This window comes from Streptomyces sp. NPDC001393 (assembly GCF_053597455.1).
In genome coordinates this window covers 112,186-169,525 of record NZ_JBSFIH010000006.1, presented here as the reverse complement: position 1 = coordinate 169,525, position 57,340 = coordinate 112,186, and the positions used below count along the sequence as shown (strand labels likewise).

Below are 57,340 nucleotides of genomic sequence, written 5' to 3'. Positions count from 1 at the left end.
GGCACCGACGGCACGGTCAGCAAGGTCAGCAAGATCTGGGTCAACCCGGACTACACGGACGCCACCAACGGCCACGACGTGGCCGTGCTGACCCTGGCGACGTCGATGCCGTACAAGCCGGTGTCGTACGTCTCCGCCTCCCAGACGGACGTGTACGCGGCCGGTGCCACGGCCCGCATCCTCGGCTGGGGGACCACCTCGGAGAACGGCAGCTCCTCCAACCAGCTGCGGACCGCGACCGTCCCGCTCGTGTCCGACTCCAGCTGCAAGAGCTCCTACGGTACGGACTTCGTCCAGTCCGACATGGTTTGCGCCGGATACTCGTCCGGCGGCGTAGACACCTGCCAGGGCGACAGCGGCGGTCCCCTGCTCATCGGGGGCGTCCTGGCAGGGATCACTTCCTGGGGCGAGGGGTGCGCGGAGGCCGGTTACCCGGGTGTGTACACCCGGCTGACCACCTTCTCGGACCTCGTGACCGCGCAGGTCGGTTCATGACCGCGCAGGTCGCCTCGTAACCCGGAAGAGGGACACCTGAGCACCCCTCAGGTAGATGCCAGGGGGGCGCTGCGAGCCACCACGAGCGGCCCGCAGCGCCCCCCTCTCCACGTTCACCCCCGCGGAACGCGGCGGCGTGGAACGTGCGGCGTGCGGACTACTTGTCGGCCGTGAGCTTCCCGGCCGCGCCCCAGCTGTCCGCCGGGACCTCGTGGATCCACACCTGCACGGTCTCCGCCGGGATCCGGTACGCGTCGACGAACGCGTCGGTGACCCGCTTGACCAGCTCCCGCTTGAGCTCGGCATCGCGCGGGCCCTGCTGGATGGTGACGATCGGCATGGCTGAACTCCCTCGATCGGTGTTCCGGTTCGGTGGGTCCAGTCCATCGCGCCGCGCGCTCCCGACCAAGGAGCAGTCCGCGACGGCAGCGATCAGCTTTCGTGATCGCCGCAGGCCAGGAGCAGTTTCTCCAGGTGCGGGGAGGGGTCGGCGGTGGGCACCGCGAGTCCGGTGGCCAGGGCCAGTCCGGGTGCGCGGAAGGGGACGTACGCCACCCGGGGCGTGGCCAGCACGCGCGCGTGCGAGGCGTAGACGACCGTCCACAGGGGACGGGCGCCGATGGTGGCGAGGGTGTCGTGCAGGGTGCCGCCGGCCCGTCCGGGCACCGGCTCGAACCCGGCCGCGTGGCAGGCGCCGACCACCAGGTCGACCAGGGCGGGGTTGGCGCTGCGCGGGGCGAGGGCGAGGGGCAGCCCGGCGAGGTCGGCGAGGTCGATCTCGCCCTGCCGTGCGAGCGGATGCGTGGCCGGCAGGGCGGCGACCAGCGGATCCGGCCACAGCGGCACCACCCGTACGCCGGGCGGGGGTTCGGCCGAGCGCACGAACGCCGCGTCCAGCAGGCCCGCCGCGACCCGGTTCAGCCGCTCCCCGGCCGGCAGCGAGACCAGCTCCACCGGCACCTCGGGCGCCCGCTCGGCGAAGGCGGCCAGCACCCGGTCCAGATGCGCGCCCAGCCCGGTGCTGGTGCCGAGGCGCAGCCCGGCGGGCGCCGCCACCGCGGCCCGCGCCCTCTGAGCCGCCGCGAGCACCGCCCGCGCCTCGGGCAGCAGCCGCTCCCCCGCACCGGTCAGCCGCACCCGGCGCGGCGACCGGTCGAACAGCTCCGCGCCCAGCTCCCGCTCCAGCCGCTGTATCTGCTGACTGACCGCGGACTGCACGATGTGCAGCCGCTCGGCTGCCCGCCCGAAGTGCAACTCCTCGGCGACGGCGACGAAATAGCTGAGCTGGCGGAGTTCCATGCGCCGACTGTAGAGGGTGGGGCGAAGGGCCGTACGACCGTCCCGAAGCGGATGTCGTACGACGCCTCGGTCATGACCGCACGCCGACCGGGATCGCGGACACCCGCTGTCCGCGACTCTCCCCGAGCAGAACGACCAAGAAGCGGGACCGGCCGCAGGCGGGAATGCCGGCGCCGCTACGGACGCTCTGCACTGGTGATCACCGACTGGTCAACGACTGTTCGAGGAGTGTGGGGATGACCGAGGCACTGGTGCTGGGCGGCGGTGGTGTGGGCGGGATCGCCTGGATGACCGGGCTGCTCACGGGGCTCGCGGATGCCGGGCAGGACGTCAGCGGGGCCGGTCTGCTGGTGGGGACCTCCGCCGGGTCCGCCGTGGCCGCCCAGCTGGGCAGCGGGCTGAGCCTCACGGAGTTGTACGCGCGGCAGACGGACCCCGCGCTGCAGGCCGCCGAGATCATGGCCGAACTGGATCTGGAGAAGTTCGCGGCGGAGCTCGGCGGCGCGACGGGCTCCGCCGCCTCCCCGCCCGAACTGCGGCGCGCGATGGGGCGGATCGCGCTCGGGGCACGGACGGTGTCCGAGGCGGAGCGGCGCACGGTGATCGAGTCGCGGCTGCCGTCGCACGACTGGCCGGAGCGTGCCCTGAAGATCGTCGCGGTGGACGCGGAGAGCGGTGAGCCGGTGGTCTTCGACCGTGCCTCGGGCGTACCGCTGGTGGACGCCGTCGCGGCGAGCTGTGCCGTGCCGGGCGTGTGGCCGCCGGTGACGATCGGCGAACGCCGGTACATCGACGGCGGGGTGCGTTCCGTCGCCAACGCCGACCTGGCCGCCGGCGCGGACCGGGTGCTGGTGATCGTGCCGCTCGGCGCCACCGAGCCGATCCCCAGCGAGCACCCGCTGGAGCGGTCGGTCGGGCAACTGCGCGCCCAGGGCGCCGAGGTGGTGGTCCTCGCGCCCGACGAGGCATCGGCGGCGGCGATCGGCGGCAACCCCCTGGACCCCGCCACCCGCGGCCCGGCGGCTTCGGCGGGCCGCGCGCAGGGCAGGGCGCTGACATTGCCGTGGGAGCGGCCGGCGAACTGACGGGCTCGCGCTGCCGAGTTGGGGGTGCCCGCGCGTCCTGCGGTGCGCGGGCACCCTCCGGCAGGGCGCCGGCCCTCGGACCGGGCAGCCCCGGCGCCGGGGTCCGGCCGCCCGCGCCTGTCACGGCGCGCGGTCGCACACCGAGGGGAGCCAGGTCAGGCCCTGGCTGTGGCTGAGGGTGTCCAGGGAGGTCAGCAGGGCGTTCAGGTGGTCGGGATGGGCGAGGAACTCGATCGTCGCCTCGGCGAACGCGTCGCGCACCGAGGGCGGCATCGCGTCGGAGGCGTCGAAGCAGTGCACCGCCCGGTCGTCGAGGAGGGTCGCGGCGAGGGACCGGTGCCAGGCCGCGCCGGCGTCGGAGGGCGCCGGCTGTGCCGCGGGACTGACCGAGAAACCGGACTCCTTGGCGTTCCAGGCACGTTGGGCCCCCGCCGAGGCGAGGTCACGGATCAGCGTCCTGGCCTGCGGGGTGTCGTGCAGCAGGGCGACCAGGTCACCGGAGACCTCCCAGGCGTCGCTCGCCCTGGCCCCGGGGATCCGCCGGGCCGAGGGCTCGTAACGGCCGTCCACGCGTTTCCAGGGCTCCTGGTTGCGGATGAAGGACGCCTGGTGCTCCAGGGTGCAGCCGCGCGGGTTGCCGGTAACCGGTTTCGACGCGTCCTGGTACGGCGTCTTCAGCGCCCGCCGGACCAGATCACGGTCTCCGCCCGCGCCCACCAGACGCCCCCAGGTCGTCCAGGCCGATCGCACCTCCCCGGACCGCCAGGGCAGTTCACCGCGCGCCCAGCGCTGATAGGTGGCGGGGCCGTACTGCTGGAGCAGGATGTCCTCGATCCAGTCCGTGCCGGGCCAGCCGCTCGTCGCCCCGGAGCCCATGCCGACGCACCACTGGCCGGGCCGGCCCGCTGCCTCGGCGCGCTGCCGCTCGCTCGTGCCGGCCGGGTACCAGACGATGGACTTCAGGTCGGCCTTGAGCGGGAACCAGTACACGTGCCCGTCCAGCGGTGTGGTCCAGGACGCGCCGAAACCGGCCCGGGGCACGAGGTCGTCGAGCGGTTTCAGCTGTCCCTGCCGGGCGTAGTCCGCGAGTTCACCGGGACCGGTCAGCACCACCACGTCCGGTGGCGTCCCGGCCTCCACGTCGGCGCCGAGCACCTGGCTCTCGGCGGAGCTGCCCTGGTAGTCGACGTGGATGTGGTACTTGCGCTCGAAGGGCTCGATGACCGACTCCCGGAAGTTCCGCTCGTCGGTGCCGGTCCAGTTGGCGAGCAGCGTGACGGTCGGCTCCTGGCCGAGGGCCCGTACGGCGAACACGACGGCCGCCGCCAGCAGGACCAGGCAGCTCACCGCCACGGTCAGGGTGCGGAGGCGGCGGGAGCGGCGCGGGTGAGGGGCGGTGGCCGTCGCGGGCCCGCCGCCGTGCCGGGCGCTCACCGGGGGCTGAACCGGTAGTCGTCGATGTGCCGCCGCAGTCCCGTCTCGGCGAGGGCCATGAGCAGGATGCCTCCTATCAGGATCCACACCGCGGCCGAAGCACGGAAGCCGGTGTGTGCGAGGTACGCCGCGGTGTGCCGTCCGGCGTCGGTGATGAGCCGCCCGGTCAGCGGGCGGTCGAGCAGATCGCGGGTGTCCGCCATCCCCTGGTGCGTCCAGACCGTGAACAGCAGCGTGGCGGCGAGACCGGCCGCCAGCAGGGCGCCCGCCGCGAGCAGGCCGCGGTTGTACCGGCGGCGGAAACGCCGGCGCAGGAACAACTGGGTCTCCAGCAGGGCCGCGCCGAGCGCGAGGGCCAGCAGCAGGGTCGCGGTCCAGCCGAGCCACAGCAGCGGGCCGAACGAGGTCTGCCGGTGCACCGCGGCGCGCTGCTGCCCCTGCAGTGCCTTCAGCCGGGCCTGGATGCCGGAGCCCTGGTCCGTCAGGACGCTGGTGGCATAGCTGAGGTAGGCCTCGCGCAACACGCTGTCGGCGGGCTGGAGTTGGGCCTGCTGGACCTTGACGGCGTACACCGTGATCAGCCCGGCGACCGTCTGCAGGGCCTGCCGGCCCGCCGGGCCGCCGACATCGTCCCCGGCGGCGGCCGCGAGGCTCTGCGCGGCGACCGAGATCTGTTTCTGGAAGTCGCTGGTCGGCGCCGCCGCGCCGGCGTCCCGCTGGGCCTGGCCGAGGGCGTACAGCGCGGTGTCGAGGGACAGCACGGCCGGGGCGCTGGAGGTGCGCAACGGGTTCGCGTCCCCGTGCACGCCCTCGTAGGACAGGAACAGCGACAGCGTCAGCAGCGCGGACAGCGCCAGCAGCAGGCGGTGGCGTACGGCGAGGTCGTGGGCGGTGGCACTGCCGCCACCCACCGGACGCCGACCGGGCGGGAGCAGCCGGTGCAGGAGAGCGGTCGGCTCTCCGGCGGGGGTGCGGCGGTCGGTGGGAGAGGTGGAGGTGGAGGTGGAGGTGGTGGGTGCGGGGTGAGGGGCGATGAGGTGGGGTGCCGTGCCGTGGGCGCCGGGGCGCTGGGCCGGGGACGGGGACGGGGTTTCCGGGTGCGCGCCCTGAGCTGCGGCGGCGACGGCGTGCGGTGTGCCGGGCGCCGGGCCATCACCCGTCACGCCCCGACCGGACACGCCGACACGCCCGGACCGACCCGACTCGCCCGCGTGCGGACCACTGCCGTCGGCCCCGAGGTGCGGACCACCACGGCCAGGGCCGGTCTGCGAGCCCCCGCCGCCAGGGCCGGCGGGGGTCATGAGGCCCGCTCGGTCAGGGGGCGTCCGCAGCTGCCCCCGCAGTAGACGGAGTCGGCCGGGCCGAGCCACTTGCAGTGGGGGCACTCGATCAGGGCGTCGGTGCCGGAGGGGGCGGCGGGGGCGGCGGGGCCGGTCTCGGCCGGTGGGCCGGGGCTGGGCGGCTGTGGTGGGGTCGTCATGGCGCTGGAGAGGATCAGGTGCTGCCAGTCGACGTCCTTGAGGTCCGCGCGTACCCGGCCGGCGCCCGGTCCGGCCTGCCCGTCCTCGATCCGCCGCAGTGCGCGCAGGAGCTGGGCGTCGTCCAGCTCCGCGGCGAGGGCCAGGGCGCGCGTCAGGTGGCGGTCCGCGTCGGCCCGGCCGCCGGTACCGCGCAGCCAGGCCTGATAGGCCGCCGCGACGGCGGCGGTCACCTGCTGGTACAGCTCGAACCGGCGGACTCCGGGATGCCGCATGGAGGCGTCGAGCGGGTTGTCGGTCCAGCGGACCAGCACGGGCCGCGGCGCGGGCAGCCCTACCGGGCGCCCGAAGTCGGGTACGGCGACCTCCACGGCGGCGAGCTGAAGGTCCTCGCCCCTCTCGCGGCCGGCCGGGTCGGCGGTGAGGACGACCTGGTAGTGCCGTGTCTCGTCGCCCCAGGCGCGGGTGACGTACTCGGTGCCGCGGCCGCCGGAGCCGGCCGGAACGGCGGGCAGTTCCTGCTCGCCCGGCACCACCTGCTTGACCCGGCGGATCACGGTGCCGGGGGTGGGGGTGATCCTGATGCGCAGCTCGGGGATCGCGGTGCCGAGCAGTCCGGTCACCAACTCCTCGTACGCTGCGGTCAGTTCGGACTCCTCACGGACCGCTCCGGCGCGGCCGTGCAGCCGCCGGGTGATGCGCAGCAGCAGTTCGGCGTCCCAGTCGTCGCCGATGCCCCAGGCGTCGCAGACGAACCGGCCCTCGCAGGCGTCCAGGGCGGTGTCCAGCGACATGGCGGCGCGGTGGTCGTGCTCGTTGCGCCCGTCGGTGAGGAGCAGGACGTGCTTGACGGGGGCGGGCTGCTCCTTCAGCAGCCGCCGGGCGAGGTCGAGCCAGGTGCCGAGGGCGGTGCCGCCGTCCGCGTCCAGGATCCGTACGGCCCGCTCGGCGGCAGCCCGCTCGGCGGGCCCGGCGACGGCCATCGGGGCCCCGCCGGGTCCGGGATGGACCACGGTGGCGTCGAACCGTCCGGACAGCACGGCGAACGCGGTGCCGTCGGGCAGCAGCCGGACCGCGGCGGCGGTGGCGTCCTTCGCCGCGTGCAGTTTGGCGGCGGGGTGGAGCATGGAGCGTGAGGTGTCGACGATCAGCACCTCGGCGAGCGCGGGGCCCGCCCCGTGCGCGGGGGCGGCGCCGGATCCCGGGCCACCGGGGCTGCGGACGCCGATCTCCAGGATGGCGTGCATCTCCCGGTCGGCGGACTGCCCGGGCGCGGCCACGGCGGGCAGTTCCTTCTGCTGGCCGACCGCGAGGGTCACCTCGATCTCCTCGGCGATCTCCTCGGCCACGGTCATCGTGCGTCCCCCAGGTGTCGCGGGCGGGTTCGGGTGTCAGAAGGTGGTGATCGGCCGGACCGCGTGGGCGAGGTCCAGCAGCCGGCCGTGCTCCTCCGCGGTGCGGGCCTGCGCGGCCAGCAGGCGGAAGGAGTGCTCCAGCAGGCGGCGCAGGCCGTCCTCGTCACCGGGTCCGAGGAGGTCCCCGGCGGGGAACTCCGGCCCCCAGCCCGCCTCCGGCCGGCAGCGCAGGGCGTTCTCGCGGACCTCGGCGACCAGCCGGGCCCGGGACTCGCCGTCGGCGGCGCCGCCGTCCAGGCGCAGCTCGGGCAGCCGCCGGGTGGCGTCGCGCAGGTCGGCCGGTGCGGGCGGCTCGCCGTGCAGGATGCCGGCGCGGACGCGGACGGCCGCGATCCGGGCGGCGTCGTGGTGGCGGGAGGTGGCGGGCACGTCGTCGAGGACGCGCACGGCGGCGTCCCGGTCGCCGCCGGCCAGATGGCCGCGGGCCAGCCCGAAGGCGGCGGCGGTGTGCGCGAAGTCCCGCTTCCAGACGGCCTCGTAGAACCGCATGGCCCGCGGAATGCGCTGCGGTCCGGGCACCTCGGACTCGTGTTCCGTGCAGTAGGCGAGGGCGAGCTTGGGCACGTACTCGCCGGGCAGGGCCCGGTAGACGGCGTCGAAGCGGGTGCCGGCCTGGCGTACCTCCCCTCTGCTGAGGTGGAGCACGCCGCGGTGCCAGGCGATGCGCCAGTCGTGCGCGGCGGCGCCCTCGCCGAGCAGGGTCTCGGCCTCGGCGAGCCAGCTCTCGGCCCTCTCCCGCTCGCCCTGTCCGAGGTAGGCGCGGCACAGCCACAGCGCGGTCTCCGGGGTGCCGAGGCGGGATTCCCGGTGCCACTGCTCGTCGACCCGGTCGGGGGCGTCGGGCGGGAAGGTGTCCAGCAGCAGGGCGGCTGCGTCGTCGGGGTCGGGGACCGGTTCCGGGAGGGCGCCGGCGACCTCGGCGGCGGCGGGCGGGGAGACGTCGAGGCCGGGCGGCCGGCCGCCGGGGCGGGCGGTGAAGTGGTCCAGGGCCGGGATCGCGCCGAGCCCGGCGTCGAGGCTGGCGCCGGTGGCGCGGAACCGGGTGGAGCTCTCCGGCAGCTGCTCGCCGAAGTGGAGGGACCGGAACTCCCGCAGCACTTCCCACAGTTGCCGGGACATCTCGGCCGCCGAGCGGAACCTGGCGCGCGGCTCCGGGTGGGTGGCGCGGTCGATCAGCCGCCGGAAGGAGTCCGGGGCGAGACCCCGGGCGGGTTCGGTGACCCGGGCCAGTGCCTGGAGGGTCGTGCCGACGGTGTAGAGGTCGCTGTCGACGTGCCAGCCGCGCCGGTCGATCTCCTCCTGGGGCGGGGCGAACGCGGCCGTGCAGACGTGGGCGGAGGTGCGGTCGCCGATGGCACGGACGGCGCCGAGGTCGATGACCTTGACCGCCCGGCCGAAGTGGATGACGTTGGCGGGCTTCATGTCGCAGTACAGCAGCCCGCGTTCGTGCATGTACTGCAGGGCGCCGAGGATCTTGCAGCCGTAGGTGAGGACGTGGTCCAGGCGGGGGCGGCCGCGGAAGATCCGTTCGACGTCGTCGGCGTCGAACAGCTGCTGCAGGGAACGGCCGCCGATGTAGTCCATGACCAGGTAGCCGGTGGGCGGACGGCCGGGGACGTGGTGGTCGGCGTAGGTGATGAGCCGGACGATGTCGGGGTGGTGCAGGTCGGTCAGGGAGCGGCGCTCCTCGACGGCGTTGCGGCGGGCGAGCGCGTCGTGGACGTCGATCTGGCCCTTGAGGACGACCCGGTGGCCGTCGGCCCGGGTGTCCTCGGCGAGGTGGATCCAGCCGAGCCCGCCCCCGCCGAGCAGGCCGAGAACGCGGTAGTGGCCGGCGACCACGTCGCCCTTGTTCAGCTGGGGCAGCAGGGAGTAGGGCGTGCCGCAGCGGGGGCAGTGGCCGGTGGCGGGGGCGGGCCGGCCCCCGTAGCCGATGCCGATGGTCATGGTGCAGCCGCCCGCGCCGCAGCGGCGGCCGCCGGTGGGCGGGTGGGGGTCGGTCACGAGCACGTCGTCGGGGGCGGGCACCTCGGGCAGCACGACCAGTCCGTGCTGGTCGAGGTCGCCGACCCCGGCGACCGCGTGCACGGCCGGCGGGCCCGGGCTCTCCTCGGCCGGGACGCTCGCGAGCGGAGTGCGCGGTGCGGTGCGCGGTGGGACCGGTGACGGTGGCTCCGGACTCGGTGCGGTGTGCGGCGGTGCGGTGTGCGGCTCGGTGTGTCGGCGGCCGCAGGTGTCGCAGTAACCGGTGCGCATGATGTGGCCCGCGCAGCCGGGCCGGATGCACGAGGTCACGGTGTGCTCTCCTTCCGGGATGCGGCAGGTGCTGCCGGGGCGGCGGGTGCGGTCGGGCCGGCCTGGGCGGACGGTGCCGGGGCCGAGCAGAAGTCGACGAAGCGCTCGACGGCTGCCTCGGCCCGCTCGAGGTCGCAGGGGGTGTGCCGCAGCAGGGACAGGGCCTGCTCGTAGAGCCGGTAGGCCTCCATGACCCGGTCGCCGTGCGCGGCGGCCCGGGTGCGGCACAGCGGCCACTCGGCGCTGACCCGGCCGAGGAGTTCCTCGCGGCGGCGCAGCCGGGCGTCGAGGACGCCGATCGCCTGTTCCAGGCGCTGTCTGCGCCGGTCGGCGGCGTCCTCGAAGGTGAACAGCAGGTCGGCGCGGCCGGGTTCGTGCTCCCGCTCGGGGGTGTGGGCGACCCAGGAGCGCAGCATCCGGGTGCGCCGTACGCCCGCCTCGGCCTGCTCCACCAGCTGCCGGGTGCCGGGGCCGGGCAGGACAGCGTCCCGGAGCCGGTCGAGGACGGGTCCCAACTCGTCCACGATACGGTCGAGTTCGGCGTGCAGTCGGCTCCAGCGGTCGTGCAGCGGACGTCGTACGAGGGACTCGGCGGCCTGCTGACGGCGTTCGCTCGGGCGGCGGTACACCAGCAGCAGCCGGGCTCCCTGCCGGGCGAGCCGGTCCAACAGGCCGAGCAGGGCGTCGGGTTCGGCGGCCTGGTCGACGCCGACCAGGACGGCGGCGAGCGGGACGCGCAGGGCGCCGAGCCGTTCGGGCCGGGGGTCGTCGCGCAGACCGAGGCGCTCGGCGATCCGGTCCGCGACCTGAGCGGCCGTCAGCCCCTTGACGTCCAGGGCGAGGTCGTGGGCGCCGGCCGGGGGTACGGTCTCGGGCGGGTCGTGGTGGTAGGCGCTGGTGTTGCGGTGGGTGCGCAGTTCCCGGTCGGCGAGGGTGACGGCCCGCTCAAGGGTGAAGGCGCGGTCGCCGCGGGCGGGGACGACGGTGACGAGCACCGGCCAACCCTCGCCCCGGAACCAGGCGGCGAGTTCGGTGGCGAAGTCGACGTCGAGCCGGCCGGCCCTGCCGGGTGTGCCGGTGCGCAGCCGGGGGTCGACGGCTTCGGCGCCGTCGCTCCAGGCGGCGACCTGCGGCAGATGGCTGATGATGGTCTCGGTGGGGCTCATGTGGGTGAACACGGAACCCGGCCCCCGGTCCACGCTGAGCACGATGCCGATGACCCGGTCGGTGGCGTGGTCGACCACTCCCCCGCCGCTGAAGCCGGGGACGGCCAGTTCGCCCGTCGTGACCGGACGCAGCTGCACCCGGCTGTCCCGGCCGCCGGCGGCGAGCAGGGTGGCGTCGTGCCAGCGGCCGTCGTCGTGGCCGTCCGGAAAGCCGTACATGCTCACCGGGCCGTGCGGGGTGGCGAGCCGGTAGAGCCGGGTGGCGTGCTCGGCGGGCAGCGGCTCGGCCAGCCGCAGCAGGGCGAGGTCGCCGCTGCGGCCGCCGAGGCCGTCATCGTGGTCCGGCACGTGCTCGTCGGCGCGCACCGTGGCGGCGACGGCGCCGGGCACGCCGACCAGCCGGACGACATAGCGCAGGCCTGGGCGGACGACATGGGCCGCGGTGAGCACCCGGTCGCGGGCGAGCAGCACCCCCGCCCCGAGCACCTGCCCGTCTTCCGACGCCTCGATACGTGCGATCCACGTCGGTGTCCGTAACGACTTGACGGCTCGCTCCCCCGTGCGCGTCATGGCCCAGAGGTTACTCCGAGTGCCGACCCGGTACTACTGGTGTGCACGGGGCCGTTACGAAAGAGCGGTGACCGGGACGACCGAGGGACATCAGCTGTGCGGGTTACGCCGGCGCAACCGACCAAGGGGCGCGGGGCTGTATCGATGTGCGGCTTCGCCGCGTGAGCGCGACAAGCCACGACGACGCCGCACCCCGCAACGGCCGGAAACCCCAACGGCGTTACCCGTCACCGCCCCAGTGCGGCCAGCACCTCCGCATCGGAGAGCTGCTGGAAGTCCTCGTACCACTGCCCCACCGCGCTGAACCCGGCGGGCTGATGCGGGCACACGACCAGGTCGGCCTCGCCGGCGAGCCGGTCGACGGAGTCGGGCGCGCCGACGGGAACGGCCAGGATGAGCTGGGCCGGCCGGTGCCGCCGCACGTGGCGCAGGGCCGCCCGGGCGGTGGCGCCCGTGGCCAGCCCGTCGTCGACGACGATCACCGTACGGCCCGCGGGGTCCGGCGCCGGCCGGCCGCCGCGGTAGCGCTCCTCACGGCGCCGCAGCTCCCGCCGCTCGCGTTCGACCACCGGGGCCATGGACTCCTCGGTCAGGCCGAGCCGGTCCAGGGAGCCGGTGTTGAAGAGCGGCGGGTCGTCGCCGACCAGCGCGCCGACGGCGAACTCCTGGTGGTGCGGGGCGCCGATCTTGCGGACGATGAGGACGTCGAGCTGGGCGTCGAGGGCGCGGGCGACGGGCTCGGCGACGGCGATGCCGCCGCGTGGCAGGGCGAGGACGAGCGGATCGACGAGGGCGCCCTGGTCGCGCAGGTCGCTCAGCAGTCCGGCGAGTTCCCGTCCGGCTTCGGCACGGTCCCGGAAGCGCATGGCCGTCCTCCTCCGCGGTGCCTCTCCTCCCATGGTGCTCCCGGTCGGGCGTTCCCGGGACATCCGCATGCTCGAACACCAGATCTATACACTGAGTGTATAGTCACCGTATGCCTCTTTCGACCGACACGATCCCGACGCCGAAGCCCGCGAGCAGGAACGCGACCAGGAAGATGCGCCGAGCCGCCCGGAGGTTGCGTCCGGCCGCGCTCGCCCCGGCCGCGGTGGGCCTCGCGCTCACGCTGTCCGGCTGCGCCGAGGTCGACACGACCGCACCGAGCACCGTGCGGGCCGCGGCGGCGCACGGGGCGCCGGCCGCGTTCGGGAGCGTCGACTGCCGGGAGGCCAGGTGCATCGCGCTCACCTTCGACGCGGGGCCCAGTGAGAACTCGGCGCGGCTGCTCGACATCCTCAAGGCGAAAGAGGTCCCGGCGACCTTCTTCCTCCTGGGCAAGAACCACATCGAGAAGTACCCGCAGCTGGTCAAGCGGATGGCGGCCGAGGGGCACGAGGTCGCGAGCCACACCTGGGACCACAAGATCCTCACGCGGATACCGGACGCGCAGATACGCGAGGAGCTGAAGCGGCCGGACGACGCGATCGAGCGGCTCACCGGGCGCAGGCCCACGCTGATGCGCCCGCCCCAGGGCCGTACGGACAGCAATGTGCACAGGATCGCCAAGGAGATGGGCCTGGCGGAGGTGTTGTGGAGCGTGACCGCCAAGGACTACACGACGAACGACTCCGAGCTCATCACCAAGCGGGTCCTCGACCAGGCGTCCCGGGACGGGATCATCCTGCTGCACGACATCTACCCGGGCACCGTGCCCGCCGTACCCGGCATCATCGACGCGCTGAAGGCGCGCGGATACGTTTTCGTGACGGTTCCTCAGCTGCTGGCGCCCGGCAAGGCGGAGCCGGGCAGGGTCTACCGGCCCTGATCCCGCGCCGGGTCGGTCCTCCGTGCGGTGGAGCGGGGCCCGAACGCCCCGCTGACCGGCGCCCATTGCCTACGATCGTGCCGTGCCGATCTTCTCCTTCGCCCGTACGGCCCCGCTCCCCCTCGACGAGGCGTGGCGCCGGCTCACCGAGTGGCCCCGCCACGCCGACGTGGTCCCGCTGACCCGGATCAGGGTGCTCACCGACGGGCCCACCGACGTGGGCACGCGCTTCGTGGCCCGTTCCGGCGTCGGTCCGCTGGCCTTCGACGACGTCATGGAGGTCACCCTCTGGCGCCCGCCCGCCGACGGCGAGGGCGGGCTGTGCCGCCTGGAGAAGCGCGGCCGGGCGGTGCGGGGCTGGGCGGAGATCGAGGTCCTGCCGGGGCCCGGGGGCCGCAGCCGGGTGGTGTGGCGTGAGGAACTGCGGGTGCGGTTGCTGCCGCGCGCCTTCGACGGCGTACTGGAACGCACGGCTCGGGTGATGTTCGGCCGGGCGGTCAACCGCCTGCTCCGGCGGGCGTGAGCCGGGACCGGCCTCAGGCCACGGACCCGATCGGGCCGGCCGGGAGCGAGGCCAGGTCGCGGTGGATGGGGGTGTGGGCGCCGGTGAGCGAGACGCCGCTGCCCCCGCGCCGGTTCGCGACGATCTCCGCGCCGATGGACAGGGCCGTCTCCTCCGGCGTACGGGCGCCGAGGTCGAGGCCGATCGGCGAGCGCAGCCGGGCCAGTTCGAGTTCGGTGACGCCGACCTCGCGCAGCCGCTCGTTGCGGTCGAGGTGGGTGCGGCGGGAGCCCATCGCACCGATGTAGGCGACCGGCAGCCGCAGGGCCAGCTGAAGCAGGGGTACGTCGAACTTGGCGTCGTGGGTGAGGACGCACAGGACGGTCCGGCCGTCGACCTCGGTGCGCTCCAGGTACGTGTGCGGCCACTCGACGACGATCTCGTCGGCCTCCGGGAAGCGGGTCCTGGTGGCGAACACCGGGCGGGCGTCGCACACCGTGACGTGGTAGCCGAGGAACTTGCCGACGCGGACCAGCGCGGCGGCGAAGTCGATCGCGCCGAAGACGATCATCCGGGGCGCGGGGACGGAGGACTCGACCAGGACGGTGAGCGGGGCACCGCAGCGCGAGCCCTGTTCACCGATCTCCAGGGTGCCGGTGCGGCCCGCGTCCAGGAAGGCGCCGGCCTCTGCGGCGACGGTGCGGTCCAGCCCCGGATGGCCGCCGAAACCGCCGTCGAAGGAGCCGTCGGGGCGGACGAGGAGGGCCCGGCCCCGCAGCTCGGCCGGGCCCTGAACGATCCGCGCGAGGGCCGCCGCCTCCCCACGGGCGGCGGCGGCCAGCGCGGCGGCGACCACCGGCCGGGCGGGACCGTCCGCCCGGACCGGTGTGACGAGGATGTCGATGATGCCGCCACAGGTCAGGCCGACGGCGAAGGCATCCTCGTCGCTGTAGCCGAAGCGTTCGAGAACGGTTTCCCCGTCCTGAAGCGCCTGCCGGCACAGCTCGTACACGGCGCCCTCCACGCACCCGCCGGAGACCGAGCCGATGGCCGTGCCCTCGGCGTCCACCGCGAGGGCGGCGCCGGGCTGACGCGGTGCGCTGCCGCCGACGGCCACCACGGTGGCGACGGCGAAGTCACGGCCCTGCTCGACCCACCGGTGCAGCTCTTCGGCGATGTCCAGCATCTGTCGGTCTCCTAACGGGTGTGCGGGGAAGGGGCGTTCGCCCGGCGCTAGTGCACGCCGAGCCAGCCCTCGATGGGATGCAGGGCGAAGTAGACCAGGAAGATGACCGTCAGGCCCCACATGAAGGCACCGATCTCGCGGGCCTTGCCCTGGGCGACCTTGATGGCCGTGTAGGAGATGACCCCCGCGGCGACACCGGAGGTGATGGTGTACGTGAAGGGCATCAGGACGACGGTCAGGAAGACCGGGATCGCGGTGGCGCGATCGGCCCAGTCCACGTGCCGGGCGTTCATCAGCATCATCGCGCCGATGACCACCAGGGCGGCGGAGGCGACCTCCTGCGGGACGATCGCGGTGACCGGGGTGAAGAACAGGCAGGCCGCGAAGAACAGGCCGGTGACGACGGAGGCGAGACCGGTACGGGCGCCCTCGCCGACGCCGGTGGCGGACTCGATGAACACCGTCTGGCCGGAGCCGCCCGCCACACCGCCGATCGCACCGCCGGCGCCGTCGATGAACAGCGCCTTGGACAGGCCCGGCATCCGGCCCTTGTCGTCGGCGAGTTCGGCCTCGGTGCCGACGCCGATGATGGTGGCCATCGCGTCGAAGAAGCCGGCGAGCACCAGGGTGAAGACGATCATGCCGATCGTCATCGCGCCGACCTTGCCCCAGCCGCCGAACGCCACGTGCCCGAAGAGCGAGAAGTCGGGCATCGAGACCGCGCTGCCGTGCAGCTCGGGAGCGCCGTTGGCCCACTGCTTGGCGTCGATGACACCGAGGCCGTTGAGGACGGCAGCGACGATCGTGCCGGAGACGATGCCGATCAGGATGGCGCCGGGGATGTTGCGCGCCTGGAGCATGAAGATCAGCAGCAGGGTGCCGGCGAAGAGCAGCACCGGCCAGCCGGCGAGCTGGCCCGCCGGGCCGAGGCTGAGCGGGGTGGCCTCGCCCTTGTGCACGAAACCGGACTTGTAGAGACCGATGAGCGCGATGAACAGGCCGATGCCCATGGTGATGCCGTGCTTGAGCGCGAGCGGGATCGCGTTCATGATCATCTCGCGCAGGCCGGTGACGACGAGCAGCATGATGACCACGCCGTACATCACACACATGCCCATGGCCTGCGGCCAGGTCATGTTGGGGACGACCTGCGAGGACAGGACGCCGGAGACCGACAGGCCCGCGGCGAGGGCGAGCGGCACCTTGCCGACGAAGCCCATCACCAGCGTGGTGAAGGCCGCCGCGAACGCGGTGGCGGTGATCAGCGCCTTCTGGCCGAGCGTGTCGCCGTGGATGTCCTTGCCGGACAGGATGAGCGGATTGAGCAGGAGGATGTAGGCCATCGCCATGAACGTGGTGATGCCACCGCGCACCTCCCTCGCGACCGTGGATCCTCTGTGGGATATGTGGAAGTACCGGTCGAGCCAGGACCGTCCGGCCGGGACGCGGCTGCCGTCACCGGCGTCGTCGGCTGCGGTCCTGGGCTCCACTGACTGCTGGGTCATGGGCCAACTCCCAAGGTTCAAAGGGGCACCCGCGCAACCCGCCTTGCGGGCACGGGATTTGGGAATGGACGACCCGGGGGACGGCCCGAGACGAACGAATTTCCTGGTACTTCAAGGACCGCGAGCGGTGCGGAACTCAAAGGGGGGTTCCTCCGGGCGGCGCGGCGGAGTGTGTGACGTTCCCAGCGCCGCCCGGAGAGCTTCTGGGTTGTTACGCGGTTCCCGTCAGGTGCTCGGGCCGCACCGGCGTGCGGTTGAGCTCCAGCCCGGTCGCGTTCCGGATCGCCGCGAGGACGGCCGGCGTGGACGACAGGGTCGGGGCCTCGCCGATGCCGCGCAGCCCGTACGGAGCGTGCTCGTCGGCGAGTTCGAGCACGTCGACCGGGATGGTCGGCGTGTCGAGAATCGTGGGGATCAGGTAGTCCGTGAAGGAGGGGTTCCTGACCTTCGCGGTCTTCGGGTCGACGATGATCTCCTCCATCACCGCCACGCCCAGACCCTGGGTCGTACCGCCCTGGATCTGGCCGATGACGGAGAGCGGGTTGAGCGCCTTGCCGACGTCCTGGGCGCAGGCCAGTTCGATGACCTTGACCAGGCCGAGCTCGGTGTCGACCTCGACGACGGCGCGGTGCGCGGCGAAGGAGTACTGGACGTGCCCGTTGCCCTGGCCGGTGCGCAGGTCGAAGGCCTCGGTCGGCCGGTGCCGCCACTCCTCCTCGATCTCCACGACCTCATCCTCCAGGACGTCGACCAGGTCGCCGAGGACCTCGCCGCCGTCGGTGACGACCTTGCCGCCCTCCAGCAGGAGTTCGGCGGTCGCCCAGGCCGGGTGGTAGGAGCCGAACTTGCGCCGGCCGATCTCCAGGACCTTCTCGCGGACGAGTTCACAGGCGTTCTTCACGGCGCCACCGGTGACGTACGTCTGCCGGGAGGCCGAGGTGGAGCCCGCCGAACCCACCTGGGTGTCGGCCGGGTGGATGGTCACCTGGGTGACGCCGAACTCGGTGCGGGCGATCTGCGCGTGGACGGTGACACCGCCCTGCCCGACCTCCGCCATCGCGGTGTGCACGGTCGCGACCGGCTCACCATTGATGACTTCCATGCGCACCTTGGCGGTGGAGTAGTCGTCGAAGCCCTCGGAGAAGCCGACATTCTTGATGCCGACCGCGTAGCCGATACCGCGTACGACGCCCTCGCCGTGCGTGGTGTTGGACAGACCGCCGGGCAGCTGCCGCACGTCGGCGCCCTCGCTGGACTCCCACTGACGCTCCGGCGGGAGCGGCATCGCCTTGACGCGGCGCAGGAGTTCGGCGACCGGGGCCGGGGAGTCGACCGGCTGCCCGGTCGGCATGATGGTCCCCTGCTCCATCGCGTTCAGCTGCCGGAACTCCACCGGGTCCATGCCCAGCTTCTTCGCCAGCTTGTCCATCTGCGCCTCGTAGGCGAAGCACGCCTGGACCGCGCCGAAGCCGCGCATGGCGCCGCAGGGCGGGTTGTTGGTGTAGAGGGCGATGGCCTCGATGTCGACGTCGTCCACCACGTACGGGCCGACCGACAGGGAGGAGGCGTTTCCTACGACCGCCGGGGAGGCGGAGGCGTAGGCGCCGCCGTCCAGGACGATCTTGCACTTCATGTGCGTGAGCTTGCCGTCCTTGGTGGCGCCGTGCTCGTAGTACAGCTTGGCCGGGTGCCGGTGGACGTGTCCGAAGAAGGACTCGAACCGGTTGTAGACGATCTTGACGGGCTTGCCGGTGCGCAGGGCGAGCAGGCAGGCATGGATCTGCATCGACAGGTCCTCGCGGCCGCCGAACGCGCCGCCGACGCCGGCCAGCGTCATGCGCACCTTCTCCTCGGGCAGGCCGAGGACGGGCGCGATCTGGCGCAGGTCGGAGTGGAGCCACTGGGTGGCGATGTAGAGGTGGACGCCGCCGTCCTCCTCGGGCACGGCGAGGCCGGACTCGGGGCCGAGGAAGGCCTGGTCCTGCATGCCGAAGGTGTACTCGCCCTCGACGATCACGTCGGCCCGCTTGCGGGCCTCCGCCACGTTTCCGCGGATGATCGGCTGGCGGTGCACGATGTTCGGGTGCGGGACGTGGCCGATGTGGTGGTCGTCGCGGTTCTCGTGGACGAGGACCGCGTCCGGGGCCAGCGCCGACTTCTCGTCGGTGATGACCGGCAGTTCGCGGTACTCCACCTTGATCTTGGCGGCGGCGCGACGGGCCGTCTCCGGGTGGTCGGCGGCGACCAGCGCGACCGGCTCGCCGTGGTGGCGTACCTTGCCGTGCGCGAGGACCGGGGTGTCCTGGATCTCCAGGCCGTAGTTCTTCACCTCGGTGGGCAGGTCGTCGTACGTCATGACGGCGTAGACGCCCGGGGTCTTCAGCGCCTCGCTGGTGTCGATCGAGACGATCTCGGCGTGCGCGACGGTGGAGCGCAGGATCTGGCCCCACAGCATGTCCTCGTGCCACATGTCGGACGAGTACGCGAACTCGCCGGTGACCTTGAGGGTGCCGTCCGGGCGGAGCGTGGACTCGCCGATGCCGCCCTTGGTCTGCGAGCCCTGCGTGATCTTCGTAGGAGCGCCGTTGGCCGGCATGGTCAGACCCCCTCGGACTGGCGGGCGGCCGCCAGGCGGACCGCGTCCATGATCTTCTCGTAGCCCGTGCAGCGGCACAGGTTGCCCGACAGCGCCTCGCGGATGTCCGCGTCGGTCGGGTTCGGGTTGCGCTCCAGGAGCTCGTCGGAGGCGACGAGCAGACCCGGGGTGCAGAAGCCGCACTGGACGGCGCCGGCGTCGATGAACGCCTGCTGGATCGGGGACAGTTCGGTGCCCTCGCCGGTCTGGGAGTCGGTGCCCTTGGCCTGCCTCCCCCAGGCTTCGCCCGGGGGGACCCCCAGCTGGGCGTCCTGGAGGGACGTGCCACAGGTGCCGGTGGCGCAGCCGCCGTGCTCGGCGCGCTGCTTGGCGTAGTCCGCGAGGCCCTCGACGGTCACCACGTCGCGGCCCTCGACCTGACCGGCCGCGACCAGGCAGGAACACACCGGCACGCCGTCCAGGCGCACGGTGCAGGAGCCGCACTCGCCCTGCTCACAGGCGTTCTTCGAACCCGGCAGGCCCAGGCGCTCGCGCAGGACGTACAGCAGGCTCTCGCCCTCCCAGACGTCGTCGGCTTCCTGCGGACGTCCGTTGACGGTGAAGTTGACGCGCATTACGCAGCTCCCTCGGTGGTGCGGTGGTTGCCGCGGTACGACTCCCAGGTCCAGGTGAGCGTCCGGCGGGCCATCACGCCGACCGCGTGGCGGCGGTAGCTCGCGGTGCCCCGGACGTCGTCGATCGGGTTGCAGGCGGCCGAGCACAGGTCGGCGAACTGCTTGGCGACCGACGGGGTGATGATCTTTCCGTTGTCCCAGAAGCCGCCCTCCTCCAGGGCCGCGTTCAGGAACTCCTCGGCGGCCTTGGCCCGCACGGGCGTGGGCGCGGCGGAGCCGATGCCGGTCCGGACCGTGCGGGTCCCGGGGTGCAGGGCGAGGCCGAAGGCGCACACCGCGATGACCATGGCGTTGCGGGTGCCGACCTTCGAGTACTGCTGCGGGCCGTCCGCCTTCTTGATGTGCACGGCGCGGATCAGCTCGTCGGGCTGGAGTGCGTTGCGCTTGACGCCGGTGTAGAACTCGTCGATCGGGATGAGCCGGGTGCCGCGGGCCGCCGACTCCGCCTCGACCTCGGCGCCCGCCGCGAGCAGGGCGGGGTGCGCGTCACCGGCGGGCGAGGCCGTGCCGAGGTTGCCGCCGACGCCGCCGCGGTTGCGGATCTGCGGGGAGGCGACGGTGTGCGAGGCGAGCGCGAGGCCCGGCAGCTCGGCACGGAGGTTCTCCATGATCCTGGTGTACGGCACGGAGGCGCCCAGCCGTACGGTCTCCTCGCCGACCTCCCACTCGTAGAGGTCACCGATGCGGTTGAGGTCGAGCAGATACTCGGGCCGGCGGTGGTCGAAGTTGATCTCGACCATCACATCGGTGCCACCCGCGATCGGCACAGCGGTGGGGTGCTCGGCCTTCGCGGCGAGCGCCTCCTCCCAGCTGGCGGGGCGAAGGAAGTCCATGACCGGCTCTCTTCTTCGTCTCAATGGGTCGTACAGATTGAGCCAATCCGTGTGCGGCGGGCGCGGCTCGTTCATGTGCTGTTAACGCGCTGTGGACTCAGTACACCGCCCCTTACTCCGGGGGTGTCAGTCACGGAAACCATGAAGGAGTTCGCTGGCCAGGGTGAGCATCTTGTAGATTCGTATGAACAGAGGTCATCGGTAACCTCTCCGTTTTCCCGGAGAAACGCAGGACACAGCGCCGAGACCCCGGCGAACGCCCCTGGGCGTCCGATTCCGGGTGACTGCCCCGTCACCCGCCAAGATCCATCGTAGGTTTCGAGACAAAGAACGGCGGCGACGAGATGCGGCTGCGCGCACTTCTGGACACCGATGCGCTGGGCCTGCGGCTGCTCGGCGGCGAGGACGAACTGGACCGTTCGGTGCGCGGGGTCATGACCACCGACCTGCGCGACCCGAGCCGCTATCTCTCCGGGGGCGAGCTGGTGCTGACCGGCCTGGCCTGGCGCCGGGACGCCGCCGACTCCGAGCCGTTCGTACGCATCCTGGTACAGGCCGGGGTGGCGGCCCTGGCGGCCGGTGAGGCCGAGCTGGGCGACATCCCGGACGACCTGGTGCTGGCCTGCGCCAGGCACCGGCTGCCGCTGTTCGCGGTGCACGAGTCGGTGGCCTTCGCGACCATCACCGAGTACGTCGTCCGGCAGGTCTCCGGCGAGCGCGCCGGGGACCTCGCGGCCGTCGTGGACCGGCACCGGCGGATGATGACCTCGGGCCCGGCGGGCGGCGGCCCGGACGTGGTCCTGGACCTGCTCGGCACCGACCTGGACCTGCGCGCCTGGGTGCTCGCCCCGACCGGCCGGCTGATCGCCGGGTCCAAGGTCGCGGGCCCGGCGCTGCCCGCCGAGACCTGCGCCAAGCTCGCCGCCGAGCACCTGGCGGCCACGCGCGGCGGCCGCCGCGGCCCGCACCGAGTGCTGCTCGGCGGCAGCACCTACTCGCTCTTCCCGATCCGCTCCTCCGGCCGCTCCCCGCAGGCCGCCCGCGATGTGCGCGAGTCGGTGCTGTCGGACTGGCTGCTGGCCGTCGAGGCGGACGCCGGCGACTGGCCCGAGGAGCGGCTGGACCTGCTGCAGGGCGTCACCCAGCTGATCGCGGTCGAGCGGGACCGCCGGGACGCGGCCCGCACGGTGCGGCGCCGGCTCGCCCAGGAGGTGCTGGAGCTGGTCCAGACGGGCGCCGCGCCGGCCGAGATCGCGGCCCGCCTGAGGGTGGCCGCCCCGGTGCTGCTGCCCGGGCTCGGCGCGGCCCCGCACTGGCAGGTGGTGGTGGCCCGGGTGGAGTGGGACGGCGGCGAGGTCGAGGGCGGCCCGGTCGCCCAGTCGCTCCTGGAGGAGGTGCTGGTCGACCCGCAGGCGACCGGCCCCGAGCCGTCCGACCGGATCGCCGTCGCGCACACCGGCGACGAGGCGATCGCCCTGGTGCCGCTCCCGGCGGTCGCCGCCGAGCACGACGGCTCGGAGACCGGGCTGCTGGCCGACTCCCTGCTGCAGTCGGTGCGGGAGACGCTCTCGGCGGGGCTGAACGACGACGGGCGGCTCACCCTGGGCGTCAGCGCGGCCGTGCACTCCGCGGAGGGACTGCGCGGCGCCCTGGAGGAGGCCCGGCACGCCCGCCGGGTCGCCGCGGCCCGCCCGGGCCGGGTCTGCGCGGCGGGACACCAGGAACTGGCGTCGCACGTCCTGCTCCTCCCCTTCGTCCCGGACGACGTCCGCCGCGCCTTCACCGCGCGCCTGCTGGACCCCCTGACCGACTACGACCGCCGCCACCGGGCCGAGCTGATCCCGACCCTGGAGGCGTTCCTGGACTGCGACGGCTCCTGGACCCGCTGTGCCACCCGGCTCCACCTGCACGTCAACACGCTGCGCTACCGGGTCGGCCGGATCGAGCAGTTGACGGGACGGGACCTGTCGCGCCTGGAGGACAAGCTCGACTTCTTCCTCGCCCTGCGCATGAGCTGAGGTCGGCGGGGCGCACGGCGGCCGGACCCGGTCACGCCCACGCCCCACGACTTTGTGAAAACTTTCACCCACCCTCTTGGCCCGGCCCGGCAATCGGTGCTGGAATGCCGCCACCACTCAACAGCTCGATGGCGTGCTCGGGGAGGGCAACGTGGCGCATACCGCCATGTCTGGTAACGGAACGACCGACGGTGACGATCCGCTCCAGACCGCGGTATGGCGGTTGCGCTCGCGGGCCTGCTGGGCGGACGCGGCGGCGCTGCTGCCGCGGGACACCGCCACCGCGGCCCTGCAGCGGGCCGCGCTGCTGGTCGAACGGTGTCTGTACACCGAGCGGGGCTGGGCGGACGCGGAGGACGCCCTGCGGACGGCGGAGGCGCTCGCGCACACCGACGAGGAGCGGGGGGCTGCCGCCTGCGAGCGGGGCCAACTCGCCTACACGGCAACGCTGCACGGTGTCCGCGACCGCGCGGACGAGGCGCGGGCCGCGCTGGGGCGCGCGGCGGCGCTGGTCCCTCCGGGAGCGCCGGGCCGGGCCCTGCTCGACTTCCGCCGGGGCTTGGTCGCCGAGAACCTGACCCGTTCCCCGCAGGCGGCGCGCGCCGCGTACCGCCGGGCGCACGCGGGCGCCACCGCGCACGCGGACCCGTTGCTGCTGTCCTTCACCTGGCGCCATCTCGCCGGACTCGCCCTGCGCGACGGCGAGTTGACCGAGGCGCGGCACGGGTTCGCGGAATCCCTGCGGATCCGCGAGGAGTTGGGCTACCTGGTGGGTACGGCACCCGCGCTGGCCTCACTGGCCGACGCGGAGTCCGAGCCGGAGGCGTCGCGGCTGCGCGAGGAGGCACGGAGACTGTTCCGGCTGCTCGGGGGTGTGCCGACGTGGCTCGCGCGGCAGCTGACTCCGCCGGCACCGGGGGTGGCTACGGCGTAGGGGCGGGCGAGGCAGGGGGATACGCCGTAGGGGCGGGCGAGGCGGGGGTGGATACGGCGCAGGGGCGGATGGATGCCGTCTCGTCGCCGGGTGCGGGCCGGTGGGGGCTGATCGCGCAGTTCCCCGCGCCCCTGGGGAGTTGCAGCCGACGTCGGCACGTCGGCTTGGCGGCACCTCTCAGCCGGCGCCCGCGAAGTGTTCCTCCACCAGACCCCGGACCACATCCAGGTCACGGGCGATCAACGCGTCCAGCAACGCCATGTGCTCCGCCGCATCCGCCACCAGATACGCCCGCCCGCGCCGGACCGGCGGCCACTGGGACCGTCGATGGAGGTCCGCCGCGATGCCGACCAGCTGCTCGTTGCCCGACAGGGCGAGCAGGGCGCGGTGGAAGGCGCGGTCGGACTCCGCGTACGTCGCCGGGCAGCCGGAGGCCGCCACGCGTACCGTCTCCTCCGCGAGCGGACGCAGTTCCGCCCACCGCTCACCCGGCACGGTCCGGGCGAGCCGCAGCATGACCGGCACCTCGATGAGCGCCCGCACCTCCGCCAGCTCCGCCAGTTCCCGCGCCCCCCGCTCGACCACCCGGAACCCGCGGTTGGGCACGACCTCGACGGCGCCTTCGAGCGCGAGCTGCTGCATGGCCTCCCGCACGGGCGTGGCCGAGACACCGAACCGCTCGCCGAGCACCGGCGCCGAGTACACCTCGCCCGGTTTCAGCTCCCCGGTGACCAGCGCCGTACGCAGCGCGTCCAGGATCTGCCCGCGCACCGAGGAGCGCTGCACGGCCGGGCGCGGCTCCGGAATGGGCCGCTCACTGTGCGTGTGCTCCCCGCGCGCGGCGGGCCCGGCCGCATCGCGCGCCCGGAAGGCGTCGAGGGCGTCCGCCGCGCGCGGCTGCACGGGCACCCGGGCGCCGACGGAGCCCTGCGCGCTCTGCTTCACGGGTCCCTCCTGGCGGCTTGTCGGCACTTGGGTCATTAACGGTGGGTTGTCACCTGTCCGTCAAGCACCTTAGGCGCCGGAGGCGACAGTTCAAATTCGCCCCCCAGATTGATAAGGTTAGCCTTACCTATCCAAGCAGGTCCGCGAGGAGGCGGCGTCGACCCCGGACCGCTGAGATCATCGGACAGGCAGTTCACAACTCCCTCACGCGTCACGGGAACTTTCCGAGGAACCGCCCGTCCGGGTAGTCTTATTCGAACTCAACTCTCGCCCCTCAAGCGGCAGTTCGAGCGGAACGCCGTCCTGGGCATCCCCTTGCACTTTCTTGGCGGCCTCTTGCCCCGAAACCCCCTGAGGGCCCTCGGGAGTGGGCCACTATGGCGGGCGTTACGCCCTATCCCAATGCAAGGGACCCCTGATGAGACTGACCGACATATCGCTGAACTGGCTGCTTCCGGGCGCCGTACTGCTCCTGGGAATGCTGGCGGCGGTGGCGGTGCTGGCGCGCGGCAAGCGCTCCTCCGGGGAGAACGCGAGCGCGGACGACTCCTGGGAGCGCAGCGAGGAGCGCCGCAGACGCAAGGAGGCCATCTACGGCACCGCCTCCTACGTGCTCCTGTTCTGCTGTGCGGCGGTCGCCGCCGCCCTGTCCTTCCACGGCCTCGTCGGCTTCGGCGAACAGAACCTCGGGCTGACCGGCGGCTGGCAGTACCTCGTGCCGTTCGGCCTGGACGGCGCGGCGATGTTCTGCTCCGTCCTCGCGGTGCGCGAGGCCAGCCACGGTGACGCGGCCCTCGGCTCCCGGATCCTCGTGTGGCTGTTCGCCGCGGCGGCGGCCTGGTTCAACTGGGTGCACGCGCCCCGGGGTGCCGGCCACGCGGGCGCGCCGCAGTTCTTCTCCGGTATGTCGCTGTCGGCTGCCGTCCTGTTCGACCGGGCACTGAAGCAGACCCGCCGGGCCGCGCTGCGCGAGCAGGGCCTGGTGCCGCGCCCGCTGCCGCAGATCCGCATCGTGCGCTGGCTGCGCGCCCCCCGCGAGACCTACCGGGCCTGGTCGCTGATGCTCCTGGAGGGCGTGCGCAGCCTGGACGAGGCGGTCGAGGAGGTCCGGGACGACCGGCGCCAGAAGGACGAGCAGCGGCGGCGCCGGCGCGAGCAGCAGCGCATCGAGCGCGCCCAGCTGAAGGCCATCAGCCGGGGCCACCGCGGCTTCGTCGGCCGGGGCGGACGGCAGGTCGAGGTCGAGGTGCAGGCCGTGGAGCGCGGCCCCGCCACGGCGACCGCGGAGCCTGCCATATCCACCGCGGAACAGCTGCCCGTACGCACCCGTCCCTCCCTGCAGCCGGTCCGCAGCGGGTCCGCTGAGCAGGTGACCGTCGACCTCACCGCCGAGGACGACACCATGGCCCTGCCGCGCCTGGACTCCCTGGAGCGCAAGCTGAAGGACCTGGAGCAGCAGTTCGGCTAGGAACCGCCGCACAGGGCGGTTCGGCCGGAACCACCGCTCATGACGGGCCGGGGGTGTGACCGCACGGGTCACGCCCCCGGCCCGCCTCGCACGCGGTCCGCAGCGAGCCGGCGTTCCCGCGGAGCGTCACGCCGCCTCGGCGCCCAGTTCGAACCACACCGACTTGCCCACCCCGTGCGGCCGTACGCCCCAGGCGTCCGCGAGGGACTGCACCAGCAGCAGGCCCCGCCCATGGGTGTCGTCGTCCGAGTCCGGGCCTCTCAGCTCGGGTCTGCGGGCCACGAAGTCCCGTACCTCCACGCGCAGTCCGCCAGGCTCCACGACCGCCGTGAGGACCGCGTCGTCGTCGGTGTGGACGAGCGCGTTGGTGACCAGTTCGCTGGTGAGCAGTTCGGCGATCTCCGAGCGGCCCGGTTTGCCCCAGTGCCGCAGCAGTTCGCGCAACGCCCGGCGGGCCTCGGGCACCGCCCTGAGATCCGCCCGCCCCAGCCTGTGCCGGAGCCGGTGCGCGTGTTCCGTGATGGTGCCGGTCTCTTCCCCCGTCGTCGCCGAGGAGCCCCCGACGACCGCAGGACCGCCCCCTCGTGCCTGACTCTTCATGACCCCCGCCCGCACGCCGCTGGACCCTGCCCCTCCTGGTCGAACACGTTCACGGAGGATGCTTGCCCAGCACGCACACAGGCAGTCATCACGCACGACCGATGACCGGCGGTTCGGCCACGGCCGTACGGCGTCCGGGCCGCCCGCCGGGCCGCGCCGCACCCGCCTCGCCGGCTTCCCGCACGGCGCTGGGCGCCACGGACGCCCCGCAACGGCAAGGCAGATGCGCCCGGCACCGGCCGTCGGCACACCGTCACGCGCCGTGAAAGTGGCCGAAATCCGCTCCCCCGCCCGGGGTTCCGCTCCCCCGCCCGGGGTTTCCTCACACCCTCCAACGCGTCGGCGTGCTTCTTCAGCGCACCCTTGGAGGCACAGGGGAAACGGTTACGCCTCCCACACCACCGCCGCCGTACGGTCGTCGGCGTAGCCCTTCACCCGCACCTGGGCGTCGGCGAGGAACGCGGCGAGCCCGGGCGGGGTGGGGCCGGACCAGCGGCGGGCCAGGTAGGCACAGAGGGCGGCCTCGCCGTGCAGCGGATCGGCCAGCCCCGCGGTGCACATCACCAGCGCATCACCCGGGCGGGCCACCGAGGCACGGAACCGGAACGGCTCGCGCGGCGGCTCGGGCGCCGGTTCGTACGGGCTCGGCGGGGTCGGGATGCCGAAGTCCATGGTGAGCCGGTCGCCCTCGGGGGTCTCGGCGAACGTCCTCGCGGGCGGGGAGCCGAAGCCGACGACGGAGCCTCCGGCGGTGTCGGCGGGTGACACCTGCGGCTCGATGTCCTGCCACGCGCCGTCCCGCAGCCGGAACAGGCCGCCGTCGCCGACGCCGAAGAACACGCGCGTACGGCAGTCGGGGTCGGCGGGCAGCAGCAGACAGCGCAGGCTCGCCGTGTACTCCTCCGGGTCGACGCCCTGTTCGGCGGCGCTCGCGCGGAGCCTGCCGAGACTGCGGTCGGTCAGCCGGTGCAGCCCCGACTTCAGGTCGCCGCGCCGGGCCGCCCGGATGTCCTCCACGAGCCGGTGATGACTGCGGCCCACGGCCCGCCCGATCCACCGGCACGCCTCGGCCGCCGCCAGATGTGCACCGGGCGTGCCCCGCACGCCGGTCGCCATCGCGACCAGCACCAGCGCCTGCTCCCCCGCCCCGAACCGTGCGGTGAGCAGCGCGTCCCGGCGCGGCTCGCCCCGGTACCGCGCCGAGTCCCCGCGCAGCGACACCGCCCGCAGCGTGCACGTCCCGTACCTGGCACCGTCCAGCACCGTGTCCGCGACCAGCTCCCCCAGCCCGTCCGGCTCGGCGGCCGGCAACGCGGTGGGCTCAGGATCGTAGGTGGGCGGACCGGAGCCCACGTAGTCGATACCGGAGGGGGGTGGGGACGAGAGCGCGAGCGAGGGGGCGGGTGCCGGGGCTGAGCCGGTTGCGGCGGGCGCGGGCGGCTCACGTGGATCAGGGGGCGCGACACGCGGCGACGGCTCCTGCGGCCCGGAAGGGGAGACCTGGGCCTGCGGCTGGCGGGGCGAGGCGGGTGCGGACGAGTCCTGCGGCTGGCGGGGCGAACCGGGTGCGGGTGGATCCAACTCCTCCCGGGGCGTACCGGGCGCGCACGGGTCCTGCGCGCCGGGCGCGCACGCGTCCAGCGGCTGCTGAGGCCATGCGGGCACGGACTGGTCCTGCGGCTGCCGGGGCGACGCCGGTGCGGACGGGTCCCGCGGCTGCTGGGGCGAGGTGGGTGCGGGTGGGGGCGGTGTGGATCGGTCGGTGGGTGGTTCGGGTGGGGGCGGGTACGGGGTGGGGCCTTCCGGTGGGGGCGGAGTGCACCGGCCCTGCGCCGAGCGATGAGCCGTCGGCGAGGAGGGGGCGGCCGGTTCCGGCGGGGGCGGGGGGCTGCCGGGTGCGGGGAGCTGCTCGGTCGGTCGGGGTTCCCAGGGGGACCGCTGCCGGGGCGGTACACCGGTCGCGGTGGTGGGTGCCGGAGGCGGGGGGACCGGCGGCGCGGCAGGCGGGTCCTGGGCCGCGCGTTGCGTCGGCACCGCGGCCCCTCGCCGCTCCGTTCCGCCGCCGCCTCCGGCATCGCGGACGGTCCCGTCATCTCCTGCCGCGCCGCCATCGCCGTCCCCTGTTCCCGGCGCCCGGTCACTCGACGGTGCCGGGACCGGCCGGCCCGTCACCGTGTGCTTCGCGGAGGCGAAGCGGTCGTCCAGGGAATCGGGCGCGGCCGTGGGTCCCGTGTCCTCGGTGGAGTCGTCGTACAGCTGCCCCCACCAGTCGTCCTCAGGACGCGCGGGCCTTCCCCCCTGCTGGCTCATGCCTCTGATTGTCCACCGCACGGGCCGTATGAAAACGGGGCATCAGGAAAATCCGGCGCACCCGGCCCCGTCGAACGGCGTGTCGGGTGACGCAGTGAACAGCCGTACGGGAGACGGCAGATGGCCGCCGGGCGGCCCCACCCCCCACGGGAGGACCGCCCGACGACGTCCCAAGTGGCCCGGCCCCGGATCCCCTTCGCATGGCTCGCACACGTCCGGGCCCGGGCCACGTTCCGGGCGACCGGGCCGTGTCGGGGCACCTGTCGGATGGCCGGATTGTGGCTTGGTTTCCTGGGACACGGCTGTGAATCGAGAGCACGGCGCGCATCCCGCGGTGCTGCCACCTTGGCAGACCCGCCTCCGCCACGGCGATGATGTTCCGCGGCGGGTTTGCGCCGTGGCCGGTTTCCGCCAGGCCGGGCTCGTCGTGACGGCTCGGCGGTGGCTCGTTCATGGCGTTCTCGTGGCGTGCTAGTGGCGTGTTCGTGGCGTGTTCTCGGGTCCGGGTTCCGGGCCCGTTCCAGAGGAGGGACGTGGGCCGATGCTGGCGGCGATAGGGCTGGACGACACGCACGAGGCGGCGTACCGGGCGCTGGTGTCCGTGGGCGCGGCCGACGTGCCCGATCTGGCGCGGCGCCTGACGCTGTCCGAACCAGACGCCGAGCGGGTCCTGCGCCGTCTGGAGCGCCAGGGGCTCGCCGCGCAGTCCCCGGCCCGGCCGGGCCGCTGGGTGGCGGCCCCGCCCGGGGTGGCGCTGGGCGCGCTGCTCACCCAGCAGCGGCACGAGCTGGAGAAGGCGGAGCTGGCGGCGGCGCTGCTCGCGGAGGAGTACCGGGCGGCGGCGGCCGAGCCGGCGGTGCACGACCTGGTGGAGGTGGTGACCGGCGCCTCGGCGGTCGCCCAGCGTTTTCTGCAGCTGCAGCTGGGGGCGGCCGAGGAGGTGTGCGCGCTGGTGACCGGCCATCCGGAGGTCGTGTCCGGCATGGAGAACGAGGCGGAGGCACAGGCGGCCGGGCGCGGGGTGCGCTACCGGGTGGTGGTGGAGCGCGCGGTGCTGGAGCTGCCGCACGGGCTGACCGAGTTGTCGGCCGCGCTCGCCCGTGACGAGCAGGTGCGGGCGGTGGACCGGGTGCCGACGAAGCTGGTGATCGCCGACCGTGCGCTCGCGATGGTGCCGCTGAGCTCCCGCACGGCGGAGCCGGCCGCGCTGGTGGTGCACGCCAGCGGGCTGCTGGAACTGCTGGCCGGGCTGTTCGAGTCGGTCTGGCGGGAGGCGCTGCCGCTGCGTCTGGGCGCCTCGGAGGTGGTCGAGGAGCAGCCGTACGGCCCCGACGCCACCGATCTGGAGGTGCTGTCGCTGCTGCTGGCCGGGCTGACGGACGCAAGCGTGGCCAAGCAGCTCGACCTGGGCCTGAGGACCGTGCAGCGCCGGGTGCGGCGCCTGATGCAGCTGGCCGGGGTGACGACCCGGCTGCAACTGGGCTGGCACGCGTACGAGCGGGGCTGGGTCATCCGCTCGTAGGCTCCGGCCGGCCCGGCACCCACCTGCCCTCGCCCGCGCCCAGCCCGCCCCTACCTGCCCCCACCTGCCCTCGCCCGCCTTCTCCGGCACTCTGGGCAGATGGGAGTGTGGGAACTCCTGCTGGTCGGGGTGGTCGTCGCGCTCGGCCTGTGCGGAGTGCTGGTGCCCGGGGTGCCGGGCTCGTGGCTGGTGTGGGCGGCGGTGCTGTGGTGGGCGCTGACCGATCCGCGCCCGCTGACCTGGGCCGTCCTGGTGGGCGCCACCGCGGTCCTGCTGCTGTCACTGGCGGTCCGCGCGGCCCTGCCCCCGCGCCGGCTCCGCCAGAGCGGCGCCACACCGCGGACGGCGGTGTACGCGGGCGCCGGTGCGTTGCTCGGCTTCGTCCTGCTGCCGGTGCTGGGCGCCCTGCCCGGCTTCGTGGCCGGCGTCTATCTGCACGAGCGGCTGCGGCTGGGCCGGCACGGCGAGGCGATGGCTTCCGTCCGCACGGCGATGCGCTCGGGCGGCTCGAGCGTGCTGGCGGAGCTGTTCGCCTGCCTGCTGATCGCGGGGGCGTGGCTGGGGGCGGTGCTGTGGGGCTGAACGACCCGACCGGCCGTCAGCGCACCACGCCGAGGGCCGCGCGCACCGTCTCGGCCACCGCTGCCATGCCGTTGTCGTTGAAGTGCAGGTGGTCGCCGGGGTCGTAGGCGGGAAGGAGGCGGGTCGGGTCGGTGGGGTCGCGGAGCGCGGCGTCGGCGTCGGCGACCGCGTCGAACGTGCCGCCGGTGCGGATGAAGGCGTTCACCCGCTGCCGTACGGCCTCGCGGGCGTCCGTGTAGGCGGAGAAGCCCCGGTACGGGGTGAGGGTGACGCCGACGACCCGGATGCGCCGGGCGTGGGCGCGGGCGACGAGGGTGCGGTAGGCGTCGGCGTAGGCGGTGACGTCGTCGGCCGTCGGTGTGCCCTTGATGTCGTTGATGCCCTCCAGGACGACCAGGACCCGCACCCCGGCCCGGTCCAGTGCGTCGGCGTCCAGGCGGGCGAGGGCGCTCGGTCCGACGCCGTCGCGCAGCAGACGGTTGCCGGAGATGCCGGCGTTGAGGACGCCGAGCCGGTCCGCGCGGACCTGTTCGGCGAGCCGGTCGGGCCAGCGGTGGTTGGTGTCGGGGGTGGAACCGTTGCCGTCGGTGAGGGAGTCGCCGAACGCGACGATGCTGCCGGCGGTGGTGCCGAGGACGTCGACGCCGGTGACGTAGTACCAGCGGCTGACGGTGGTGGTGTAGGCGGCGCCGTCCTCGTCCGCGGCCCGGCCCGCGCCGTCCGGGGCGACGTAGCTGGTCTGCAGGGCGGTCTGGTGGAAGGTGGCGGGGCCGCTGTCGCCGGGGGTGTACACGGTGACGAGGAGGTCGGCGGCGGCCGGGACGGGCAGCGGCACCGGGTCGGTGAGCGTGTCCTGGCCGGGCGGGACGGTGACCGTCGCGGCGCCGTGGAAGGTGGCGGTGCGCAAGCTGCCGGGCACCGCGTCCGGGCCGGCCCCCTGGCGCAGCGCGACGGTGACCGCGCCGAGGCGCAGGGGCGCGGTGCCGAGACGGTTGCCGAGCCGGATGCGCACGGCCGTACCGCCGACGCTGAGGTGGACGACGTTACGGATCGCGGCGCCGGGCAGTGCGGCGGCGGTTCCCGACGGCGCGGTCTCCCAGCTGCCCGTCCAGGGCGGCTGCGCCGGCTCCGCCACGGCCGGCGCCATCGTGCCCGGCAGCATCGCCAGCAGCAGCACCGCGAGGATCCGTCCGGCCCCGGCCATCTGCGCACCCGCCCTTCCCCGTCGCCCGTCGGAGCAGACCGTGCCACACGGCCGGGCCCCGCCACCGCACCCTCGACGGCGGTCCACCCACTCGGCGCAACCGGAACGCGACGACGGGAAGGTGACGGCCGGAATGTGACGACGGGCATGTGACGACAGGACCTAGGCCGCGGGCCCGATGTGCCGGGCGGCCCCGCGTGCTTGGCTGCTGTCATGACCGAACTCAGCGAGGCGGAACGCGCCTATCTGGCGTCGCAGCGGCTGGGCCGCATGGCCACCGTCGACCCGCAGGGCCAGCCGCAGGCGAACCCCGTGAGCTTCCACGTCCAGGACGACGGCACGATCCTGATCGGCGGCTACGCGATGGGGACGACGAAGAAGTGGCGCAATCTCCGGCGGAACCCGAAGATCGCCCTGGTCGTGGACGACATCGCGAGCGTACGGCCCTGGCGGGTGCGCGGGGTCGACATCCGCGGTGAGGCCGAACTCCTCGTCGGCCCGCACGACTTGGGCCCCCACTTCAGCGAGGAGGTGATCCGCATCCATCCCCGCAGGGTGCACAGCTGGGGCCTGGAGGAGGACCGCCCGGCCGGTCCGTGAGCTAGGCCCTGTCGTCAAATTCCCGCCTGCCCCGCGACGCCATGCACGCACTCTCGCCGCACCGGGCCCGGGCCCAAGTACATCCAGTACGAGGGCCAGGACCCGGCACGCCGAGAGCACGCACCTGACGCCGCAGGGCCCGCCCTCCGGGCGGACGGCGGGAATTTGACGACAGGACCTAGGCGAGCGCGCCCTCCAGGGTCAGCAGCCACACCTTCCGCTCGACTCCGCCCGCGTACCCGGTCATCGATCCGTCCGCGCCGATGACCCGGTGGCAGGGGCGGACGATCAGCAGGGGGTTGGCACCGATGGCGCCCCCGACGGCCCGAACCGCCGCGCGGGAGGCGCCGATCCGCCGGGCGATCTCCCCGTAGCTGACGGTGGCGCCGTACGGCACCTCGTCCAGCGCGGCCCACACACGCTGCCGGAACTCGGTGCCCTGTGGCCTCAACGGCAGCCGGAACTGCGCGAGTTCACCGGCGAAGTAGGCGCCGAGCTGGTCCGCGGCGGCCCGGAACGGCCCGGCATCGCGCCGCCGGCTGTCCTGCACGCTCTGCACGTTCTGTCCGCCCTTCTGCCCCGGCACGGACAGCGAGGTGAGCGCCCCGTCCGCGTCGGCGGTGAGCAGCAACCGGCCTACGGGAGCGTCGAGTTCGGTCCAGTAACCGGTTGTCGTCACTCGCTCCACTCCCCTGCCGCACACAGGTGCCGGACGGCGTACGAACGCCAGGGCCGCCAGTCGTCCGGCACCTGGGCGCCGGGCGGGGCCACGTCCGGATCGCCGAGGGCGCGCACGCGTACGGCGGCGACGGTGGCCGGGTCCATCCCGGGCAGCGCCAGCAGGGCCTCCTGTGCGTCGTCCCGGTCGGCTCCCGGGTCCAGCCGTACGGTCCCGTCGGCGAGGGCCGCGGCCAGCGCGCCCAGCGGCCCGTCCGGCTCGGCCTCGGCGATGACGCCCGGCTCGGGGAAGAGATGGGTGAGGCTGCCGCAGGGCGCATCGAGCACCTTGCCGTACCGCCGCACCAGCTCCTGAGCGCCTTCCGTCCCGGCCAGGGCGCGGATGGCGGCCTCCGGCGCATCCACGGCGCCGGGCGAGCGCAGTCCCGGCCGGGCGGCGACCAGCGGGCCGAGCCGGGGGTCGACGCCGAGCCGCTCGTCGACGGCGTACGGGTCGGCGTCGAGGTCGAACAGGCGCCGCAGCCGCTGCACCGCGGTGGTGAGGTCCCGGGGGTCGGTGAGGTGCAGCCGCGCGTCGAGCCAGCCGCCCGGACGGGTGCCGGTGCCGGTTCTCGGCACCCGGGTGCGCTCCTCGACGGCGACGATCCCGGTGCCGTACGGCAGCCGCAGCGTGCGCCGGTAGGTACGGCAGCCCGGAGCGCCGGAAACCTCCTCGACACCGGTTACCACCTCCTCGGCGAGCTGGTCGAAGACGGCGGAGGCCTGGTACGGGCCGCGGTAGGCGAGCCGCAGCGGGATCCCGGCGCCCGGAGCTGCCCGGTCGGCGGCCCGGCCCCGGGAGCCGCCACGGCCCCCGGGGGCGGCGGCCCGCAGCTCGGTCGGTGTCGAGGCGTACACCTCCCGGACGGTGTCGTTGAACTGGCGCACGCTGGCGAAACCGGACGCGAACGCGATCTCGGTGACCGGCAGCCCGGTGGTCTGCAGCAGCACCCGCGCGGTGTGCGCCCGCTGGGCCCGCGCGAGCGCCACGGGTCCGGCGCCGAGTTCCGCGGTGAGCTGCCGCTGGACCTGCCGTGCGCTGTAACCGAGCCGCGCGGCGAGCCCGGCGACGCCCTCCCGGTCCACGACGCCGTCGGCGATCAGCCGCATGGCCCGCCCGACGACGTCCGCCCGCACGTTCCACTCCGCGGACCCCGGCACGGCGTCCGGCCGGCACCGTCGGCAGGCCCGGAAACCGGCCCGCTGCGCGGCGGCGGCCGTCGCGAAGAACCGCACGTTCTCCCGCTTGGGCGTCACCGCCGGACAGCTGGGCCGGCAGTAGATCCCGGTGGTCGCGACGGCGAAGAAGAACACTCCGTCGAACCGCCCGTCCCTGCTCCGCACCGCCTCGTACCTGGTGTCTTCGTCCATCACGGTTCCAGTGTGGGACGGGGCGAGGGGCGGGGGCCAGCGGAAATCGGACGTGGCGGTGGTGGGCAGTGCGGATCGCGCGCAGGGCAACCGATCGTCGCGGGGCGCGGGTACGACGTGACTGGTCGCGCAGTTCCCCGCGCCCCTGCGGGGCGTGGCCCACCTACATGCGGCGCCCCCGCTTGATCTCCATCGCGGCCCGACCGGCGGCGCCCTTCCGTTTCCAGTCCCGCCGAAGCTCCGCACGGACCCGCGCGTCGGTCTTGGCCACGATCCACTGGTTCTCCCGCACCAGCTTCCGGTAACTCTCCAGCCGGCGCTGAGGAAGCTCGCCGCTCTCCATGGCGGAGCGCACCGCGCAGTCCGGCTCGGTGTCGTGGGAGCAGTCGTGGAAACGGCACCGCTCGGCCAGTTCCTCGATCTCGGAGAACACCTGACCGACCCCGCTCCCGGCGTCGTACAGGCCGACACCCCGCAGCCCCGGTGTGTCAATGAAGACCCCGCCCGAGGGCAGGGCGAGCAGGTTGCGGGTGGTCGTGGTGTGCCGGCCCTTGCCGTCGACGTCCCGGGCGGCCCGTACGTCCATGACGTCCGCGCCGACGAGGGCATTGGCCAGCGTGGACTTGCCCGCGCCGGACTGGCCGAGCAGCACGGACGTACCGGAGCCGACGAGCGCGACGAGGACGTCGAGCCCCTCGCCCTGCAGCGCGCTCACGGTGAGCACCGGCACACCGGGCGCACTCGTCTCCACGTCCTGCACGAGGTGGGCCAGGGTGACGGGGTCCGGCACCAGGTCGGCCTTGGTGAGGACGACGACGGGCTGGGCGCCGGACTCCCAGGCCAGGGCGAGGAAGCGCTCGATCCGGCCGAGGTCGAGGTCGAGGGCGAGCGACACGGCGACGACGGCGTGGTCGACGTTGGCCGCCAGGATCTGCCCGTCGGACCGCTTGGAGGAGGTGGAGCGCACGAATGCGGTGCGGCGCGGCAGATACGCGCGGACATAGCGCGGATCACCGTCGGGGTCGACGGCGACCCAGTCCCCCGTGCACACGACCTTCATCGGGTCACGGGGAACGACGAACTCGGTGTCGGCGCGGACGATCCCGCCCGCGGTGACGACGTCGCACTGGCCGCGGTCGACCCGGACGACGCGGCCGGGCAGGAGACCCTGCCCGGCATACGCAGCGAACTCCGCTTCCCACCCCTCGTCCCAGCCGTACGGGGCCAGAGGGTGCGACGAAGCGGAAGAAGCCGAAAGAGAAGAGAGATTCAAGGGGAACCCTTCACAAGGGCGGCCCCGGCCGCGCGCACTCATGGCCGCGAAGAAGGAAGAAGCAGGAAGGATCAGCCGGAGACCACGGAGGTGGAGTGGATGAACTTCTGGTTGCGGGCAACGCCCGTCACAGAGACAGCCATCGGTCACACCTCCCGTTCCACACTCGGCCGACAGCAGCGGCCGACAGCCACTGCGTGAAGCGAACCTCACCCTAAAGGCGCCCGCATTCCCGGCGCCACCGAATTTCTTTCACTCAGCGGTCGCGGAAGGCGCCCTCGCCGAACAGCAGGCCAAGGGCGCAGGTCATGTGGCGGACCGGGGCTGCTCGCCGACGTCCGGGGCGTTCTCCGACAGGGCGCCCAGTTCGGCCGCGGTGACCGTCAGGTCGTCGAGCACCTCTCCGAGTACTGACCCGATCACGCGGCACGAGCAGCTGCTCGGCTCAACCGGTCGTGCAGGCGGCGCCGTTGAGCGTGAAACCGTACGGTGACCGGTTTCTGCCCTGCCAGGTGCCGATGAACCCCAGGGACAGCGTGCCGTGCGCGGTGACGGTCCTGTTGTAGTCGGCGGCGGTGGCGGTGACCCGGGAGCCGCTCTGGTGGACGGTGGCGTCCCACATCTGGCCGACCTGCTGGCCGTCGCGGAAGGCCCAGGACAGGCTCCAGCCGTCGAGGGGCCGGTCGGTGGTGACGGTGACGGTGGCCTGGAAGCCGTCGGGCCACTGGTTGACGAGGTCGTAGGCGACCCGGCAGCCGGCCGCGGGGGTGTTGGAGCCGGCGGGGGCGGGCCGGTGCGCGGCCGAGGAGCTGCTGCCCTGGGGTTCGGGGTCGGGCTGCGCACGGCCGGTGCCGGCTGTGGTCCGCGCGGGCGAGGGCGTGGCGGCGGGTGCGGTCGGTGGTCCGGACGGGGTGGTGGTCCGGGAGACGCTGGGGTCGGCGACCGGCTGCCGGTCGTCGCGGGCGGCGGCGCTGTCGTCGCCGGAGCCGCCGAACGGCATCATCGACACGCCGAGCGCCAGTGCCGACAACAGCACGGCGGCGGCCAGCAGGCCACGGCGCAGGACCTTGCTGCGGCCCGCGTCCTCCTCGGGGTCGCCGGTGCCGGGATCGGCCGGGCGGCCCGCGCCGAGGCGGACCTCGGCGGCGCGGCGGCGGCGTTCCAGGTAGGCGAGGCCGCCCCAGCCGATGACCCCGCCGGCCAGCGCTGCGGGCAGCCCGCCGCCGTGCAGGCGCAGGCACGCGGCGGCCTCGGCGCAGCCCACGCAGGTCGCGAGGTGCCGGGAGAGGTCCTCGGGGGTGTCAGCGGCCGGCGAGCGGGTGACCGCGTCCAGCAGACGGGCGTAGGAACGGCACTGCGCGTCCATCGGGGTGTCGAGGTGGGCGCGGTGGCAGCGGTCCCGGAACAGAGTGCGTACCTGGTCGAGTTCCTCGGCGACCGTGGCCGGGTCCAGGCCGAGCCGGCGGGCGACGGTGGGCAGGGGCAGCGCCTCCACCTCGGCCAGCCACAGCAGCGACGCGTCGGCTTCCTGCATGTCCCTGAGGCCGCGCAGCGCGACCGGGCGCTGCAGCGGCGGGCCCGTGTAGCGGGCGGCCTGGCCGGAGTTGAGCCACAGCCTCAGGTCGGGGTCGAGCCGGTGGCCCTGCCCGTCGGCCTCCCAGGCGGCGGCGGTGTCGCGTACGGCGGTGAGCAGTGCCGGGATCGTGGGCAGCCGTGCGGTGCGGCGGCCCGCGCCGCGCACATGGGTGCGCGCGGCGGCACGGAGCTCGCGCATGCCGAGCGTGAAGGCCTCGGTCGCCAGTTGATGCGCCGTCAGGGAACCGGAGGTGCACAGGTCCGCGTAACTGAGCACCGCGTCCCAGCCCTCCGAGAACAGCGCGGACTCGGTGGCGTCCTGGGGGGTCGGCAGGTCGGGCATGGGACTCCTGCATCCACGAGCGAGGGCAACTCACCACACACGGAAGGGAGTTGCGAGGAACCTCGCGGCAGGACACAGAGCCTTTCACGTCATCGACACAACTGACAAGCGGCCTGTTCACATCCGGTTACCGACGGTGCCGGGGCGGATGCGCGACGCCACGAGCCCGCAACTCCGGCCTCCAGTACGGAGGCCGACGCCGTTTCGCTCACCGCCCCGTCGATCCGGTGCGCGGCATCACACCTCGGCCGGGGCCCGGGTGGCGCCACCGTCGGCCGCTGGGCCGTCCGCGGGCAGGCTGTCCATGAAGGAGCTGACGGAGAAGACGGCGCGGCCGGGTCCGGGCGGGCCGTAGCCGGGCGGGGAGGACAGTCCGAAGTCCTCCATCGTCTGACGGTAGGCCTGGAGGAGGCGGATGTGGTACTCCAGCGGCGCGCCCTGCGGGTTGGCCTTGCCGAGCGGGGTGGTGGGCTCCGGGCACCAGGTGGTGAAGCGGGGCGTGATGCCGTGCGACATGAAGAAACGCAGGCCCTCGGTGGTCGACGCGATCGCCTCGTCCACCGTGGTGAACCCGAACGGTTCGGCCATCTCCACGCCCGCCACGAAGTTGGGGATCACGTTGCGCGCACCGAACACCTCGGCAGAGTCCAGGATGCGCTTGTGCCACTCGTCGCGGCCGACGTAACGCTCCTTGCCGGGGCAGTACAGCTCGAAGAGCCGGCGGTCCCACACCTCGAAGTTGGGGTGGTAGATCTGCACGCCGTAGTCCTTGAACCGCTGCACGTCGGCCTTGGGCAGCGCCTGGGCGACGACCTTGCCGATCCAGCGGCCCGGGAAGCGCTCCTCGATGGCCTTGGCGTAGTGGCCGTAGAAGTCGGCCTCGTCCCGCCCGGCAACCGTTTTCGTGATGGCGCCGCCGGTCAGCGTGTAGGCGGTGGAGGCCTTCTGGGTGTCGTACCGGTCGATGATCTCGAGGGCCTCCAGCACCTCCTCGACGTCCTTGACTCCGGTGTACGGCCGCCCGGCGGCCTTGTGCTGGCGCCAGTTGTGGTTGATGTCGCAGTACTGGCACTCCTCCTTGGCGCCGAAGTACTGGCAGACCCGGAAAACGGTGAGGTAGATCAGGTAACCCCACTGGATGGTCGGGGCCACCTCCATCACGGACTTCCCGTTGGAGAGGGTGTGCCGGTAGTACTCCGGCATGGGCGGCACACCGACGTCCGCGACCCGCTTTCCGTCGAGGTAGAGCCCGAGCAGCCCCTCGTCGTCGGCCGCCACCCGGTACGGCGAGGCAGGGTTCACCCGTACGGAGACCACCGTACGGCGCAGGTCGTACGGGCCGCCGGTGAGGATGATCTCCTCCGGCGGGCGCCTGAGCGCGGCCTCGCCGAGCTCGGGCAGGGTGCCGTGGTCGAAGGAGAAGATGAAGTACGACTTGGGTTTGACCTCGCCGCTCTCGTTGTCGCTGAGGGCGGACGGGTCGAAGGCGACGCCGCCGCGGAGCAGGTCCTCCTTGAAGACGGCTTCCCGTGGCACGTGTGGGAACCGTTCCATCAGATCCTCGACCAGCGCGGTACGACTGCCCATCCGTCTGTCTCCTCCCGGCTCAGGCGTACGACTTACACCGTATGCCCCCGCCGGTGGCTCAGCCGTGCCGGGTCCCCGCACGGCGCGCGATGTGGTCCGGTACGGCGGTCCGGGCGGGCAGCGCCGGGTCGGGCTCGGGTGTGCCCCAGACCGTGGTCAGCGGCAGGACCCCGGCCCACAGGCCGAGGGCCGCGTCGGGGCTGTCGCCGTCGTCCGGGGCACCGGTGCGGATCTTGACGGAGGCCTCCTGGAGGGACAGGGCGAGGAGGGTGGTGGCCGCCAGTTCCTTCCGGTTGGGGCGGCGGGCGTACGCCCACTGGCCGGGCGCGGAGTGCTCGGTGAGCCGGCGCAGACCCTCCAGCTTCTCCTCGGGGTCGGTGACCTTGCGGGCGGTGCCGTGGATCATGGCGCTGCGGTAGTTCACGCCGTGCTCGAAGACGGACCGGGCGAGCACGAGCCCGTCCACGTGGGTGACGGTGACGCACACCGGCGTGTCCCCGGCGAGGCTGCGGCTGGCCACGGATCCGTGCAGATACAGCCACCGCTCGTCCCGCCCGTACACCGTGGGTACGACGACCGGCCGCCCGTCGACCAGCACCCCGAGATGGCAGACGAAGGCGGCGTCGAGGATCGCCTCCAGCTCCGCCCGCTCCAGGCTGCCCTGCTCGCGCAGCCGGCGGTGGCGGGTGCGGTCGGTGACGGGCAGGCGGTCGGGAAGCGGTTCCTGGATCATGCAGCAGAACCGTACCGATATCGCAGAACCAGGGCCAGTAATATTTCAGAGACGTCAATCAGTCACGGTCAGGACAACGAAATCCGCAGCACGCCTCCCTCTCGGGCCACGCTGGATGAGAGGGTCGGCGCACAGGCACTCTCCGGGAGGGACGCAACTGTGACAGGGACGGCCGGGACCGCCGGGACGGTCACCAACTGGGCGCGGACCATCAGCTACACCCCGCGGCAGTTCCACCGTCCGCGCACCGTCGACGTGCTCGCGGCGCTGGTGGCGAGGAGCGAGCGGGTGCGGGTGCTGGGCAGCGGGCACTCCTTCAACCGGATCGCCGACCCCGGTCCGGACGGCGTGCTGCTGTCCACCGCCGGTCTGCCGCGGGAGATCGATGTCGACACGGCGGCGCGCACGGTCCGGGTGTCGGGCTGGGCCCGCTACGCCGAACTGGCCCGCACGGTCCACGCGCACGGTCTGGCCCTGCCCAACATGGCCTCCCTGCCGCACATCTCGGTGGCCGGTTCGGTGGCGACCGGTACGCACGGCTCGGGCGTGGCCAACGCTCCGCTGGCGTCGGCGGTCCGGGAGGTGGAGATGATCGTCGCGAGCGGCGACAGCGGGACGATGGGCCGGGACGACCGGCGGTTCGACGGCGCCGTGACCTCGCTCGGCGCGCTCGGCGTCGTCACCGCGCTCACGCTCGACCTGGAGCCGGCGTACGAGGTGGAGCAGCGGGTCTACACCGAACTCCCGCTGGAGGCACTGGACTTCGATGCCGTGGCGGCCGCGGGGTACAGCGTGAGCCTGTTCACGGACTGGCGGGAGCCGGGCTTCCGGCAGGTGTGGGTCAAGCGGCGCACGGACCGCCCGGCGGTGGACTTCCCGTGGGCGGCACCCGCACGGGTGCCGCTGCACCCGGTGCCGGGCATGCCCGCGCGGAACTGCACCGAGCAGCTGGGCGTGCCGGGGCCGTGGCACGAGCGGCTGCCGCACTTCCGCGCGGAGTTCACGCCGAGCAGCGGGGAGGAGATCCAGTCGGAGTACCTGCTGCCGCGGTCTGCGGCGGTGGACGCCCTGTATGCGATCGACGGTATCCGGGAGACCGTCGCCGGTATCCTGCAGACCTGCGAGGTGCGTACGGTCGCCGCCGACCCGCAGTGGCTGAGCCCGGCCCACGGACGGGATTCGGTCGCGCTGCACTTCACCTGGGTGCGCAACGAGGCGGCGGTGCTGCCGGTGGTGCGCCGGCTGGAGGAGGTGCTGGACCCGTTCGACCCGCGCCCGCACTGGGGGAAGGTCTTCGCGATCCCCTCGGCCGTACTGCGCGGGCGGTATCCGCGGTTCCACGACTTCGCGTCCCTGGTCCGCCAGGTGGACGCGTCCGGCACGTTCACCAACGCCTTCCTGCGGGACCTCCTCGGGCTCCCCGACGACCAGGGGTAGTCGCCCGGGACTTTCTCCAGCCCCTTTCCTAACCCCTTGTCGAAATCCCCTCCCAGCCCATAGCCTGGCGCTCGCGCCGGTGCCGCGTGTCGCCCCGGCCTGGTCCGGCTGGACGGGATGGGAGGGGCAGCCGCGTTGAAGCGCACATCACGTGACATCCGCACCGCGAACCGCTACGAGGTGCTGCGCCAGATCATCGCCGAGTCTCCCACCTCCCGGCAGGAGTTGGCCGCCGCCACCGGGCTGAGCCTGGCCACGGTCGCCACGCTGGTCGGCGAGCTGCTGGACCTGCGCATGATCACCGAGGTGGGGTTCGAGGACTCCGCCGGCGGCCGGCCCCGGGGCCTGGTGGCCGTCAACGCGTCGGGGGGCGCGTTGATCGGCGTCGACATCGCGGAGACGTACGTCCATGTCGAGCTGTTCGACCTGGCGCTGAACGTGCTGGCCCGCGCCGACGAGGACATGCGGCCCGGCGAGAGCCGCCCGGAGCAGGTGGTCGGCCATGTGGCCGCGGCCGTCGGCTCGGTGGTGGCGCAGGCCGGCATCGAGGCGGCCCGGGTGCTCGGCGTCGGGGTGAGCGTGCCGGGCCAGGTGGACCGGGACACCGGCGTCGCCGAGTACGCGCCCAACTGGGACTGGCACGACGTACCGTTGCTGGACCTGCTCGCCGAACACATCGCGTATCCCCTGTACCTGGACAACCCGCTGCGCGCCTGCGCGGTGGCCGAGCTGTGGTTCGGGGCCGCACGGGGCCGCGGGGACGCGGTGGTGGTCAATCTGGGCACCGGCGTCGGTGCCGGTCTCGCCCTCGGCGGCGGGCTGCACCGGGGGGTGAGCAACAGCGCCGGCGAGTGGGGCCACACCACGCTCGTGCTGGACGGACGGCTGTGCCACTGCGGCAACCACGGCTGCGTCGAGACGTACGTCGGCGCGCCCGGCATCATGCAGAACCTGCGCGAACTCAGCCCGCAGTCCCCGCTGTTGCACCCCGAGGACCAGACGGCCACCATCGGCGCGCTGGCCGACGCGGCCACCGCGGACGATCCGGTGGCCCTCAAGGTCGTCCGGGACACCGCCCGTTACCTGGGCGCCGGCATCTCCGACCTGATCAACCTGCTCAACCCCGAAGTGGTCGTACTCAGCAGCTGGGTCGCCGCCCGGCTGGGCGAGCCGCTGCTCGACGAGGTCCGCCAGGCCGTCGCCCGGCACGCGCTGCGCCGGCCCCTGGCCGCCACCGAGATCGTCCTCTCCCCGATCCCCACCGACCCGGTGTCCCTGGGCGCGGCCACGTTCGCGCTGGAGGGGGCGCTGCAGTCCGTCGGGCAGAGGTCGGCGACACGCAGCAACGCAAGGAGCCGTACCGCACCGCCTTCATGACGACGGAAGGGATGCACGTGTCTCATCCCCGCACCAGGAGATCCCGCCTGCTGCTGACGGCCTCCGCCGCACTGGCCGTCACCGGAGCCCTCCTCGCCTCCCCGCCCGCTAGGTCCTGTCGTCAAATTCCCGCCGTCCGCCCGGAGGGCGGGCCCTGCGCTCGCCGCGATGGGGGTGCCCCCGCGCGAGCCTGTTCGAGCGTGGGGGAGGCTCATGTATGCCGTAGGTGCGTGCTCTGGGGGTCCCCCCGGCCGAAGGCTGGGGGAGTGCCGGGTCCTGGCCCTCGTACTGGATGTACTTGGGCCCGGGCCCGGTGCGGCGAGTGGGGGCATCTCCCACGCCCTTGAGGCAGTGGGGGAGCGTGCATGGCGTCGCGGGGCAGGCGGGAACGTGACGACAGGGCCTAGCGCCGACGCCGCACCGGCCGCCGCCGAGGTCTCCCCGCACGCCGCCCAGACCATCGACAACATCGGCGCGTCCGGCGCCTGGTGGGTGAACGACCTGAAGCACTTCGAGCCGAAGGTCCAGGCACGCGTCGCCCGACTCCTCTTCTCAGTACGGCGCTCACCGGCGCCCTGGTGGGCAGGCTGTCCGGCAAGTGCCTGACCGCCGACGCCTCGGGGGCCGCGATCGCCTCCTGCACGGGCGCGGCGGACCAGTCGTGGTCGTACGACGCGGACGGCACCCTGAAGGGCGCGAACGGCTATCTGACGGCGGGGAGTTCGGGCCTGACCGCCACCGCCACCGCCACGGCCACGGCCACGGGGGACGGCACCCAGCGATGGCTGCTGAACGCCGACGGGCAGATCGTGAACGAGGCGTCGGGCAGGTGCCTCGACGTCAGCGGACAGGCCACGGCCGCCGGCAGCAAGGTGATCCTCTACAGCTGCAACGGCGGCGCGAACGAGGCCTGGACCCGGCGGTGACCGCCGCTTCCCCCTGACCGAGGGCCGCCGGCCACCTCCCTGATCTGGCGGCCCTCAACTCCCTTTCCCCACCCGGCCGTTCGGTATCCCGAACCGAATGCAACGCTTCGAACAGACTTCGTCCAACCCCTTGCCGAAGCCTTAGCCGAAGGTTAACGTCCCGCTCCGGCCTTAGCCGCACCCGCACTTCCACAGACAAGGACGTCACCATGTCGGCACCGAGCAACAGCACCTGGGACCGCCGTTCGATACTCCGCGCCGCCGCCGGGCTGGCCGTCGCCGCGCCGCTCGCCGCGTGCGGCAGCAACAACGGCCGTGGCGGCAGCGGGTCGGGCAAGCAGCTCACCCAGATGTTCCACGCCTACGGCGAGCCGGGCGTGGAGCAGGCGGTCAAGCGGTACGCCGCCGCGTACAAGAACGCGAACGTGACCACGCAGTGGATCACCAGTGCCGACTACGAGAGCAAGCTCTTCGCCACCCTGCTCACCAAGAGCGCGCCCGACGTCTTCGAGTTCCACCCGCAGATCCAGATGGTCAAGAGCGGTCAGGTGGCGGACCTGACCGACCTCATCGCCCCGGTCAAGAGCGACTTCAACCAGGCCGACATCACGTCGCACACCGTGGACGGCAAGGTCTACGGCATCCGGATGATCGACGACCCGCAGTTCTTCTTCTACCGGCCCTCCCTCTTCGAGAAGGCCGGCGTCAAGGTCCCCGAGACCCTCGACGAGCTGATCGAGGCCGCCGCCAAGCTCACCACCAGCAAGGTCAAGGGCCTGTACCTCGGCAACGACCTGCACGCGATCATCAACCCGCTGATCTGGTCCGCGGGCGCCGACACCCTCGACGACAAGAACCGGATCGCCTACCACACGCCCGGCGTCATCGAGGGCCTGAAGAAGCTGCGCAAGCTCTTCACCAGCGGCGATCTGCTCCTCGGCGCCCCGACCGACTTCTGGGACCCCTCCTCGCTCAGCCAGGGCCTGTGCGCCATCCAGTTCTGCGGCATGTGGGCCATGCCGCAGTTCCAGAAGGCGCTCGGCGACGACCTCGGGATCTTCCCCTTCCCGAAGACCACCGACTCCGGCAAGCCCTCGGTCTACAACGGCGGCTGGTCGATGTTCGTCAACGCCAAGGGCGCCGACGTCGACGCGGCCAAGGAGTACGTCAAGTGGCTGTGGATCGACCAGAAGCAGTACCAGGAGGACTTCGCGACCTCGTACGGCTTCCACATCCCGCCGCGCTCCTCGATCGCCGCCTCGGCCACCAAGCTCAAGTCCGGTCTTCCGGCAGAGGGCGTCAAGCTGTTCAACGACTACGGGCACTTCGACAACATCGGCTGGACCCAGGCGATGATCCAGGCGTCGTGGGACCTCCTCGCCAACTGCGTCCGCAAGGACGGTGACCCGGAGAAGGCTCTCGATGAGTGCGACAGGGCTGTCAACCGCGAGCTGAAGAAGCTGTTCGGATAGGCCGGCGGACGGACCACGACATGTCGACGACCACCGAGCGCGGCCTCGCGAGCCCCGCCCCGGCCAAGGCCGCACCGGCCGGGACACGGCGGGGCCTGCGGGGCAGCCGCACCTTCAACTTCTGGCTCTTCATCGGCCCCTTCCTCGCGGGGCTGATGGTCTTCATCTACGTGCCGATCGGCTGGAGCGTCTACCTCAGCTTCTTCGACGCACGCTTCACCGTCACCCCGTCGAAGTTCATCGGCTTCGACAACTACACGTACATGCTGACGGACCCCAAGTTCGTCCACTCGCTCGGCACCTTCACCGTCTTCGCCGCGTTCATCGTGCCGACCACCTGGGCGGTGTCCCTGGGCCTCGCCCTGCTGGTGAACCGGCTGCGGTCCATGCGGGCGTTCTTCCGGTCGGTGTTCTTCCTGCCGACCGCGTGCTCCTACGTCGCCGCCTCGCTGATCTGGAAGATGTCCCTCTTCAGCGGGGTGCGCTTCGGCCTGATGAACACGGTCCTCGGCTGGTTCGGGATCGACAACATCGCCTGGCTGGCGAGCCCCAGCCCGCCCTGGTACTGGCTGGTCATCGTCACGGCGCGGCTGTGGCTGCAGTCCGGTTTCTACATGATCCTCTTCCTGGCCGCGCTGCAGAACATCCCGGCCGAGCTGTACGAGGCCGCGGCCATCGACGGTGCCAGGCCGGGCTGGCAGACCTTCCGGCACATCACGCTGCCCCAGCTGCGCGCCACGTCGACCGCGGTGATCCTGCTGCTGCTCATCGCCGCCTATCAGGCCTTCGACGAGTTCTTCAACCTGCTCGACAAAACGACGTGGGGCCGGCCGCCACTGGTCGAGCTCTACTACACCGCCCTGGGCACGGAACAGGACTACGGCGCCGGCAGCGCGGGCGCCGTCATCCTGACCGCGCTGATCGTCGTCGTGACCCTGTTCCAGGGCAAGATCATGGGCTTCGGAAGGGGGGAGGACTCCAAGTGACCACGAAACGCAGGGGCGGGGTCATGGGCAACACCGGCCTCTACATCGCGAGCGGTGTCGCCGCCTTCCTCTTCCTGATCCCGTTCTATGTGCTGCTGCGCAACTCGCTGTCCACCGACCCCCAGATCACCGGGCAGCACTGGGAGTTCTTCCCCACCCACCTGCAGTGGGGCAACATCGGCGAGCTGTTCGACGACCCGGCGGTGCCGTTCGGCCGGTCGCTGGTGAACTCCCTGGTGGTCGCCGTCTCCATGACCGTCGGCATCCTGCTGGTGTGCTCCCTCGCGGGCTACGCCCTGGCCCGGATCCCGTACCGGCACGCCAACAAGATCTTCTACGTCGTGCTGGGCACCCTGATGGTCCCGACCTCGGTGACCTTCGTGCCGAGCTTCGTGCTGGTGTCGTCCCTCGGCTGGGTGGACACCTACCGGGGCCTGATCATTCCGGGTCTGTTCAGTGGTTTCACCTGCTTCCTGTTCCGGCAGTACTTCCTCGGGTTCCCCAAGGAACTGGAGGAGGCGGCGCGCGTGGACGGGCTCGGCCACTGGGGCGCGTACTGGCGGGTCGTCGTCCCCAACTCCCTGAACTTCTTCGCGGCGATCGCGACGATCACGTTCATCAACGGCTGGAACGCCTTCCTGTGGCCGCTGGTCATCGGCCAGGACCCGAACTCGTGGACCGTGCAGGTGGCGCTCTCCTCGTACGTGACCAACCAGACCGTCGTCTTCCACCAGATCTTCATGGCGACCGCGATTTCCATCCTGCCGCTGCTGTTCGTGTTCCTCTTCCTCCAGCGCTGGCTGGTGCAGGGAATCGCGCAGACCGGCATCAAGGGCTGAGCTAGGAGACCGATGTCTTTGAGCACCCACACCGTCACCGACTACGTCGAGGACGTCTCGCCGGGCTCCGGGGCGCTGCCGCCCCGCGCCTGGTACGCGTCCTCGGACGCCGCCTCCCTCTCGCTGAACGGCAGTTGGCGCTTCCGGCTGTCGCCGACGGCCGACGCCGAGGACGACTCCTTCGCCGAGGTGGGGTACGACGCCGATGACTGGGCGGAGATCCCGGTCCCCGGCCACTGGGTCCTTAAGGGGCACGGCGCCCCGATCTACACCAACCACCTCTACCCGTTCCCGGTGGACCCGCCGCGCGTGCCGACGGAGAACCCGACCGGCGACCACCTGCGGCTCTTCGACCTGCCGGACGACTGGCCGCCGGACGGGGGCGCGGTGCTGCGCTTCGACGGGGTGGAGTCCTGCGCCCGGGTGTGGCTGAACGGCACGGACCTCGGCGAGTTCAAGGGGTCCCGGCTGCCGCACGAGTTCGCCGTCGGCCATCTGCTGAAACCCGCGGGCAACGTGCTGGCGGTCCGCGTCCACCAGTGGTCGGCCGGCTCCTACCTGGAGGACCAGGACCAGTGGTGGCTGCCGGGCATCTTCCGTGACGTCACCCTGCTGCACCGCCCGGCGGGCTGTGCCCTCGACTTCTTCGTGCACACCTCCTACGACCACCGCGCCGGCACCGGCACCCTGCGCGTCGACTCCGACGTCGACGGCCGGGTAACCGTTTCCGAGCTCGGTATCGACGTCGGAGTCGGCGAGAGCGTCACCGTGCCGGTCGAGCCGTGGTCGGCGGAGACGCCGAGGCTGTACGAGGGCACGCTCGCCACCGAGGGCGAGAAGGTGCCGCTGCGCATCGGTTTCCGTACCGTGGCACTGGCGGACGGCCTGATCAAGGTCAACGGCAGGCCGATCCTCTTCAAGGGCGTCAACCGGCACGAGTGGCACCCCGAGAAGGGCCGCGCGCTGGACCTCGCCACCATGCGCGAGGACGTGCTGCTGATGAAGCGGCACAACATCAACGCCGTCCGCACCTCCCACTACCCACCGCACCCGGCCTTCCTCGACCTGTGCGACGAGTACGGGCTGTGGGTGATCGACGAGTGCGACCTGGAGACCCACGGCTTCACCGAGCAGGGCTGGCGGGACAACCCCGTCGACGACGACCGCTGGACCCCGGCCCTGCTGGACCGGGCGGCCCGCATGGTCGAACGGGACAAGAACCACCCGTCGGTGGTCATCTGGTCCCTCGGCAACGAGGCCGGCACCGGCCGGGGCCTGACCGCGATGGCCGAGTGGATCAAGGGCCGGGACCCCTCCCGGCTGCTCCACTACGAGGGTGACATCAACTGCCGTGACACCGACGTGTATTCACGGATGTACGCCGACCACGCCGAGGTCGAGAGGATCGGCCGGGGCCTGGACGGCGGCACCCTCAAGCGACGCGGGCTCCCCTTCATCCTCTGCGAGTACGCGCACGCCATGGGCAACGGCCCCGGCGGACTCGCCGACTACCAGCGGCTGCTGGAGTCGTACGACCGGCTGCAGGGCGCCTTCGTGTGGGAGTGGATCGACCACGGCATCGCCCATCCGGAGCTGGGCCACGCCTACGGCGGTGACTTCGGCGAGGAGCTGCACGACGGCAACTTCGTCTGCGACGGCCTGCTCTTCCCCGACCGGCAGCCCTCCCCCGGCCTGGTCGAGTTCAAGAAGGTGATCGAACCGGTCGGCATCGCCGGCGACTTCGGCGACGGCACGGTCCGGGTCACCAACAAGCAGGACTTCGCCGACGTGTCGGCGCTGGCGTTCTCCTGGTCGTACGAGGTCGACGGGGAGACGGTGGCGTCCGGCGCGCTGTCGGTACCGGCGCTCGCGCCCGGCGAGTCCGCCGACGTCAAGCTGCCCGCGCCGCCGGCCGGGGCGCCGGCCGGCGAGGCGCTCTGGACGGTCCGGGCTGCGCTCGCGGCGGACACCGCCTGGGCGCCGAAGGGCCATGTCGTGGCCTGGGGCCAGGTCCCGGTGTCGGAGCGCCGGGTGCCCACGGTCCCGGCGACCTCCTGGCCCGTCACCGGCGACGGGGTGATCACCCTCGGCCCGGGCACCTTCGACGCCCGCACCGGCGTCCTGACGGCCGTGGGCGGCGTGGCGGTCTCCGATCTGCGGCTGGACGTGTGGCGGGCCACCACCGACAACGACGACGGCGCCCCCTGGCAGTCCGACCTGCGCTACGGCCTGCTGTGGCGACAGCTCGGCCTGCACCGGATGCGGCACCGGCTGGACGCGGTCGAGACCGGCGAGCACACCCTGACGGTCCGCACCCGCGTGGCGCCGGCCGCACGGGAGCTGGGGCTGTCGACCGTATACCGCTGGACGTCGGACGGGGACCGGCTGCGGTTGACCGTATCCACCACCCCCGAGGGCGACTGGGCCGTCCCCCTCCCCCGGCTCGGCATCCGCTTCGCCCTGTCCGCGGCAGACCGTGTGCAGTGGTACGGCGGCGGTCCCGGCGAGGCGTATCCGGACACCAGGTCGGCGGCGGTGGTCGGCCGTTGGCAGTCGACCGTCGACGATATGCAGACCCCCTACGTCCGCCCGCAGGAGAACGGCGCCCGCATCGACGTCCGCTGGGCCGAGCTCGGCGGTCTGCGCATTGAGGGCGACCCCGCGTTCTGGCTCACCGCGCGCCGCTGGACCACCGAGCAGCTGGACGCCGCCGCGCACCGCACCGACCTCGTTCCCGGCAACACCGTGTGGGTGAACCTCGACCACGGCCAGCACGGCATCGGCTCGCAGTCCTGCGGCCCGGGCCCGCTGCCCCAGTACCACCTGCGGGCCGAACCGGCGGAGTTCTCCTTCGTGTTCTCCACCGCCCCCGACCCCGAGTCCAGTTGACTGACACGGTCCTGAGGACCACCGCGGCCGGCCGGCTCTCCTCGCGGCCGGCCGCGGTCGCGCCCGGTGCCGGCCCGTCCGGCCGGTTTCTTGGTATACCTAGGCACCAGCCTAGAGTTACTAGGAAACGGGAAAGGCAGGCCCTCATGGCCCGAGCGGGTCTCACCGTCGAGCGTGTCGTCGCGGCCGCGGCGGAACTCGCCGACGAGGCGGGCTTCGCGAACGTCACCCTGTCCGCACTGGCCCGCCGCTTCGGCGTGAAGGACGCGAGCCTGTACTCGCATGTGCGGGGCCTGGACGACCTGCGCACCCGGCTCGCGCTGTACGCCGGCGGCGAGCTGATCGACCGGATCGCGCCGGCCGTGGCGGGCCGCGCGGGCAAGGAGGCGCTGGCCGCCTTCGCCGGCGCCTACCGGGCCTACGCGCTGGAGCACCCCGGCCGGTACGCGGCCACCCAGATCCGTATCGACCAGTCGCTGTTCGCCGACTCCCCGGCGATGCGCCGCACCACCCAGATCACCTACGGCATGCTGCGCGCCTACGGCCTGGACGAGCCCGACCTCACCGACGCCGTACGCCTGCTGCGCAGCACCTTCCACGGCTACTGCGCCCTGGAGTCCTCCGGCGGCTTCGGCGCCGACCGGGACGTACAGGCCTCCTGGGACAAGGCCGTGGAGGCCCTGCACCTGGCCCTGGAGCACTGGCCGCGCCAGACGACCCAGGAGGACGCCGGCACCGGCTGAACTCACCCCTCGGTCGCGGGGTGTCCCTGGCCCCAGGCCCAGGCGAGGCGGTCCGCGCCGGAGGCGTTGGTGGTGGCCAGGCCCAGGTGGGTGCCGCTGCCGGTGAGGGTCTGGATGCTGTAGGTGTCGCCGGTGCGCAGGCCCGGCCAGTAGACCGCGCCCATGTGCAGGGCCCGGAACGTGTCGGTGTCGGCCTGGACGAAGGCGACCGAGTTGGGGTCGCTGGAGGCCGACGCGGGCTGGTTGTAGTTCAGCCCGGTCGTCATGGGTGCGCCGAACTCGTCGGCGACGGTGCGGGAGGCGCAGGTGCCGATGCGGGCCTTGAGGTCGGTGACCCACTCGTCGTACGTGGCGCTCTGCTTCCAGAAGCCGTAGTGGTGCAGGGACAGGTACGTGCCGTCGAGCCGGTGGTCAGCGCAGACGCCGACGACGCTGTCGTTGTAGCCGGAGCCGCTGACGAAGATCCGGTTCCTGGGCACGGAGGGGTAGGTGCCGATCCACTGCGCCGCCAGGTCGGCCCACGCCTGCGCGGTGTAACCGTGCGGCTCGTTCATCGGCTCGAAGTAGACCTGCGGGTTGCGCTGGTAAGTGTGGGTGACGGTGCTCCACATGCGCCAGAAGTCGGGCAGGTTGTCGACGAAGCCGTCCTTCCGGGCGCCGGTGCCCTCCCAGTAGCTGAGGACGACCTTGAAGCCGTGCGCGGTGGCGGCGTCGATGACGGCGCGGTAGGAGTGCCAGGCGGGGCCGTTGACGGTGTACGGGTTGACCGGCAGCCGCACCGTGTTCGCCTGAAGGTTCCTGCGGAATCCCGCGATGATGCCGCTCGCCTTGGCGTATGTGGTGGCGTAGTCGTCAAAGAGGCTGAGACCGGACAGGACCACCGGATCGTCTGCGTAGTTGTCGCGCGGGTCGGCCCAGTTCACACCGTGGAACCGCGCGGGCACGAGGGAGGCGGCCGATGCGTCCGCACCCGATGCGGGGGCGGAGGCCAGCCCGATGAGAGCGCTGCTGCTCAGAGCGACGGCCGCGGCGAGCACGGTGCGGGTGAGGCCGGCGGCGCGCCGTGCGGCTCTGCGTGCGGAGCGGAACATGTGCGGGGACCTTCCTGTCGCGGGTCTGGAGGCGGGGGCCGGGGGCGGCGGACGTGCGGAGGCGAGCGTCCGGCGGGGTCTCCGCGGACGCCGGCGGGGCCGGTTCCCCTGCTGGGCCGTGGGCATGGGCGGCTCAGGGCAGCTGCGCCCGGGCAGAGCCCACCATGTGCATCCGACGTGTTGTCACGTCGGGACGATCACCTTTCGGGCGAGAGCCTCGCCGCAGCCGACCGGCACTGTCAAGGCATCCGACAGGACTTCGTCAAACCATTACGGGAAGTCTGCGCCGCACAGCTGCGTCAGCGCCTGTACTTCCCCGTGCGACGAGGCCGTGCCCTCCGGCCCACGTCCCGCCACCACGGCGGCCATCGCGGTTGAGGGGGACCTCCAGGTGCCGGACGAAGGGTGCGATCCGCCGGGGGCCCGTCAGTCCGGGCACGAACACCCCATCGGCATCAGCCTGTTGACAGGTGTCTGGCCGCCGCAGCGTCTGTCAGCGTACGACAGACCGCTCACCTGGGCGTCACCGACCACGACGAGCCTGCGGATCGCCCGTCCGAAGCCGTGAACGCGAAACCCTTTGCGGAGCCGGACACCCAGCGGACGTCCACCTCGTGCTCCTCCCCCACCCGCACCGACACCAACTCGGTGAGCGGCCGGGGGTCCGGCTCCCCGGTGAGCCGGGCGAGCGCCACGAACAGCGTGGCCCCGCCCGGCCCGGTCTCCCCCGTCAACTCATCCGACAGGCCGGACACCGGCAGGAGTTCGGCGCGCAGCCCGTCGGGGGCCGGCCATCCCGTGATCCGCACGGGTGTCCCCGGCTCGGCACCGGCGACGAGATGGGCGCGTACCTCCACCGCGCCCTCGGCCAGCACCAGGCTGGTGACGGTGATCCCGCCCGCCACGGTGTGCCGGGAGGCGATCCACCCCTCGCCCATACCGAGCGGCTCGATCCCGGTGCGGCTCGGATCGCCGCCGACGATCACGCTGTTGTCGTACGACGCCCGGTCGGGCGTGGTCGCGGTCGAGTAGGCGAGCCGGGTGTAGTAGGGGTCGTAGCGGACGTCCTCGCTGCCGTGGTTGTGCAGCCGGACCACCCCGTCCGAACGGGTGGTCTGCAGCAGCCAGTTGGGGACGGGAAGGGGGTGTACCTCGTCGGCGCGGTCGGCTGGGCCCGGCTCCTCGGTGGCCGTCCACACCTCGTGCTCCGGCGGCAGCAACAGACCGAGAAACCCTTTACTGGCCCAGTACGGCGAGGCCGGGCCCGAGTAGCTCTGCACGATCGACTCGTCGGGGCCGAGCCAGCCCAGCGGGAGCAGGCCGCGTTCGTCGACCGCGCCGCCGTCGAGGAAGTACCGCAGCGCGCCGGAGGCCAGACGCCGTGTCTCGCCGGGGGACAGGGGGGTCTGCCCGATCAGTGCGCCGAGCCAGAGCGGGGCGGTCGTCGCGAAGCGGTAGGTGAGCGAGCGGCCCTGGTGGAGGGGGGCGCCGTCGGCGCCGAACAGGCGGGAGCAGTCGGCCAGGTGGCGCGACAACCGTCGACCGTATACAGAAAGCAGTTCATCGTCGTCCGCCAGCCAGGCGTGGAGGACGGTGTACAGGTGCATGGCCCAGCCGTTGTAGTAGTCGAACTTCCGGCCGTCGCCGTCCGTGTACCAGCCGTCGCCGAGGTACCAGCCCTCGATCCGTTCCAGACCGCGGTCGATCGCCTTGCCTGCCGCCTCCGGACGGTGGCCGATCTCCGCCAGGAAGCCGCCGACCGTGACGGGGAACAACTCCCAGTTGCAAGGCCAGGGTTCGGCGCCGAGCGCGTCCGCCAGCCAGTCGGCGGTGCGCTGCCGTACGGCGTCGTCGAGCCGGTCCCACAGCAGCGGCCGGGTCAGCCGCAGGGCGAGTGCGACGGACGCGGCCTCGACGAGCGGCTGACTGCGGTCCTCGATGCGCGGCCAGACCCCGCCGGGGCCGGTGGCGAGGCCGTCGGCATACCGGCCGAGCACGGTCTCGTCGCGGCGGAACGCGGCCAAGAGCAGCGTACGGGCGTAGCCCTCCAGGCCGTCGGAGAGGTGCCCGGCGTGGCTCACGTGGTCGCCGGGGAGGTGGTAGAGGGCGCGGCCTGGGGTGGCGTAGGGCTCGACGGCGGCCAGCAGGGCGTCGGCGGCAGCCTCCCAGTGGGCGCGGGTGTATCCGGTGTACGGGCTCGACACACGGTCGTCGGCGGGCAGTTCGATCACGGCGGTGGCTTTCCTTCTTGGCGGGCCTGGGGCGCCCCGGTTCCGGTCGGGGCGCCCCAGGGATTCATCCCACCCGCACGGCACCCTCGGGCACCAGATGCCGGGCGAGGAGTCCGTCGCGGACCAGGCCGGCGTAGACCGTGGCGCCGTGCACGGAGGTGTGCGTGTTGTCGCGCCTCTCGTTGTAGAGGTAGATCGCCTTGGACCCTTCCGGGCCGAGGGACTCCACCAGCGCCTTGGTCCTCGCGGTGAGGTCGATCAGCGGGACGTGTGCGGCGGCGGCGACGGAGCGGATCACCGCCGGGAGGTCGACGCCGAGGCCGTTGACCAGCAGGGCGGTGTTGTTGTCCAGGGTGCCGTCGGCGTTGAACCAGCGGCGGACGATCGGGGTGACGAGCACCGGCTCGCCGCCCTTGTCCCGGATTCCCGCGACCAGGGTCTCCAGGTTGGCCCGGTAGGTGGCCTCGTCGGTGGTCTTGTCGTTGTGGGCGAGCTGGACCAGCACGAGGTCCCCGGGGTGGACCAGCGGCTGCACGGTGGCCCACAGCTGCGGATTCGCCAGGTAGGTGACCGTACTCTCGCCGGAGTCGGCGTAGTTGGCGACGGACAGGCCTCTGCGCAGGTACTGCGGCAGCTGCTGGCCCCAGCCGGAGTAGGGGTCGGCGGGCTGGTCGCAGACGGTGGAGTCGCCGATCAGGATGATCTGGCGGGCGTGCCCGGCCGGGGTGACCCGGATGCCGGCGAGGGCGGGTGCTAAGCCGCCGAGCCTCAGGTCCAGGCCGGGGCTGCCGTCGGGGCCGGTCGGCTCACCCTCGGGCGTGCGGACGTTCACGATGAAGCTACGGGTGAGGTGTTCGCCGGCCGGGACGGCGGTCTCCGGGAGCAGCGAGCGGCGGGTCTCCCCCGAGACGCTGGTGCTGGACGCCGTCTCTCCGCCGAGCCGGACCGTCACGTCGTACGTGCCCGCAGGGACGTCGAAGTGACAGGCGGTCGCGGTGCAGTTCTCGATGCCGAGGGACCGGACGCCATGAGCCTGGGCGGGGGTCGCGGTCAGCGTGGCGCCGAGAGCGGCCGCCACCAGCACGACGGTCCTGGCACGTCTCATGCGCGGCTCCTCCGTCGATCGTCATCGGCCGACCCGAGACCGTACCCGTATTGACAAGCGCTTTCTAGACCTAGGCCGGAATTCGCTGGATTATCAAGTCCTCATCCACGCAAGCCCTTTCGCGAACTCCCTTCAACTGTCACCCTGCCAACACCCGCACCCCCACACTTGCGAAGGAGCCCCCATGTCCGGGTCCGGAAGCAGAACGGTCCGCCGCCGCGCCTTCGTCCTCGGCTCCGCCGCCGCCACCGCCTCGGCGGCCCTCGCCGGCCCGCTCGCCGGCTCCGCGGCGGCGGCCGGGTTCGGCTGGAGCGACGACGGCTCCAACTACGTTGTCGACACCGGCGCGAACCTCGTCTTCAAGGTCAGCAAGACCAACGGCGACCTGACGTCGCTGGTGTACAAGAGCACCGAGTACCAGGGCTACGGCGGCAAGAACTCGCACGTCGAGTCCGGCCTCGGGACCTCCACGGTGACCCTGGAGCAGTCCGGTTCGACCATCCTGATCTCCGTCGCGTACGGCACCCTGCGGCACTACTACGCGGCCCGCAGCGGCGAGAACAACATCTACCTGTGGACCGACAAGGCCGACTCCTCGGTCACCGCCACCCGGTACATCGTGCGCGTGAAGGCGGGCCTGTTCCTCAACGACGAGCCGGACTCCTACACGTACACCACCAGCACCGTCGAGGCCTCGGACGTGTTCGCCAAGTCCGACGGGCAGACCCGCTCCAAGCACTACTCGAAGCACCGGGTCATCGACTACGACTACATCGGCTGGACCACCGGCGGCGTCGGGCTGTGGATCGTCCGCAGCAACCACGAGAAGGCCTCCGGCGGCCCCTTCTACCGCTCCCTGCTGCGCCACCAGAGCGCCGACGGCGGCGGCCTGTACGAGATCCTCTACTACGGCGAGAACCAGACCGAGTCCGAGCGGTACGGCCTGCAGGGGCCGTACGTCATCGCCTTCACCGACGGTGGCGCGCCCTCGTCCGCGCTGTACCACGGGATCCTCACCACGCCGTGGGCGGACTCGCTGGGCATCTCGGGGTACGTCCCCGACAGCGGCCGGGGCCGGGTCGCCGGGGTCGGCATCGCGGGACGGGACACGGCACACGCGTACACGGTCGGGCTGGCGAACTCGGCGGCGCAGTACTGGGGTGCGGCCCGGTCCTCGGACGGCTACTTCTCGGTCTCCCGCGTACTGCCGGGTGCATACACGCTGACGGTCTACAAAGGCGAGTTGGCTGTATACAGTACGCAGGTGACCGTGACGGCGGGCACCACGACCACGCTCAACACGATCACCGTCCCGTCCTCCAACGACCCGGCCAACGCGAGCGCGATCTGGCGGATCGGCACCTGGGACGGCACGCCGAGCGGCTTCAAGAACGCCGACCTGATGACGTACGCGCATCCCTTGGACGTACGCGCCGCCTCCTGGACCGGCAACGTGGTGATCGGCAGCGGTTCCGAGACCTCCGCCTTCCCCTGCTACCTGTGGAAGGACGTCAACAGCGGCCTGCTCGTCTACTTCCGGCTCACCGCCGCCCAGGCCGCCGCCGCGCACACCCTGAGGATCGGCGTGACGACCGCGTACGCGAACGGCCGGCCGCAGGTCACCGTCAACGGCACCTGGACCTCGGCGGTCCCCTCCCCACCCACCCAGCCGGGCACCCGGTCCCTCACGGTGGGCTCCTACCGGGGCAACAACCACACGTTCAGCTACAGCGTCCCGGCCAGTGCCTGGCTCACCGACACCAGCAAGTACAACGTGCTGAAGATCGACATAGTGAGCGGTTCGGGGACGACGGGCCATCTCAGCGCGGGCACCGCGATCGACGCCATCGACCTGCTCGCCTGAGGTCGGCTCATGTTCCGCGCGTCCACTGCTGGTTCGCCCCCCCCCGATGCAGGCGTACGTGATGATCGCCGCGGAGTTTGCGGTGGACGCGCCGGACACGTCCAGGCACTCGCCGGTCGTGCGTGCCCTGATGTTCACGTACGAGCCCGAGGTGACCACGGACCACTGCTGCGCGGTGGCCCCGGTACGGTGTCGGCGACCGGGACGCCGAAGTCCGGGGTGCCGTCCGGCTTCCAGCCGAGGCGCTGGATGCGGGTG

At 72.7% G+C, this 57,340-nt stretch carries 46 protein-coding genes and 2 pseudogenes (2 of these 48 running past the window's edge); 20 read left to right on the top strand and 28 right to left on the bottom strand.

All coding sequences use genetic code 11. The annotated features are described in order from the left end of the window. Positions 1-495: the 3' portion of a S1 family peptidase gene (locus tag ACWC2T_RS10320; RefSeq protein WP_450669939.1), read on the top strand. It extends 297 nt beyond the left edge of the window; the window shows 495 of its 792 coding nt (coding positions 298-792); its start codon lies off the left edge, out of view; it ends in the stop codon at positions 493-495. 157 nt (positions 496-652) lie between these two features. Here the strand turns inward: ACWC2T_RS10320 and dmpI are convergent, their stop codons facing one another. Together dmpI and ACWC2T_RS10310 are read right to left on the bottom strand one after the other, a co-directional pair. Next, a complete protein-coding gene (gene dmpI, locus ACWC2T_RS10315) occupies positions 653-835 on the bottom strand; it encodes a 4-oxalocrotonate tautomerase DmpI (RefSeq protein WP_023545801.1) in 183 nt (60 codons plus the stop codon). 92 nt (positions 836-927) lie between these two features. Continuing rightward, a complete protein-coding gene (locus ACWC2T_RS10310) occupies positions 928-1,794 on the bottom strand; it encodes a LysR family transcriptional regulator (protein ID WP_450669938.1) in 867 nt (288 codons plus the stop codon). Between the two features lie 236 nt (positions 1,795-2,030). Between ACWC2T_RS10310 and ACWC2T_RS10305 the strand changes: the two genes are divergently transcribed. Beyond that, positions 2,031-2,879 carry a patatin-like phospholipase family protein gene (locus ACWC2T_RS10305; RefSeq protein WP_450669937.1) on the top strand — a complete coding sequence of 283 codons (849 nt, stop codon included), beginning with the start codon at positions 2,031-2,033 and terminating at the stop codon, positions 2,877-2,879. A 120-nt stretch (positions 2,880-2,999) separates the two neighbouring features. Here ACWC2T_RS10305 and ACWC2T_RS10300 read toward each other — a convergent pair whose 3' ends face one another. From ACWC2T_RS10300 to ACWC2T_RS10275, 6 genes are all read right to left on the bottom strand, one after another. Then, positions 3,000-4,313 (bottom strand): extracellular solute-binding protein, encoded by a 1,314-nt coding sequence (locus ACWC2T_RS10300; protein ID WP_450669936.1) that lies wholly within the window; start codon positions 4,311-4,313, stop codon positions 3,000-3,002. Then, positions 4,310-5,476 carry a hypothetical protein gene (locus ACWC2T_RS10295; RefSeq protein WP_450669935.1) on the bottom strand — a complete coding sequence of 389 codons (1,167 nt, stop codon included), beginning with the start codon at positions 5,474-5,476 and terminating at the stop codon, positions 4,310-4,312. The genes ACWC2T_RS10300 and ACWC2T_RS10295 overlap by 4 nt, the downstream gene beginning before the upstream one ends. Before the next feature lie 134 nt (positions 5,477-5,610). Next, entirely contained in the window at positions 5,611-7,146 is a 1,536-nt protein-coding gene (locus ACWC2T_RS10290) for a VWA domain-containing protein (RefSeq protein WP_450669934.1), read from the bottom strand. A gap of 36 nt (positions 7,147-7,182) precedes the next feature. Next, positions 7,183-9,501 (bottom strand): tetratricopeptide repeat protein, encoded by a 2,319-nt coding sequence (locus ACWC2T_RS10285; protein ID WP_450669933.1) that lies wholly within the window; start codon positions 9,499-9,501, stop codon positions 7,183-7,185. Further along, on the bottom strand, positions 9,498-11,237 hold the full coding sequence (locus tag ACWC2T_RS10280; protein ID WP_450669932.1) for a S1 family peptidase: 1,740 nt from the start codon (positions 11,235-11,237) through the stop codon (positions 9,498-9,500). The genes ACWC2T_RS10285 and ACWC2T_RS10280 overlap by 4 nt, the downstream gene beginning before the upstream one ends. A gap of 227 nt (positions 11,238-11,464) precedes the next feature. Then, a complete protein-coding gene (locus ACWC2T_RS10275) occupies positions 11,465-12,103 on the bottom strand; it encodes a phosphoribosyltransferase (protein ID WP_450669931.1) in 639 nt (212 codons plus the stop codon). A 173-nt stretch (positions 12,104-12,276) separates the two neighbouring features. Between ACWC2T_RS10275 and ACWC2T_RS10270 the strand changes: the two genes are divergently transcribed. Together ACWC2T_RS10270 and ACWC2T_RS10265 are read left to right on the top strand one after the other, a co-directional pair. Beyond that, a complete protein-coding gene (locus tag ACWC2T_RS10270; protein WP_450670016.1) occupies positions 12,277-13,044 on the top strand; it encodes a polysaccharide deacetylase family protein in 768 nt (255 codons plus the stop codon). An 82-nt stretch (positions 13,045-13,126) separates the two neighbouring features. Beyond that, positions 13,127-13,567, top strand: a complete 441-nt coding sequence (locus ACWC2T_RS10265) for an SRPBCC family protein (RefSeq protein ID WP_450669930.1) — start codon at positions 13,127-13,129, stop codon at positions 13,565-13,567. 13 nt (positions 13,568-13,580) lie between these two features. Here ACWC2T_RS10265 and ACWC2T_RS10260 read toward each other — a convergent pair whose 3' ends face one another. The 5 genes from ACWC2T_RS10260 to ACWC2T_RS10240 form a co-directional block, all read right to left on the bottom strand. Further along, the gene (locus ACWC2T_RS10260) at positions 13,581-14,732 is read right to left on the bottom strand and encodes an XdhC family protein (RefSeq protein ID WP_450669929.1); all 1,152 of its coding nucleotides are present in this window, start codon (positions 14,730-14,732) and stop codon (positions 13,581-13,583) included. Between the two features lie 47 nt (positions 14,733-14,779). Continuing rightward, positions 14,780-16,237: an NCS2 family permease gene (locus ACWC2T_RS10255; protein WP_450669928.1), complete on the bottom strand. Its 1,458-nt coding sequence runs from the start codon at positions 16,235-16,237 to the stop codon at positions 14,780-14,782. 211 nt (positions 16,238-16,448) lie between these two features. Then, a complete protein-coding gene (locus ACWC2T_RS10250) occupies positions 16,449-18,833 on the bottom strand; it encodes a xanthine dehydrogenase family protein molybdopterin-binding subunit (RefSeq protein ID WP_450669927.1) in 2,385 nt (794 codons plus the stop codon). A 2-nt stretch (positions 18,834-18,835) separates the two neighbouring features. After that, positions 18,836-19,447, bottom strand: coding sequence for a (2Fe-2S)-binding protein (locus ACWC2T_RS10245; protein ID WP_450669926.1), 612 nt, complete (start codon positions 19,445-19,447; stop codon positions 18,836-18,838). Further along, the gene (locus ACWC2T_RS10240; protein WP_450669925.1) at positions 19,447-20,340 is read right to left on the bottom strand and encodes an FAD binding domain-containing protein; all 894 of its coding nucleotides are present in this window, start codon (positions 20,338-20,340) and stop codon (positions 19,447-19,449) included. Before ACWC2T_RS10240 ends, ACWC2T_RS10245 begins: the two co-directional genes overlap by 1 nt. Positions 20,341-20,684: 344 nt before the next feature. On the opposite strand from ACWC2T_RS10240, the gene ACWC2T_RS10235 reads away from it, so the two are divergent. Then, positions 20,685-22,358 (top strand): PucR family transcriptional regulator, encoded by a 1,674-nt coding sequence (locus ACWC2T_RS10235; protein WP_450669924.1) that lies wholly within the window; start codon positions 20,685-20,687, stop codon positions 22,356-22,358. A 166-nt stretch (positions 22,359-22,524) separates the two neighbouring features. After that, the gene (locus ACWC2T_RS10230) at positions 22,525-23,292 is read left to right on the top strand and encodes a hypothetical protein (RefSeq protein WP_450669923.1); all 768 of its coding nucleotides are present in this window, start codon (positions 22,525-22,527) and stop codon (positions 23,290-23,292) included. Positions 23,293-23,469: 177 nt separating this feature from the next. Here the strand turns inward: ACWC2T_RS10230 and ACWC2T_RS10225 are convergent, their stop codons facing one another. Next, positions 23,470-24,237, bottom strand: coding sequence for a GntR family transcriptional regulator (locus tag ACWC2T_RS10225; RefSeq protein WP_450669922.1), 768 nt, complete (start codon positions 24,235-24,237; stop codon positions 23,470-23,472). Positions 24,238-24,655: 418 nt separating this feature from the next. Here ACWC2T_RS10225 and ACWC2T_RS10220 point away from each other — a divergent pair, with 418 nt between their 5' ends. Further along, complete coding sequence (locus ACWC2T_RS10220; RefSeq protein ID WP_450669921.1) at positions 24,656-25,705, top strand: DUF2637 domain-containing protein; 1,050 nt, start codon at positions 24,656-24,658, stop codon at positions 25,703-25,705. 126 nt (positions 25,706-25,831) lie between these two features. Here the strand turns inward: ACWC2T_RS10220 and ACWC2T_RS10215 are convergent, their stop codons facing one another. Then, entirely contained in the window at positions 25,832-26,305 is a 474-nt protein-coding gene (locus ACWC2T_RS10215) for an ATP-binding protein (protein ID WP_450669920.1), read from the bottom strand. Between the two features lie 384 nt (positions 26,306-26,689). After that, positions 26,690-28,615: a protein phosphatase 2C domain-containing protein gene (locus ACWC2T_RS10210; RefSeq protein WP_450669919.1), complete on the bottom strand. Its 1,926-nt coding sequence runs from the start codon at positions 28,613-28,615 to the stop codon at positions 26,690-26,692. 541 nt (positions 28,616-29,156) lie between these two features. On the opposite strand from ACWC2T_RS10210, the gene ACWC2T_RS10205 reads away from it, so the two are divergent. Together ACWC2T_RS10205 and ACWC2T_RS10200 are read left to right on the top strand one after the other, a co-directional pair. After that, positions 29,157-30,137: a helix-turn-helix domain-containing protein gene (locus ACWC2T_RS10205; RefSeq protein WP_450669918.1), complete on the top strand. Its 981-nt coding sequence runs from the start codon at positions 29,157-29,159 to the stop codon at positions 30,135-30,137. A gap of 99 nt (positions 30,138-30,236) precedes the next feature. Then, complete coding sequence (locus ACWC2T_RS10200; RefSeq protein ID WP_450669917.1) at positions 30,237-30,719, top strand: DUF456 domain-containing protein; 483 nt, start codon at positions 30,237-30,239, stop codon at positions 30,717-30,719. Between the two features lie 16 nt (positions 30,720-30,735). Here the strand turns inward: ACWC2T_RS10200 and ACWC2T_RS10195 are convergent, their stop codons facing one another. Further along, positions 30,736-31,923, bottom strand: a complete 1,188-nt coding sequence (locus ACWC2T_RS10195) for an SGNH/GDSL hydrolase family protein (RefSeq protein ID WP_450669916.1) — start codon at positions 31,921-31,923, stop codon at positions 30,736-30,738. A 213-nt stretch (positions 31,924-32,136) separates the two neighbouring features. Here ACWC2T_RS10195 and ACWC2T_RS10190 point away from each other — a divergent pair, with 213 nt between their 5' ends. After that, positions 32,137-32,523, top strand: coding sequence for a PPOX class F420-dependent oxidoreductase (locus ACWC2T_RS10190; protein WP_450669915.1), 387 nt, complete (start codon positions 32,137-32,139; stop codon positions 32,521-32,523). A gap of 178 nt (positions 32,524-32,701) precedes the next feature. On the opposite strand, the gene ACWC2T_RS10185 is transcribed toward ACWC2T_RS10190, so the two are convergent. The 6 genes from ACWC2T_RS10185 to ACWC2T_RS10160 form a co-directional block, all read right to left on the bottom strand. After that, on the bottom strand, positions 32,702-33,211 hold the full coding sequence (locus ACWC2T_RS10185) for a methylated-DNA--[protein]-cysteine S-methyltransferase (RefSeq protein WP_450669914.1): 510 nt from the start codon (positions 33,209-33,211) through the stop codon (positions 32,702-32,704). Further along, positions 33,199-34,611, bottom strand: coding sequence for an AlkA N-terminal domain-containing protein (locus tag ACWC2T_RS10180; protein WP_450670015.1), 1,413 nt, complete (start codon positions 34,609-34,611; stop codon positions 33,199-33,201). Before ACWC2T_RS10180 ends, ACWC2T_RS10185 begins: the two co-directional genes overlap by 13 nt. A 163-nt stretch (positions 34,612-34,774) precedes the next feature. Beyond that, positions 34,775-35,926 (bottom strand): ribosome small subunit-dependent GTPase A, encoded by a 1,152-nt coding sequence (gene rsgA, locus ACWC2T_RS10175; RefSeq protein WP_450669913.1) that lies wholly within the window; start codon positions 35,924-35,926, stop codon positions 34,775-34,777. Between the two features lie 403 nt (positions 35,927-36,329). Next, positions 36,330-37,802: a cellulose binding domain-containing protein gene (locus ACWC2T_RS10170; protein WP_450669912.1), complete on the bottom strand. Its 1,473-nt coding sequence runs from the start codon at positions 37,800-37,802 to the stop codon at positions 36,330-36,332. Between the two features lie 237 nt (positions 37,803-38,039). Continuing rightward, positions 38,040-39,389 (bottom strand): radical SAM protein, encoded by a 1,350-nt coding sequence (locus ACWC2T_RS10165; protein WP_450669911.1) that lies wholly within the window; start codon positions 39,387-39,389, stop codon positions 38,040-38,042. Positions 39,390-39,447: 58 nt separating this feature from the next. Beyond that, positions 39,448-40,122, bottom strand: coding sequence for a pyridoxamine 5'-phosphate oxidase family protein (locus ACWC2T_RS10160; protein ID WP_450669910.1), 675 nt, complete (start codon positions 40,120-40,122; stop codon positions 39,448-39,450). Between the two features lie 159 nt (positions 40,123-40,281). Here ACWC2T_RS10160 and ACWC2T_RS10155 point away from each other — a divergent pair, with 159 nt between their 5' ends. The 9 genes and pseudogenes from ACWC2T_RS10155 to ACWC2T_RS10115 all read left to right on the top strand — a co-directional run bounded on the left by ACWC2T_RS10155 (position 40,282) and on the right by ACWC2T_RS10115 (position 50,791). Next, entirely contained in the window at positions 40,282-41,559 is a 1,278-nt protein-coding gene (locus tag ACWC2T_RS10155; protein ID WP_450669909.1) for a D-arabinono-1,4-lactone oxidase, read from the top strand. A 135-nt stretch (positions 41,560-41,694) separates the two neighbouring features. Continuing rightward, on the top strand, positions 41,695-42,936 hold the full coding sequence (locus ACWC2T_RS10150) for an ROK family transcriptional regulator (RefSeq protein ID WP_450669908.1): 1,242 nt from the start codon (positions 41,695-41,697) through the stop codon (positions 42,934-42,936). A gap of 390 nt (positions 42,937-43,326) precedes the next feature. Continuing rightward, positions 43,327-43,542 carry a hypothetical protein gene (locus ACWC2T_RS10145; protein WP_450670020.1) on the top strand — a complete coding sequence of 72 codons (216 nt, stop codon included), beginning with the start codon at positions 43,327-43,329 and terminating at the stop codon, positions 43,540-43,542. Beyond that, positions 43,491-43,862: pseudogene (locus ACWC2T_RS10140) on the top strand (ricin-type beta-trefoil lectin domain protein); the annotation flags it as partial. The gene ACWC2T_RS10145 and the pseudogene ACWC2T_RS10140, both read left to right, overlap by 52 nt. A gap of 209 nt (positions 43,863-44,071) precedes the next feature. Further along, positions 44,072-45,334, top strand: coding sequence for an ABC transporter substrate-binding protein (locus tag ACWC2T_RS10135; protein ID WP_450669907.1), 1,263 nt, complete (start codon positions 44,072-44,074; stop codon positions 45,332-45,334). A gap of 20 nt (positions 45,335-45,354) precedes the next feature. After that, entirely contained in the window at positions 45,355-46,320 is a 966-nt protein-coding gene (locus ACWC2T_RS10130; protein ID WP_450669906.1) for a carbohydrate ABC transporter permease, read from the top strand. Positions 46,321-46,343: 23 nt separating this feature from the next. Continuing rightward, positions 46,344-47,159: a carbohydrate ABC transporter permease gene (locus ACWC2T_RS10125; RefSeq protein ID WP_450670014.1), complete on the top strand. Its 816-nt coding sequence runs from the start codon at positions 46,344-46,346 to the stop codon at positions 47,157-47,159. A 12-nt stretch (positions 47,160-47,171) separates the two neighbouring features. Continuing rightward, positions 47,172-50,048 carry a glycoside hydrolase family 2 TIM barrel-domain containing protein gene (locus tag ACWC2T_RS10120; protein ID WP_450669905.1) on the top strand — a complete coding sequence of 959 codons (2,877 nt, stop codon included), beginning with the start codon at positions 47,172-47,174 and terminating at the stop codon, positions 50,046-50,048. A 146-nt stretch (positions 50,049-50,194) separates the two neighbouring features. Continuing rightward, entirely contained in the window at positions 50,195-50,791 is a 597-nt protein-coding gene (locus tag ACWC2T_RS10115; protein ID WP_450669904.1) for a TetR/AcrR family transcriptional regulator, read from the top strand. Positions 50,792-50,793: 2 nt separating this feature from the next. On the opposite strand, the gene ACWC2T_RS10110 is transcribed toward ACWC2T_RS10115, so the two are convergent. The 3 genes from ACWC2T_RS10110 to ACWC2T_RS10100 all read right to left on the bottom strand — a co-directional run bounded on the left by ACWC2T_RS10110 (position 50,794) and on the right by ACWC2T_RS10100 (position 55,218). Further along, entirely contained in the window at positions 50,794-51,882 is a 1,089-nt protein-coding gene (locus ACWC2T_RS10110; protein ID WP_450669903.1) for a cellulase family glycosylhydrolase, read from the bottom strand. A 512-nt stretch (positions 51,883-52,394) separates the two neighbouring features. Continuing rightward, the gene (locus tag ACWC2T_RS10105) at positions 52,395-54,110 is read right to left on the bottom strand and encodes a DUF2264 domain-containing protein (RefSeq protein ID WP_450670013.1); all 1,716 of its coding nucleotides are present in this window, start codon (positions 54,108-54,110) and stop codon (positions 52,395-52,397) included. Positions 54,111-54,177: 67 nt separating this feature from the next. Beyond that, positions 54,178-55,218, bottom strand: a complete 1,041-nt coding sequence (locus tag ACWC2T_RS10100; RefSeq protein WP_450669902.1) for a rhamnogalacturonan acetylesterase — start codon at positions 55,216-55,218, stop codon at positions 54,178-54,180. Between the two features lie 184 nt (positions 55,219-55,402). On the opposite strand from ACWC2T_RS10100, the gene ACWC2T_RS10095 reads away from it, so the two are divergent. After that, positions 55,403-57,082 carry a rhamnogalacturonan lyase B N-terminal domain-containing protein gene (locus ACWC2T_RS10095; protein WP_450669901.1) on the top strand — a complete coding sequence of 560 codons (1,680 nt, stop codon included), beginning with the start codon at positions 55,403-55,405 and terminating at the stop codon, positions 57,080-57,082. A gap of 7 nt (positions 57,083-57,089) precedes the next feature. On the opposite strand, the pseudogene ACWC2T_RS10090 reads toward ACWC2T_RS10095, so the two are convergent. Both ACWC2T_RS10090 and ACWC2T_RS10085 read right to left on the bottom strand, forming a co-directional pair. Next, positions 57,090-57,262 (bottom strand): annotated as a pseudogene (locus tag ACWC2T_RS10090) (RICIN domain-containing protein); the annotation flags it as partial. Beyond that, positions 57,217-57,340, bottom strand: the end of a protein-coding gene (locus ACWC2T_RS10085; protein ID WP_450669900.1) for a glycoside hydrolase family 43 protein. Its footprint extends 998 nt past the window's final position; only the last 124 of its 1,122 coding nucleotides appear in the window; its start codon lies off the right edge, out of view; the stop codon is at positions 57,217-57,219. The pseudogene ACWC2T_RS10090 and the gene ACWC2T_RS10085, both read right to left, overlap by 46 nt.

Bases quoted from the DNA above. Each gene is read 5' to 3' on its own strand.
- ACWC2T_RS10200 (WP_450669917.1), top strand. From the start codon at position 30,237: ATGGGAGTGTGGGAACTCCTGCTGGTCGGGGTGGTCGTCGCGCTCGGC.
- ACWC2T_RS10230 (WP_450669923.1), top strand. From the start codon at position 22,525: ATGTCTGGTAACGGAACGACCGACGGTGACGATCCGCTCCAGACCGCG.
- ACWC2T_RS10250 (WP_450669927.1), bottom strand. From the start codon at position 18,833: ATGCCGGCCAACGGCGCTCCTACGAAGATCACGCAGGGCTCGCAGACC.
- ACWC2T_RS10210 (WP_450669919.1), bottom strand. From the start codon at position 28,615: ATGAGCCAGCAGGGGGGAAGGCCCGCGCGTCCTGAGGACGACTGGTGG.
- ACWC2T_RS10275 (WP_450669931.1), bottom strand. From the start codon at position 12,103: ATGCGCTTCCGGGACCGTGCCGAAGCCGGACGGGAACTCGCCGGACTG.
- ACWC2T_RS10205 (WP_450669918.1), top strand. From the start codon at position 29,157: ATGCTGGCGGCGATAGGGCTGGACGACACGCACGAGGCGGCGTACCGG.
- ACWC2T_RS10120 (WP_450669905.1), top strand. From the start codon at position 47,172: ATGTCTTTGAGCACCCACACCGTCACCGACTACGTCGAGGACGTCTCG.
- ACWC2T_RS10310 (WP_450669938.1), bottom strand. From the start codon at position 1,794: ATGGAACTCCGCCAGCTCAGCTATTTCGTCGCCGTCGCCGAGGAGTTG.
- ACWC2T_RS10220 (WP_450669921.1), top strand. From the start codon at position 24,656: ATGAGACTGACCGACATATCGCTGAACTGGCTGCTTCCGGGCGCCGTA.
- ACWC2T_RS10255 (WP_450669928.1), bottom strand. From the start codon at position 16,237: ATGACCCAGCAGTCAGTGGAGCCCAGGACCGCAGCCGACGACGCCGGT.
- ACWC2T_RS10125 (WP_450670014.1), top strand. From the start codon at position 46,344: ATGGGCAACACCGGCCTCTACATCGCGAGCGGTGTCGCCGCCTTCCTC.
- ACWC2T_RS10160 (WP_450669910.1), bottom strand. From the start codon at position 40,122: ATGATCCAGGAACCGCTTCCCGACCGCCTGCCCGTCACCGACCGCACC.
- ACWC2T_RS10165 (WP_450669911.1), bottom strand. From the start codon at position 39,389: ATGGGCAGTCGTACCGCGCTGGTCGAGGATCTGATGGAACGGTTCCCA.
- ACWC2T_RS10195 (WP_450669916.1), bottom strand. From the start codon at position 31,923: ATGGCCGGGGCCGGACGGATCCTCGCGGTGCTGCTGCTGGCGATGCTG.
- ACWC2T_RS10280 (WP_450669932.1), bottom strand. From the start codon at position 11,237: ATGACGCGCACGGGGGAGCGAGCCGTCAAGTCGTTACGGACACCGACG.
- ACWC2T_RS10190 (WP_450669915.1), top strand. From the start codon at position 32,137: ATGACCGAACTCAGCGAGGCGGAACGCGCCTATCTGGCGTCGCAGCGG.
- ACWC2T_RS10240 (WP_450669925.1), bottom strand. From the start codon at position 20,340: ATGGACTTCCTTCGCCCCGCCAGCTGGGAGGAGGCGCTCGCCGCGAAG.
- ACWC2T_RS10270 (WP_450670016.1), top strand. From the start codon at position 12,277: ATGCGCCGAGCCGCCCGGAGGTTGCGTCCGGCCGCGCTCGCCCCGGCC.
- ACWC2T_RS10215 (WP_450669920.1), bottom strand. From the start codon at position 26,305: ATGAAGAGTCAGGCACGAGGGGGCGGTCCTGCGGTCGTCGGGGGCTCC.
- ACWC2T_RS10135 (WP_450669907.1), top strand. From the start codon at position 44,072: ATGTCGGCACCGAGCAACAGCACCTGGGACCGCCGTTCGATACTCCGC.
- ACWC2T_RS10245 (WP_450669926.1), bottom strand. From the start codon at position 19,447: ATGCGCGTCAACTTCACCGTCAACGGACGTCCGCAGGAAGCCGACGAC.
- ACWC2T_RS10260 (WP_450669929.1), bottom strand. From the start codon at position 14,732: ATGCTGGACATCGCCGAAGAGCTGCACCGGTGGGTCGAGCAGGGCCGT.
- ACWC2T_RS10110 (WP_450669903.1), bottom strand. From the start codon at position 51,882: ATGTTCCGCTCCGCACGCAGAGCCGCACGGCGCGCCGCCGGCCTCACC.
- ACWC2T_RS10290 (WP_450669934.1), bottom strand. From the start codon at position 7,146: ATGACCGTGGCCGAGGAGATCGCCGAGGAGATCGAGGTGACCCTCGCG.
- ACWC2T_RS10100 (WP_450669902.1), bottom strand. From the start codon at position 55,218: ATGAGACGTGCCAGGACCGTCGTGCTGGTGGCGGCCGCTCTCGGCGCC.
- ACWC2T_RS10130 (WP_450669906.1), top strand. From the start codon at position 45,355: ATGTCGACGACCACCGAGCGCGGCCTCGCGAGCCCCGCCCCGGCCAAG.
- ACWC2T_RS10180 (WP_450670015.1), bottom strand. From the start codon at position 34,611: ATGGACGAAGACACCAGGTACGAGGCGGTGCGGAGCAGGGACGGGCGG.
- ACWC2T_RS10115 (WP_450669904.1), top strand. From the start codon at position 50,195: ATGGCCCGAGCGGGTCTCACCGTCGAGCGTGTCGTCGCGGCCGCGGCG.
- rsgA (WP_450669913.1), bottom strand. From the start codon at position 35,926: ATGAGTGCGCGCGGCCGGGGCCGCCCTTGTGAAGGGTTCCCCTTGAAT.
- ACWC2T_RS10305 (WP_450669937.1), top strand. From the start codon at position 2,031: ATGACCGAGGCACTGGTGCTGGGCGGCGGTGGTGTGGGCGGGATCGCC.
- ACWC2T_RS10235 (WP_450669924.1), top strand. From the start codon at position 20,685: ATGCGGCTGCGCGCACTTCTGGACACCGATGCGCTGGGCCTGCGGCTG.
- dmpI (WP_023545801.1), bottom strand. From the start codon at position 835: ATGCCGATCGTCACCATCCAGCAGGGCCCGCGCGATGCCGAGCTCAAG.
- ACWC2T_RS10095 (WP_450669901.1), top strand. From the start codon at position 55,403: ATGTCCGGGTCCGGAAGCAGAACGGTCCGCCGCCGCGCCTTCGTCCTC.
- ACWC2T_RS10170 (WP_450669912.1), bottom strand. From the start codon at position 37,802: ATGCCCGACCTGCCGACCCCCCAGGACGCCACCGAGTCCGCGCTGTTC.